This window comes from candidate division WOR-3 bacterium (assembly GCA_013177935.1).
Lineage (GTDB): Bacteria > Hydrothermota > Tepidihabitantia > Tepidihabitantales > Tepidihabitantaceae > Tepidihabitans.
Genome location: JABLXZ010000003.1, coordinates 1 through 57,671, shown reverse-complemented (window position 1 = coordinate 57,671; position 57,671 = coordinate 1). Strand labels below are relative to the sequence as shown.

The 57,671-nt window shown below is 49.2% G+C and carries 51 protein-coding genes and 1 tRNA gene (1 of these 52 running past the window's edge); 18 read left to right on the top strand and 34 right to left on the bottom strand.

Annotated elements, in window-relative coordinates; translation table 11 throughout:
* The 5 genes in view from HPY86_05850 to HPY86_05830 are tightly spaced (at most 49 nt apart) and all read right to left on the bottom strand, a layout consistent with a single transcriptional unit that may run on beyond the window.
* Positions 1 to 1,824 carry the 5' portion of a hypothetical protein gene (locus HPY86_05850; GenBank protein NPV14437.1) on the bottom strand. 1,608 nt of this gene lie to the left of the window's left edge, so the window shows 1,824 of its 3,432 coding nt (coding positions 1-1,824); it begins with the start codon at positions 1,822 to 1,824; its stop codon lies off the left edge, out of view.
* On the bottom strand, positions 1,814 to 3,517 hold the full coding sequence (locus tag HPY86_05845) for a BamA/TamA family outer membrane protein (GenBank protein ID NPV14436.1): 1,704 nt from the start codon (positions 3,515 to 3,517) through the stop codon (positions 1,814 to 1,816). Before HPY86_05845 ends, HPY86_05850 begins: the two co-directional genes overlap by 11 nt.
* A 7-nt stretch (positions 3,518 to 3,524) precedes the next feature.
* Entirely contained in the window at positions 3,525 to 6,311 is a 2,787-nt protein-coding gene (locus HPY86_05840; protein ID NPV14435.1) for a cation-translocating P-type ATPase, read from the bottom strand.
* A gap of 49 nt (positions 6,312 to 6,360) precedes the next feature.
* On the bottom strand, positions 6,361 to 7,278 hold the full coding sequence (locus tag HPY86_05835; GenBank protein NPV14434.1) for an SPFH/Band 7/PHB domain protein: 918 nt from the start codon (positions 7,276 to 7,278) through the stop codon (positions 6,361 to 6,363).
* Positions 7,275 to 7,715: an NfeD family protein gene (locus HPY86_05830; protein NPV14433.1), complete on the bottom strand. Its 441-nt coding sequence runs from the start codon at positions 7,713 to 7,715 to the stop codon at positions 7,275 to 7,277. Before HPY86_05830 ends, HPY86_05835 begins: the two co-directional genes overlap by 4 nt.
* Before the next feature lie 212 nt (positions 7,716 to 7,927).
* On the opposite strand from HPY86_05830, the gene HPY86_05825 reads away from it, so the two are divergent.
* Entirely contained in the window at positions 7,928 to 8,143 is a 216-nt protein-coding gene (locus HPY86_05825; GenBank protein NPV14432.1) for a hypothetical protein, read from the top strand.
* 116 nt (positions 8,144 to 8,259) lie between these two features.
* Entirely contained in the window at positions 8,260 to 8,850 is a 591-nt protein-coding gene (locus tag HPY86_05820; protein ID NPV14431.1) for a flavodoxin family protein, read from the top strand.
* Here the strand turns inward: HPY86_05820 and thpR are convergent, their stop codons facing one another.
* The 6 genes from thpR to HPY86_05790 all read right to left on the bottom strand — a co-directional run bounded on the left by thpR (position 8,851) and on the right by HPY86_05790 (position 12,335).
* A complete protein-coding gene (gene thpR / locus HPY86_05815) occupies positions 8,851 to 9,447 on the bottom strand; it encodes an RNA 2',3'-cyclic phosphodiesterase (protein ID NPV14430.1) in 597 nt (198 codons plus the stop codon).
* A gap of 12 nt (positions 9,448 to 9,459) precedes the next feature.
* On the bottom strand, positions 9,460 to 10,689 hold the full coding sequence (locus tag HPY86_05810; protein NPV14429.1) for a competence/damage-inducible protein A: 1,230 nt from the start codon (positions 10,687 to 10,689) through the stop codon (positions 9,460 to 9,462).
* 153 nt (positions 10,690 to 10,842) lie between these two features.
* Positions 10,843 to 11,265 carry a hypothetical protein gene (locus tag HPY86_05805; GenBank protein NPV14428.1) on the bottom strand — a complete coding sequence of 141 codons (423 nt, stop codon included), beginning with the start codon at positions 11,263 to 11,265 and terminating at the stop codon, positions 10,843 to 10,845.
* A gap of 38 nt (positions 11,266 to 11,303) precedes the next feature.
* Positions 11,304 to 11,459 (bottom strand): hypothetical protein, encoded by a 156-nt coding sequence (locus HPY86_05800; GenBank protein ID NPV14427.1) that lies wholly within the window; start codon positions 11,457 to 11,459, stop codon positions 11,304 to 11,306.
* A gap of 157 nt (positions 11,460 to 11,616) precedes the next feature.
* Positions 11,617 to 11,961 (bottom strand): endonuclease domain-containing protein, encoded by a 345-nt coding sequence (locus HPY86_05795; protein ID NPV14426.1) that lies wholly within the window; start codon positions 11,959 to 11,961, stop codon positions 11,617 to 11,619.
* Between the two features lie 119 nt (positions 11,962 to 12,080).
* Positions 12,081 to 12,335, bottom strand: coding sequence for a hypothetical protein (locus HPY86_05790; protein NPV14425.1), 255 nt, complete (start codon positions 12,333 to 12,335; stop codon positions 12,081 to 12,083).
* 51 nt (positions 12,336 to 12,386) lie between these two features.
* Between HPY86_05790 and HPY86_05785 the strand changes: the two genes are divergently transcribed.
* Complete coding sequence (locus HPY86_05785) at positions 12,387 to 13,361, top strand: WG repeat-containing protein (GenBank protein NPV14424.1); 975 nt, start codon at positions 12,387 to 12,389, stop codon at positions 13,359 to 13,361.
* Between the two features lie 106 nt (positions 13,362 to 13,467).
* On the opposite strand, the gene HPY86_05780 is transcribed toward HPY86_05785, so the two are convergent.
* Genes HPY86_05780 through HPY86_05755 form a run of 6 tightly spaced genes read right to left on the bottom strand, consistent with a single transcriptional unit; the run spans position 13,468 to position 19,585 of the window.
* Positions 13,468 to 13,980, bottom strand: coding sequence for a phosphatidylglycerophosphatase A (locus HPY86_05780; protein ID NPV14423.1), 513 nt, complete (start codon positions 13,978 to 13,980; stop codon positions 13,468 to 13,470).
* Positions 13,944 to 14,849, bottom strand: coding sequence for a protein translocase subunit SecF (secF, locus tag HPY86_05775; GenBank protein ID NPV14422.1), 906 nt, complete (start codon positions 14,847 to 14,849; stop codon positions 13,944 to 13,946). Before secF ends, HPY86_05780 begins: the two co-directional genes overlap by 37 nt.
* A gap of 2 nt (positions 14,850 to 14,851) precedes the next feature.
* Positions 14,852 to 16,489 (bottom strand): protein translocase subunit SecD, encoded by a 1,638-nt coding sequence (secD, locus tag HPY86_05770; GenBank protein ID NPV14421.1) that lies wholly within the window; start codon positions 16,487 to 16,489, stop codon positions 14,852 to 14,854.
* A gap of 29 nt (positions 16,490 to 16,518) precedes the next feature.
* A complete protein-coding gene (locus tag HPY86_05765; protein NPV14420.1) occupies positions 16,519 to 17,235 on the bottom strand; it encodes a pyridoxine 5'-phosphate synthase in 717 nt (238 codons plus the stop codon).
* Between the two features lie 33 nt (positions 17,236 to 17,268).
* Positions 17,269 to 18,426: a glycosyltransferase family 2 protein gene (locus tag HPY86_05760; GenBank protein NPV14419.1), complete on the bottom strand. Its 1,158-nt coding sequence runs from the start codon at positions 18,424 to 18,426 to the stop codon at positions 17,269 to 17,271.
* Positions 18,419 to 19,585, bottom strand: a complete 1,167-nt coding sequence (locus HPY86_05755; protein ID NPV14418.1) for a glycosyltransferase family 4 protein — start codon at positions 19,583 to 19,585, stop codon at positions 18,419 to 18,421. Before HPY86_05755 ends, HPY86_05760 begins: the two co-directional genes overlap by 8 nt.
* 101 nt (positions 19,586 to 19,686) lie before the next feature.
* Here HPY86_05755 and HPY86_05750 point away from each other — a divergent pair, with 101 nt between their 5' ends.
* On the top strand, positions 19,687 to 20,817 hold the full coding sequence (locus HPY86_05750; protein NPV14417.1) for a glycosyltransferase family 4 protein: 1,131 nt from the start codon (positions 19,687 to 19,689) through the stop codon (positions 20,815 to 20,817).
* Here the strand turns inward: HPY86_05750 and HPY86_05745 are convergent, their stop codons facing one another.
* The gene (locus tag HPY86_05745) at positions 20,818 to 21,951 is read right to left on the bottom strand and encodes a glycosyltransferase family 4 protein (GenBank protein ID NPV14416.1); all 1,134 of its coding nucleotides are present in this window, start codon (positions 21,949 to 21,951) and stop codon (positions 20,818 to 20,820) included.
* A 133-nt stretch (positions 21,952 to 22,084) separates the two neighbouring features.
* On the opposite strand from HPY86_05745, the gene HPY86_05740 reads away from it, so the two are divergent.
* Complete coding sequence (locus HPY86_05740; GenBank protein NPV14415.1) at positions 22,085 to 23,206, top strand: glycosyltransferase; 1,122 nt, start codon at positions 22,085 to 22,087, stop codon at positions 23,204 to 23,206.
* A gap of 4 nt (positions 23,207 to 23,210) precedes the next feature.
* On the top strand, positions 23,211 to 24,275 hold the full coding sequence (locus tag HPY86_05735; protein ID NPV14414.1) for a glycosyltransferase family 4 protein: 1,065 nt from the start codon (positions 23,211 to 23,213) through the stop codon (positions 24,273 to 24,275).
* Here the strand turns inward: HPY86_05735 and HPY86_05730 are convergent.
* Genes HPY86_05730 through polA form a run of 5 tightly spaced genes read right to left on the bottom strand, consistent with a single transcriptional unit; the run spans position 24,247 to position 32,095 of the window.
* Positions 24,247 to 25,680, bottom strand: a complete 1,434-nt coding sequence (locus HPY86_05730) for an O-antigen ligase family protein (GenBank protein ID NPV14413.1) — start codon at positions 25,678 to 25,680, stop codon at positions 24,247 to 24,249. The two genes, HPY86_05735 and HPY86_05730, sit on opposite strands and share 29 nt — an antisense overlap.
* Positions 25,681 to 25,683: 3 nt before the next feature.
* A complete protein-coding gene (locus tag HPY86_05725; protein ID NPV14412.1) occupies positions 25,684 to 27,168 on the bottom strand; it encodes a flippase in 1,485 nt (494 codons plus the stop codon).
* A 4-nt stretch (positions 27,169 to 27,172) separates the two neighbouring features.
* Positions 27,173 to 28,399, bottom strand: coding sequence for a hypothetical protein (locus HPY86_05720; protein NPV14411.1), 1,227 nt, complete (start codon positions 28,397 to 28,399; stop codon positions 27,173 to 27,175).
* Between the two features lie 54 nt (positions 28,400 to 28,453).
* On the bottom strand, positions 28,454 to 29,536 hold the full coding sequence (gene wecB / locus HPY86_05715; GenBank protein ID NPV14410.1) for a UDP-N-acetylglucosamine 2-epimerase (non-hydrolyzing): 1,083 nt from the start codon (positions 29,534 to 29,536) through the stop codon (positions 28,454 to 28,456).
* A gap of 54 nt (positions 29,537 to 29,590) precedes the next feature.
* Positions 29,591 to 32,095 (bottom strand): DNA polymerase I, encoded by a 2,505-nt coding sequence (polA, locus tag HPY86_05710; GenBank protein ID NPV14409.1) that lies wholly within the window; start codon positions 32,093 to 32,095, stop codon positions 29,591 to 29,593.
* Positions 32,096 to 32,243: 148 nt separating this feature from the next.
* Here polA and HPY86_05705 point away from each other — a divergent pair, with 148 nt between their 5' ends.
* From HPY86_05705 to HPY86_05680, 6 genes are all read left to right on the top strand, one after another.
* Entirely contained in the window at positions 32,244 to 32,801 is a 558-nt protein-coding gene (locus HPY86_05705; protein ID NPV14408.1) for a hypothetical protein, read from the top strand.
* Between the two features lie 84 nt (positions 32,802 to 32,885).
* Positions 32,886 to 33,461 carry a flavodoxin family protein gene (locus HPY86_05700; protein ID NPV14407.1) on the top strand — a complete coding sequence of 192 codons (576 nt, stop codon included), beginning with the start codon at positions 32,886 to 32,888 and terminating at the stop codon, positions 33,459 to 33,461.
* Between the two features lie 8 nt (positions 33,462 to 33,469).
* Positions 33,470 to 35,713 carry a TonB-dependent receptor gene (locus HPY86_05695; GenBank protein ID NPV14406.1) on the top strand — a complete coding sequence of 748 codons (2,244 nt, stop codon included), beginning with the start codon at positions 33,470 to 33,472 and terminating at the stop codon, positions 35,711 to 35,713.
* A gap of 1 nt (position 35,714) precedes the next feature.
* Positions 35,715 to 36,524, top strand: a complete 810-nt coding sequence (locus tag HPY86_05690) for a DUF4249 family protein (GenBank protein ID NPV14405.1) — start codon at positions 35,715 to 35,717, stop codon at positions 36,522 to 36,524.
* A gap of 57 nt (positions 36,525 to 36,581) precedes the next feature.
* Positions 36,582 to 37,610 carry a class I SAM-dependent methyltransferase gene (locus HPY86_05685; GenBank protein ID NPV14404.1) on the top strand — a complete coding sequence of 343 codons (1,029 nt, stop codon included), beginning with the start codon at positions 36,582 to 36,584 and terminating at the stop codon, positions 37,608 to 37,610.
* Between the two features lie 15 nt (positions 37,611 to 37,625).
* Complete coding sequence (locus HPY86_05680; protein NPV14403.1) at positions 37,626 to 38,906, top strand: PDZ domain-containing protein; 1,281 nt, start codon at positions 37,626 to 37,628, stop codon at positions 38,904 to 38,906.
* Here HPY86_05680 and HPY86_05675 read toward each other — a convergent pair whose 3' ends face one another.
* The 3 genes from HPY86_05675 to HPY86_05665 form a co-directional block, all read right to left on the bottom strand.
* A complete protein-coding gene (locus HPY86_05675; GenBank protein ID NPV14402.1) occupies positions 38,907 to 40,898 on the bottom strand; it encodes a hypothetical protein in 1,992 nt (663 codons plus the stop codon). It lies immediately after the preceding gene.
* Positions 40,899 to 40,906: 8 nt separating this feature from the next.
* The gene (locus tag HPY86_05670; protein NPV14401.1) at positions 40,907 to 41,719 is read right to left on the bottom strand and encodes a hypothetical protein; all 813 of its coding nucleotides are present in this window, start codon (positions 41,717 to 41,719) and stop codon (positions 40,907 to 40,909) included.
* Positions 41,720 to 41,728: 9 nt separating this feature from the next.
* Positions 41,729 to 41,804 (bottom strand) — tRNA-Asp (locus tag HPY86_05665).
* Between the two features lie 97 nt (positions 41,805 to 41,901).
* Here HPY86_05665 and HPY86_05660 point away from each other — a divergent pair.
* Positions 41,902 to 42,447, top strand: coding sequence for an HDIG domain-containing protein (locus tag HPY86_05660; GenBank protein ID NPV14400.1), 546 nt, complete (start codon positions 41,902 to 41,904; stop codon positions 42,445 to 42,447).
* A 1-nt stretch (position 42,448) separates the two neighbouring features.
* Positions 42,449 to 43,321: a glycine--tRNA ligase subunit alpha gene (locus HPY86_05655; protein ID NPV14399.1), complete on the top strand. Its 873-nt coding sequence runs from the start codon at positions 42,449 to 42,451 to the stop codon at positions 43,319 to 43,321.
* A gap of 41 nt (positions 43,322 to 43,362) precedes the next feature.
* Here HPY86_05655 and HPY86_05650 read toward each other — a convergent pair whose 3' ends face one another.
* The 5 genes from HPY86_05650 to HPY86_05630 form a co-directional block, all read right to left on the bottom strand.
* Positions 43,363 to 43,947 (bottom strand): hypothetical protein, encoded by a 585-nt coding sequence (locus HPY86_05650; GenBank protein ID NPV14398.1) that lies wholly within the window; start codon positions 43,945 to 43,947, stop codon positions 43,363 to 43,365.
* A 160-nt stretch (positions 43,948 to 44,107) separates the two neighbouring features.
* Positions 44,108 to 45,412 carry a hypothetical protein gene (locus HPY86_05645; GenBank protein NPV14397.1) on the bottom strand — a complete coding sequence of 435 codons (1,305 nt, stop codon included), beginning with the start codon at positions 45,410 to 45,412 and terminating at the stop codon, positions 44,108 to 44,110.
* Position 45,413: 1 nt separating this feature from the next.
* Positions 45,414 to 47,381 carry an ATP-binding protein gene (locus HPY86_05640; protein NPV14396.1) on the bottom strand — a complete coding sequence of 656 codons (1,968 nt, stop codon included), beginning with the start codon at positions 47,379 to 47,381 and terminating at the stop codon, positions 45,414 to 45,416.
* Positions 47,378 to 48,190 (bottom strand): Dam family site-specific DNA-(adenine-N6)-methyltransferase, encoded by an 813-nt coding sequence (locus HPY86_05635; GenBank protein ID NPV14395.1) that lies wholly within the window; start codon positions 48,188 to 48,190, stop codon positions 47,378 to 47,380. Before HPY86_05635 ends, HPY86_05640 begins: the two co-directional genes overlap by 4 nt.
* Positions 48,191 to 48,201: 11 nt before the next feature.
* Positions 48,202 to 48,393, bottom strand: a complete 192-nt coding sequence (locus HPY86_05630; protein ID NPV14394.1) for a hypothetical protein — start codon at positions 48,391 to 48,393, stop codon at positions 48,202 to 48,204.
* A gap of 126 nt (positions 48,394 to 48,519) precedes the next feature.
* Here HPY86_05630 and HPY86_05625 point away from each other — a divergent pair, with 126 nt between their 5' ends.
* From HPY86_05625 to HPY86_05615, 3 genes are all read left to right on the top strand, one after another.
* Positions 48,520 to 49,536, top strand: coding sequence for a hypothetical protein (locus HPY86_05625; protein NPV14393.1), 1,017 nt, complete (start codon positions 48,520 to 48,522; stop codon positions 49,534 to 49,536).
* A 204-nt stretch (positions 49,537 to 49,740) separates the two neighbouring features.
* Positions 49,741 to 50,706, top strand: coding sequence for a site-specific DNA-methyltransferase (locus HPY86_05620; GenBank protein NPV14392.1), 966 nt, complete (start codon positions 49,741 to 49,743; stop codon positions 50,704 to 50,706).
* Positions 50,663 to 51,892 (top strand): hypothetical protein, encoded by a 1,230-nt coding sequence (locus tag HPY86_05615; GenBank protein NPV14391.1) that lies wholly within the window; start codon positions 50,663 to 50,665, stop codon positions 51,890 to 51,892. Before HPY86_05620 ends, HPY86_05615 begins: the two co-directional genes overlap by 44 nt.
* Before the next feature lie 221 nt (positions 51,893 to 52,113).
* Here HPY86_05615 and HPY86_05610 read toward each other — a convergent pair whose 3' ends face one another.
* A complete protein-coding gene (locus HPY86_05610; GenBank protein ID NPV14390.1) occupies positions 52,114 to 52,704 on the bottom strand; it encodes a hypothetical protein in 591 nt (196 codons plus the stop codon).
* Between the two features lie 94 nt (positions 52,705 to 52,798).
* Positions 52,799 to 54,217: an ATP-binding protein gene (locus HPY86_05605; GenBank protein ID NPV14389.1), complete on the bottom strand. Its 1,419-nt coding sequence runs from the start codon at positions 54,215 to 54,217 to the stop codon at positions 52,799 to 52,801.
* A gap of 758 nt (positions 54,218 to 54,975) precedes the next feature.
* On the opposite strand from HPY86_05605, the gene HPY86_05600 reads away from it, so the two are divergent.
* The gene (locus HPY86_05600) at positions 54,976 to 55,341 is read left to right on the top strand and encodes a hypothetical protein (GenBank protein ID NPV14388.1); all 366 of its coding nucleotides are present in this window, start codon (positions 54,976 to 54,978) and stop codon (positions 55,339 to 55,341) included.
* 148 nt (positions 55,342 to 55,489) lie between these two features.
* On the opposite strand, the gene HPY86_05595 is transcribed toward HPY86_05600, so the two are convergent.
* Positions 55,490 to 57,671 (bottom strand): AAA domain-containing protein (locus tag HPY86_05595; GenBank protein ID NPV14387.1); only part of this gene is annotated, 2,182 nt, incomplete at its 5' end.

Sequence of the window (57,671 nt, the reverse complement as noted above, 5' to 3'; positions counted from 1 at the left end):
TACGCCATCCGCCATCGCCACCTTCACCCCTGCCACATCAACCATCGAATCGCGGAAAACGACCCAGCAAGGTTCAACAAGGGCAACTGTCTCCTGTTCGGTCACATATTCCAGAGTATTAAGCGAACAGACAACCGCCCTTTTCTCGAAATGCAACTCACCCAGTGTCCCGAAACGCGCGTTCTCGCGCTCAAACCTCACATCAAACTCTGGACCGGTCCAGACTAGCTGCGCTGCGTTCCACTCCTGATTTGCCAGCACAACACCTTCTCCACCAACCGCCAATCTGCCCGCCATCCGGTCCACGAAATTTCCCCGCAGCGGACCGCTGCCCGACACATCAGCAGCGATAAGACCGTTGGTAACCTCCACCTTACTCCAGCGGAATCCTTCAAAATGCACCGTACCCGAAAATCCCCAAGAATCATTTTCCCAGAAGACTGAAAGTTCACCATCGGCTCGGCCGTGAACTTCAGCATTGAGCAACCGACCCATGATACTCAAGTCGAAATTATGCATCTCACACCGTGCCTTCAACAATCGGGAACGCGCCACACCGATAAAATCAAAATCTCCCACCGCGCCCTTGAGGGTCAAACTCCTTAACTGCACACGACCCTGCCGATAATCAACAACCGCATTGAGCGTATCGATGCCCAACTCTGTTACCTTTCCCTTTACGACAAGGTTCACCGAATCGGAACGAACAGACTCTTTCTCCTCACCCAGTAAATAAGCCAGTGAACCCAGCACCCCTCTCGACTGGAATTGTGCTGTGAGCCGAAGTTCGGGTAGTGCGGGTTCAACACGAGATACCGCAAGACTGTCAACCTGAATTGAAGCGGTAAAATCAAACCGCGCTAAATTAACCTTGCCATCAAGCGCAAACCGACCAAGTTGCGGGTCGCTACCGGCAAGCGTGAGTTTAAATATGGAGTCTTGCAGGTTAAAGCCGCCGGTAAGTCTGGGCAGATTTATTTTTTTCCAGCGCAACCCCTCGGCAATCCATCTGCCTTTAGCCACTTTTCTATCCGTTGCCACCTGCGCATCCCCCTCAAACCAAACCCGGCCCGGGATATGCAAAATCTCCCCCAGGTTGACACTCAGCTCGTTAACCTCAGCGCTAATCTCCTTTGTTTTCAAATTGACGACAACGCCCCCGCGAAACCTTGAGGTCTTTGTCATCGCCTGAACTTCGCTCATCTTTAACGAATCTGCCGCCAGTACCACCCTGCCGCCGAGATGCCGGACTGCCAGACTCTCCTCAACCATCAAAAGTTGCGCTGAATCAAGCTCCAGTCTCGCATACGGACCACTTGCTGCCAGCCGCAGGCTAAGCCTTAGTGAATCAATCCGCTTGTTACCCCGGACAAAAACCTGACCGCCCTGCAAAATCAATTTTCGCATTGTAATATCAGGCAATCTCAACGCCTGCGGTTCCTGCTTCTTCTGCTTTTCGGCTCGCTCACCGATATAGACCCGAACACTATCCAGTTGAACATCACGCAGGACAATCTTGCCGCGTAATAAAGCAAAAATGTCGTAGCGCACGCTAAGTCGTTTAACCAGAACCGAATCAGAGTTGAAAACTATCCTCAAATCGGACACTTGAGGCGCAGAAAATATGTCTCCGACAATTGCGCGGTAACTAACCTCACCCTTAATTCCCTTGCCCAAACCGCCGAGCGTCCTTTTCAATACCAGCCGGCCAATCTCCTGCCGGAATAAAACCACACTAACAAGCAGCACAATAGCAGCCCCTAACAAGAAATGCCACCACCGCACCGCTCTCCTTTGCACCCCTGCGCCCTTCTTAAAACGCATGCAACACCCCGAAATAAATTCTGCCCCAGTCTCCGGCTGGCGGGTCTTTCAACCGCTTTCCCCAGTCGAGCCGAATCGGTCCTACCGGCGTTCGCACCCGTAAACCAACACCGGCGCCAACCTCAAACCCGCGCAACCTCAAATCCCTTTGCCCGGCAACCTGTCCCACATCAACAAAACCAACAACCCCGACCCAGCGCAGGATATAAGGACTCCGCACCTCAACGCTACCATTCAAAATCACCGGTCCGTAACGGCCGCCAAGCGCTGTATCCGGTCCCACTGCCTGGTCTGGATAGCCGCGCAGATTGTTCTTACCGCCCAGGAAAAACTCCTCGTAATATGGCACCGTTGTTGACCGGCCATAAGGAATCACCCTGCCACCTAAACCGCGCAGAGCAAAAACAAAACCACGACCCAGCGCCTGATAAACGCGGATGTCCGCTACCCCCCGGACAAAATCGTTGTCCCCGAGCAAAATACCACCCGCTCCCTCAAGCCCGGGCTGAAAATACACACCGCGTTGCGGGTCAAAAAAGTTGTCCCGCGAGTCATATATTAAACTCAGCGCCAGTGAATTGGTTATCCCCCGGCTCGTATCGGCAACAAACCGCAATCGATTGAACAAACCAAGCCGCCACTGGGGTGCGATGTCTTTTTGCATACCATTCTCAATTCCGAACTCCCGCTGTCGCGCCGAATCAATCCGCTCGTAATAAAAAAACGGATGGCTCTGAAAATCAATCCGGTTGCGGAACAGATACGGCACGCGCCAGGTCAGGTCAAAACTGCTTCGGTAATTCTTCTTTAAATCCGGGCTGAACTCGACCTCGGCAATCAACCACTGCCCGCGATTCATCACATTGTTGTGCTCCCACTCAACCGAAAAGAGCGCCCGACTGGGCGGCGTTTGCAGACCAACGCCCAGCGCCACACCATGCTGGGCACCTTCCACCACATCAAACCGCACTATTACGCTATCCGGTGCCAAAGAGTCCCGCCCCACATAGAACAGAACCCGGGAGAAGATTTTCGTCGCGTAAACCCGGCGCTGTGCCTCTTCCAGCCGACGCCGGGAAAACACCTCGCCGGGTTTTATCTCAAGGGTGCGCAGAATCGTGGCGGTGCGCACCGTTTTGTTGCCCCGCACCCGAACCTCTTTTATGTAGCAGCGTGGTCCCTCTTCAATAACATACCTGACCACCACCAGTGTATCCTTACGCTCAACGCTATCCTGTATCGTCACAAAAGGATATCCCGAATTTAAATAAAAATTCCGCAGACTCTGAGTACCGCTTTTGACCGCACTGAGCGAGAACGGAGTGCCGGCACTCAACCTCAATGTTTGTCGCAACCGTTCGATAGGAAAAGCGTTATTGCCCTGAACAACCACATCCGCCACCTTTGCCCGAAACCCTTCCTGAATATAAAATGTCACCACTACCTTGCCGGCAACAACTCCAAGCCCCTTCTCGACCTGAGCATCAAAGAAACCCTCATTGCGATAAAAATTCTCCAGTAGCCGCGCATCTTCATCAAGCAAACCATTGACCGCGGGCGTCCCGGGTTTTACCTGAACGAGATTGAGCAGTACGCGGCGAGAAAAACTTTTGTTACCTGCAAACCGAACAATGTCAACCTTCGTGTCCGACAACACCTGGCATAATATGCCCAGAATTGCTAAAAAGACCACCGCTTTATTACTCTTTTTTTACTGCGCGCTGTCTACGGCTCCAAACCCGGCGTACTGTCTTCTCAATTTCCACCGCCAGGAACACAACCGAACTTGCCGCCAGCGCCATTATCAAATCCGGTAACGGCAGTGCTGTTGTCTTAAATACCCGCTGCAACAGTGGATTGTATATCAACAACAGCTGGAGGGCAAATGTCAGCAAAAATGTTCCGATGAGTGCTGGATTCCCCGTCAATTTCATCCGGAAGAAAGATTCCCGCTGGGACCGCAGCGCAAGTGAATGAAATAACTGACCCATAATCAGTGTCGTAAACACCATCGTCCGCCAGTCCTCTCTGCCCCTGACAAATGCCCAGTATCCCACGCCCAAAGACACCAGCCCTAAAAAAATACCGGACCAGACGATATTAAAGCCCATACCGTGGGCAAATATGCTCTCATTCAACCGTCGGGGTGGTCGCTGCATCACATCCCGTTCGGGTGGCTCAACACCCAGAGCCAGACCGGGCAAGCCATCGGTCACAAGATTAACCCATAAGATTTGCAAAGGACCCAATGGAAATGGCATCCCGAAAAATGGTGCTAAAATCATCGCCACAATCTCCCCGGTATTAGAGGCAAAGGTGTAGCGGATAAACTTGCGGATGTTTTCGTAGATTGCCCTGCCCTCACGCACCGCCGCGACAATCGTCGCAAAGTTGTCATCGAGGAGCACCATATCTGCCGCCTCTTTCGCCACATCGGTTCCGGTAATCCCCATTGCCACGCCGATATCCGCCTTCTTCAGCGCCGGCGCATCGTTCACCCCATCCCCGGTCATTGCCACAACTTCGCCCTTCTCCTGCAGCGCCTTAACAATCGATAGTTTATCCTCGGGCGCGACCCGGGCATAAACCACAACCCGCTCCACGATTGACTTTAACTCCTCAAAAGGAATCTGCCGCAATTGCTCACCGGTAAGAGACCGCTCCTGCCAGTCGGGCTCATCCCGTTTTAGAATGCCAATATCACTGGCGATAAAAAGCGCGGTCAATGGGTGGTCACCGGTAATCATCACCGGTTTAATCCCGGCTTCCCGGCACACTTTAACCGCATCCTTTACCTCCGGTCGTGCCGGATCAATCATTCCGCTCATCCCGATGAAAATCAAACCATTTTCGAGGCTTTCTCCCTCCCCATCAGAACCGGTCAACTCCTCCTCTTTAACCAATCGAAAAGCGCTTCCCAGCACCCTGACTCCCTGTGCGGTCAGATTAGTAAGGGCATCGGTTATCCGTTCCTGCCAGGCTTCGGTCAACGGTTCAATTTCGCCATTGACATACACTCCGCGACACAACTTTAACAGCACATCTACCGCACCTTTGGTAAATAGTACCCTCTCTTTATCACTGCCGGTTTTCAAAATCTCGAGAACCAACCGCTCCTTTTCTGTAACTGGACCTTCAATTTTGAACTGATGGATGGTACTCATCCGCTTGCGCTCCGAAGAAAATGGGATTTCGGCAACCCGGGGCAACAGATGCCGCAACCGATTCGGCTCCAACCCCAACTCCATTGCTGCCAAGACCAGCGCCCCTTCTGTTGGGTCACCCAACACCTTCACCTCTTGGGAATCAACCGCAATCAAGGCGTCGTTACACAACGCACCCGCCGTAACCAGTAAAAGCATTGCTGGAGAAAGATGGTAACAACCTTCACCATTATTGCCCTTTGCCCGGACCACCTGCAGGTCACACTTTTCACCGGCAACATCCAGCACCGTCACCGTCATCCGATTCTGGGTCAAAGTGCCGGTCTTATCCGAACAAATCACCGTCACCGAACCCAGCGTCTCCACCGCATTCAACCTTCTAATCAACGCATTTCGGTTAAGCATCCGCCGCGCACCCAAAGTCAATCCGATGGTAACAACCGCCGGCAACCCTTCAGGCACCGCTGCCACCGCCATCGCCACCGCCACCAGAAACATCTCCCGATAATTCTGTCCTCTTAACACCCCTAAGGTAAAAACGATGGCAACAATTACCAAAACCGCTATCGCCAGTTCCCGTGCCATCCGCTCCAGCCGCTTCTGTAACGGTGTTGGCTCACGCTTTGTTGTCTGAAGCATATCCGCAATCTTGCCTAACTCGGTTCTCATACCGGTCTCGGTCACGACCATCCGACCCCGACCCGCAACCACCGCGGTCCCCATAAAAACCATATTCCGCGCCCGGTGCCCAACACTAAGCTCTTCACCTTCCGGTTCGAGCGTCTCCTTTCCACTCACCTTATCCACCGGAACTGATTCGCCGGTCAAAGCCGCCTCCTGGACCCGCAAATTCACCGCTTCCAGCAACCTGCCATCCGCCGGAACATGAACCCCCGCTTCCAGAAACACGAGGTCACCAGGAACCAGCTCTTGTGCCGAAACATCCTCGACCACCCCATCCCGGCACACCCTGACCTTTGGTACCGCCAGTCGCTTCAAAGCCTGCAATGCCTTTTCTACCCGGAACTCCTGAACAAAACCGAGAATAGAATTAAGCCCCACGATAGTAAATATCGCCACCGCATCCACCGTTTCACCTAAAAATATTGAGACCACCCCCGCTACTAAAAGCATTATCACCATCACCGAAGTGAACTGGGACAAAAGGATTGAGAGTGGGCTTCGAACCTCCCGCTCCTTCAGCACATTTCGGCCCAATTTTTGTAGCCGGTTTTGTACCTCCTGTTTGCTCAAACCCTTTCCCGGGTCTGAACCCAGTTCGGCAACAACCTGCTCTGCCTCTTTTCTGTACCAGTCGCTCATATCAACCGAAACGGCAACCGGGAAATCCGTTGCCTAACTGCTGCTACGCCTACTTTTCACCCTCCCCCGCCTTATCGTTCAAAGCCTCGGCAATCACCGCAACCGCACTCATAATCCCTGATGCCTCATAAGGCACAAACATCTTCGTCGCCTTGCCCTCTGCCATCTTCGCCAGCGCCTCTAAATACTTAATTGCGATTAAATCCTTGGTCGGGTTCCCTTTGTGAATCGCTGAATAAACCCGCTCAATCGCCTGCGCCTCACCCTCTGCCACGGTCAGCAACTTATACTTCTCCGCATCGGCAACCCGCTCAATTGCGCCCGCCTGCCCTTCGGCCTCAAGAATCCTTGCCTGCTTTTCACCCTCCGCCTTCAGAATCGCCGCCTGCCTGATACCTTCGGCTTCAAGCACCACTGCCCGACGGTCGCGCTCCGCCTTCATCTGCCGGTGCATCGCCTCGGTCACATCGCTCGGTGGCTCAATCCGCTGCAACTCCACCCGGGTCACCTTTGCGCCCCATTTATCGGTTGCCTCATCCAGCACATCGCGCAACTTCGCATTGATTCTTTCCCGTGAGGTCAAAGACTCATCCAGGGTCAAATCACCAATCACATTACGCAGATTGGTCTGCGCCAGCTTAATCGTTGCCAGCCGGAAATTGGCGACATTGTAAAGCACTTTCACCGGGTCTGTTACCTCATAGTAAACAATCGCATCAACCGTCACTGTCGCATTATCCTTGGTGATAACCTCCTGCGGTGGCACATCAACCACCTGCTCGCGCATATCAACCTTAATCAGCCGCTCAAGAAACGGAATGATAAAATTCAGACCGGGCTGGACCATCCGCTGATACTTTCCCAGCCTTTCCACCGCGCCCCGCTGATACGGACGCACAATCTTCAACCCTAAAAGCGCCCAGATAAACAAAAAAATCAGAACGATGATTACCAGTGCCGGCATCATTGCCTCCTTTCTTCTAACGGTTCAACTATTAGATGGGTACCGTCAACTCTTACCACCTTGACCTTTGCCCCGGCTTCGAGCGGCACCTCTGCCTCTGCCCGCCACTCTTCCCCCTGCACCTTTATCCGGCCCATTTTCGCCGGCTCAATCTTCTCTAAAACCACGCCTGTGGCACCTGCTAAACGCAACGCGCCCACCGGCTCAGGTTCTGGTCGGGTAATCTTTTTGCCAATCCACTGCGCCAGAAACACGCCCAACCCGGAAAAAAACAGAAACGCCCCATACTGGAAATATGGATTACGGATAAAAAATGCCAGAATACCGGTGAGAACCGCTGCGACTCCAAACCAGATGATTACCAGCCCGGGCACAACCATCTCCAGTGCGGCGAGAACCAACCCAATTATAATCCAGACCACCGGCTTCAATCCAACCATAACCGCCTCCATTTGATAAATAACATTACAAACTATAATGCCCTTTTATCTTTGAAAGTCAAGAGGATTTGAAAACCGGATAACTGGTGTCTGGTGCGTCCGGTTTAGCGGTGAAACAGAACTCTAATTTACCGGTTAAGTTCAATTTGCCAACTATCACTATCTTACCCTGAAAATCAATCAAGTTAACCCATTGAGTTACCGGTGCGTTAATGCCGATGATTACCAACCTGGAAAGGGCTCACCGTGTTGCTTGCCGAACCACTCCGGGAACCGCTCCCGGAACGGTTCCAAGAGCACCCTCTTACACTGAACCAGCGATAAATCCAATCATCCAACTCACATTTTATCAAGACATTACCGAAATGGGCGATAATACGACCCCGTTCGGGAAAGTTACGCCTGCCGGTATAGAAACATTTCCTTGACCCCGGGCAGTTTTTAAGGTAAAAGTGATAGTAATCAGGATAGGAAATGAGAATTAACCGGATAAAACCCGTTTCCGATACCGCTGACCCTGAACAGAAACTGGAAAGGAGTTATAATGGTCAAAGCAACCGGGTTTAACTGCAGCCCCAGACCAAAGGGCAACACATTTCTCGCGCTGAACATCGTCCTTGAAGAGCTGCGTTCTGCGGGCATTGAAACTGAACTGGTCCAGGTAGGTGGTTTGAACCTGCACGGCTGCCGGGCGTGCAACAAGTGCGCCGAAATCCGGGACCGGCGTTGTCACGGCTGGGACGACGATATGAACCCTTTGATTGATAAGATGTTTTCCTCGGACATCATTTTAATCGGCTCGCCGGTTTACTTCAGTTCAATGACCGCGGAGGCAAAGGCTTTGATTGACCGCGCCGGTTATGTGGCGGGCAGAAACAACAACCCTTTACGGCACAAGATTGGTGCCGCGGTTGTGGCGGTGCGCCGCGGTGGTGGCAATGTCGTATTTGCCGAAATCAACTACTTCTTTCTTATCAAAGAGATGTTTGTCCCGGGTTCAACCTACTGGAACTTTGGGTTCGGGATGAAACCGGGCGAGATTCTCAACGATGAAGAAGGGATAAGAAACTTCAAAAACCTGGGCGAGAACATCGCCTTCCTGGCAAAGAGACTCTGGCACGAGAAGGAAGTTTAATTATCCCGCGCCAAATCTAAACTCCTCAAGCACCGAATAGACCGGTCCTTCGGGTTTCAAGGTTGAACGGAATAAGACAATCCCGGCGACAGGAAAAACAGAACTTTGAAAGGACATTTCATTTATAAAATTTACATCCACCGGCGCGCGCAACCTTCCCAGGGTCAAATGCGGGCTGAACGGTCTTTTCTCTGGCACATAGCCAATCCGGGCAAGAGTACGGGAAACCTCTCTCTGCAGCTCCTTTAACTCCTGCTCACCGGTTTTCAGCCCTACCCACAAAACCCGCGCCCTCGCCGCGGATGGAAAAGCGCCCAGCCCTTCAAGCCGGCACGCAAAAGGCTTGAATCTACCTGCCACCGCCCTTAACTCCACCTTTGCCCTCTCAATAAACTCTGGACTGACCTCACCCAAAAATGCGAGGGTGATGTGCATCTGCTCCGGCTTCACCCATTTAACCGAAAAGCGGGCTTTCTCCTTCAAACGGCTCAAAAGCTGAGAAACCTCCGCCTTAACCTCTGGTGTCGTATCCACCGCAACAAACGAGCGAATCGCCTCGCTCTTGCCCTCAACCGCTGTCCGCTTATCGTTGGTCACCGCTCGCCTCCTTTACATTAGCACCCGGCGCAAAAGGTCAAGCGCGGTATACGCCGAACGCTCTTTAATAACCCTTCTGTTCCCGGCGAAGATGTGCCTTTCAACCTTGACCTTGCCCTTAAACGCCACACCGATATAAACCAAGCCAACCGGCTTATCCTTTGTGCCACCACCGGGTCCAGCGATTCCGGAAATCGCAATCCCGCAGTCGCTGCCAATAACCCGGCAAACACCCTTTGCCATCTCCTTTACCGTTTGCGAACTCACCGCGCCATAACTCTGCAAAGTCTTCTCCTTCACGCCCAGAACCGCCATCTTTGTCTGGTTGGAATAGGCAACAACACCGCCCAGATAGTAATCCGAACTGCCCGGCACATTGGTTAAAATGTCGCCCACCAGACCGCCGGTACAGGACTCAGCAGTGCTTAATGTCAGTTGCCTCTTGCGCAAAATCTCACCTACCACCGCCTCAAGACTTTTTTCCTCATCGGCATAAACCCGCTCACCTAAAAGTTCCTTTAACTTGGCGGCGCAAGCCTCTACCGCCTTTTTATCTATACCCGAAATCAAAAGGTCCAACCCCTGAACCGAAGGGTAGTAACCAACCCTGACACCCGGATAGCGGCAAACCAGCCGGTTCACCCTGGGTGCAATCTTTGACTCAATCAAGCCAAATGTTCGGATAAGGGCAACGGTCAATCTTTCCGCTGAAAACCGCTCTTTCAGATAAGGAATAACCCCGCCTTCAAGGATGGCTTTAAGTTCCTCGGGCACCCCGGGCAAAAGAATAAGAATACCGCCCTGATGCTCAACCACTGTTCCCGGCACCATACCAACTGGATTTTCAAAAACGGTTGCCCCCTCAATAATGAGCGCCTGCCGTTGCGCCAGTTTAGGAGTCTTTACGCCTTTCCCCTCGAAAAATTGGTCAATCCGTTTTAAACACTCCTGATGAACTGTCAATTTCCGGTCAATCAGTTCCGCAACCGCTTGCAAAGTTTTGTCATCCGGCGTTGGACCAAGCCCGCCGCAGACAAAAATCAGTCGGGCGTTGACCAGTGCGCCCGCCACCGCACTTTTAATCGCCGCCTCATCATCTCTTACCCGCACCACCTGTTTTGTTTCAATACCAATCTTTGCCAGTTCCCGGGCAATGACCGCAGAATTTGTATCCACAACCCTGCCCGCCACCACCTCATCGCCCACAATTACTATCACTGCCTCTGAACTTCTGCTAACCATCGCTCAATATCCTTTCTTTATATTTAAACCCACCATCCTATCACCCCCACCTTAATCCTCCCCCATAAAGGGGGAGAAAATTTTGAAGCCTTTTTCTAATAGTTACGACACAACGAAGAATGTATAAGATAAAATCAACTGTACAAGCAAAACTTACCGGTTATCATTGTCCTCGAATAACACTCTAAGTTGTATTTTTTCTTCTTTCTGGCTGGTGCCCCAATCGCCGATGCGACCCCACCAAGTTAATTTTCCGTCACGAAACCCCAACCAATAATACCACTTAGATTCGGAATATATTGAAGTTCCTTCTGAGTAGTCTCCGGACTTATCTTTGGGTTTTCTGCTTGCATAATCTTCCGCGACTCTAACCTGCCAAAACTCATCGGCGTAACCTTGGTTAGTCATATATGCTCCCCGTCGGACATATTTACCTTCAAGAACTTTGGCAACTTCATCTGTGGTCATACCAAGGCGCAACTGGCGCAATGATGTGTGATGAACATACTCATATGGGACGCACGAAAGAAAAAAGTAAGCCACTATTACCCACATATACTTTAATTGTATTAACATCGTTCCTCCTGGGTTTACATTGCATCTCATGGCTCACATCACTGCTGGAGCAGTATAACATTGTCGGATATCGTGTCAAGGATAACTGGTGAATAAAAGCAATTCCTTAAAACACACCCTAATTTGTTCCACTGGCTCGAAGAAAAAGAACCATTACCTGCTCCTGAAAGGATATCGCCAAACATCACCTTCACCTTAATCCTCCCCCATCAAAGGGGGAGGAAATTCTGAAGTCTGATTTCTGGTGATTGCGACATTCATTAAAGGTAAAGGACATTTAGAAAAATACCTTGCCATTCATAATCGTTAAATTCCATCCCTTTAAAGTATAGCACAATACTATCTTGTTGCTTATCGGCGTTCAAATCCCCTCCCTTTGATGGGAGGGGAATAAGGGGAGGGTGTTATTTCTTTCATTATTATCTGCATCACACCCTCTGTATTCTTTAACGTATTCTTTAACACATCATTATTCCAGAACCTTAATACCTTATACCCCTGCTTCTGCAACGACCGGTCCCTTACTTCATCCCTGCTACTTTCAAAATGCTCACCACCATCAAGTTCAATCACTAACTTTTTCTCAAAGCATACAAAATCCACAATGTAATTTCCAATCGCCTGCTGTCTTCGAAATTTTACCCCAAGCTGTCGGTTCCTTACCCGAAACCATAACCTCTTCTCTGCCTCGGTCATATTTTCTCTAAGCCTTTTTATCTGTTCTTTTCTTCCGGGACCCAGTCTTATTTTTCACCCCCACCTTAATCCTCCCCCATAAAAGGGGGAGGAAATTGGGAAGCCTTTTTTGTTCATTATCAGCCTGCACAACCCATTAAAGGTAAAGGATTCTGGAAAAGTATTTTCTGTTCATTGTAAAACCACCATCGAACACCACGCGAGGAGATTTTGCAGGCTGGGTTTCTATTCGTTATCATTCCGCCAAATATTCGAGCGCTCCACACATTCCTACCACAGCCAAGAATAGCACCGAAACCAAAATCGGTCAAACAGAAAAATTTATCGGAATAGCCATCAGTATCATCAGTAAAATTTGACCAGTTCATTTTCATTAATACAATTTACGCATTGGGTTCGCAGGATTTAAACAACGGAGGTAAACTATGAAAAGGCTGGTGCTTTTCATAACCCTGCTTGCGATTTTCGCCCTGGTTTTCGGACAAACTCAAACCGAGCCATCCGGAAGGTACCGTATTCGGGTTAAGGGCAAATATGGGTTTATCGATAAAACCGGCAAAGTTGTTATCAAACCTCAGTTTGATCATGCCATGTATTTCTTCGAAGGGCTTGCGGGAGTGGAAATTGACGGCAAATTGGGTTTTATTGACAGGTCCGGAAAAATTGTCATCAAACCGCAGTTTGACGATGCCGAACGTTTCACCGAAGGATTGGCCGCGGTCGATATTGACGGCAAGGAGGGGTATATCGATAAAGAAGGTAAAGTTGTTATTGAGCCGCAGTTCGATGATGCCTGGACTTTTTCCGAAGGTCGGGCACCGGTAAAAATTCGCGACAAGTGGGGCTATATTGATAAAAGCGGAAATATTGTTGTTACTCCGCAGTATGATTTAACCTGGGGTTTCACCGAAGGATTGGCAGGAGTTGAAATTAACGACAAATGGGGTTTTATCGATGAAGACGGCAGCGTTGTCATCGAACCGCAGTTTGTTTTTGCCGGCAGTTTCCACGAAGGGTTAGCCGGAGTAGAAGTGAACGACAAGTACGGGTATATCGATAAAAGCGGCAAGGTTGTCATCGAACCGCGGTTTAATGATGTAGGAGATTTCTCTGAAGGATTGGCGCCAGTAGCAATTGGCGGCAAATACGGCTACATTGATAAAAGTGGAAACCTGGTCATCGAGCCGCAGTTTGATAATGCTAAAAGTTTCTCAGAAGGACTGGCGGTTGTCGGTATTGGTTTCAAACAGGGTTATATTGACAAGAGCGGTAAGTTTGTCATTCAACCTCAGTTTGATTATTGTGACGATTTCCGGGAAGGACTGGCGTATGTAGAAGCTGAAGGTAAATCAAAGTATATTGATAAAAACGGAAAGGTTATCTGGCAGCCAACAAAATAGCGTAGTTATAAATATTAGCCTAAGCAGGTTAAGCCCAGGCGCGGCAGTTGACTCCTATTGAAGGGCATTGAAGTTCATTCCAATCATCAGCGGCTTTAAAGAATCGTTATATCCCAAGTTGCGGGATAATTAAAATTAAAGCCCTGAGTATCAGATTGGCACAGATGCCGGCAAGGACATCGTCCAGCATCACACCCCAGCCACCCCGCACATCCTGCACCCGATTGATAAAGGGCAGTTTCAGGATATCAAACCCGCGCCAGAGAACAAAACCAACCGCCAGCCCGGCAAAGGATACCGGATTTAAGAAAAAGGTGATAAAGGTACCGACAATTTCGTCAATGGTAACCCTTGCCGGGTCTTTACCCCACACCTTTTCCAGTTCATCTGCCAGAAAGACGCCCAGAAAGAAAATAACAACAATAACCCCAGCCGCCAGTAAAGGCTGACGCGAAAGGAAATAAGCCGGAAGTAATGTAAAGAGACTCGTAACTGTCGCCGGGGCAAACGGAAAGTATCCGGTAAAGAACCCGCTGGCAACCGCTGCCTGGAAAAGGAATCGGACCCCGTGCCCTGGCTTTTTTACCGCCGGCGCCGGGTCGGGAACTTCTGCTCCCACTCCACCACCAGATTCGCAACCACAAAAATTGAAGAGTAGGTACCAACAACAATACCCACTGTAAGAGCGAAGGCAAAGTCTCTGATCTCTGCCGAGGCAAGAATTAGAAGCGCGATTGTAACAAACAGGGTGGTCAGAGCGGTGATAACCGTGCGGGAAAGCGTATCGTTCACCGCCCGGTTGACAATATCCGGGAACGACTCTTTGCGGATTTTCTTGACCGCTTCCCGGATTCGGTCGGAAACAACGATTGAGTCGTTGACCGAATAACCAATCAACGTCAGGATGGCGGCAATCAGCGTCGTGGTAATTTCCCGGTTAAAAAGGGCGCAAAAACCAAGGATGATTAAGGTGTCGTGAATGAGCGCCAGTGCCGCGCCCGTGCCGAACCGGAAGTCAAACCGGAAACTGACATAAATGAGAATGCCAATGAGCCCGATAAGAACCGCAATCAATACCTTACTCTGCAACTCTTTAGAGATACGCGGACCCACCGCCTCATCCCGTAAAACCTCAAACGGTATATTGGGAAATGAAACGGCAAACTGCTGGCGCAGCCGCGAAGAAAACCCGCTTTCGTCACCGGACTTGGCACTGGGCTTTACCCGGATGAGAAAGTCGCCGGTTTCGGTCTGCTGGATTGAAGCGCCGCCTTCACCCATTGCGGTCAGAGCCGCGCGAACCGCATCAATCTTTACTGGAGCGGAGAAACGTACCTGCACCAGCCCACCACCGGTAAAGTCCACACCGTAGTGGAACCCCTTAAATACAATCAATAGAACACTAACGACAACCAGGCACGCCGAAATCAGGAAGAAAAACCGGCGTTTCGGAACAAATGGAATATTCGTATCGCCAAATAGTTTCATATTTATATCCTCAGTGTTTTGACTTCAAACTGGGCAAGGAACCAGTCAAAGATAAACCTCGTCAGGAAAACCGCGGTCAGTACGTTGATTACCAACCCGACACCAAGGGTGATTGCAAAACCCCGGACCGGACCAGAGCCGATAAAGTAGAGCGCCAGGGCAGTGATAATCGTCGTGGCGTTAGCGTCAATGATTGTCACCAGCGCCCGGGCATACCCGGTATCAACCGCTGCCATCGGCGTTTTTCCTGCCCGCAACTCCTCGCGGATGCGTTCAAACACCAGCACATTGGCATCAACCGCCATCCCGATTGTCAACGCGATACCCGCAAGCCCGGGCAGGGTGAGTGTTGCCCTTAAGGCAGCAAGAACCGCAAGGAGCAGAAAGATGTTCGCTACCAGTGCAAAGTCCGCTAACAGACCACCAACACCGTAGTAAATAAGCATAAACAAAACCACCACCAGCGCGCCCACTGCAGCGGCGATTAAGCCGCGCCGAATCGCATCGGCACCGAGCGAAGCACCAATTGAACGCTCTTCCACAACAACCACCGGTGCAGGCAGGGCACCGGAGTTCAGCACAATCGACAGGTCCTTTGCCTTGTCACCCCGGCGGTCGTACATCGTAATCTGCCCCCGACCATTGGGAATCCGCTCCTGAATGCGGGGCGCAGAGCGCACAACACCATCCAGAACAATCGCCAGTCTTCTTCCCACATTTCTGCCGGTAACCGTTGCAAACTTTGCCGCACCCTCCCGGTCAAGTTCAAAGTTGACCACCCAGGTGTTTGCCCGTTCCAGTTCGGCACCCTGATAAATCGCCGGTTCCGCCCGGCGCAACCGCGTGCCCACCAGTTCCGGTTCACTCTTGATAAGGTAAACCCGCACCACCTTGTCATTGTCCATCGTTTCCACCGGTCCGTAGGCAAACTCATAACCCTGAGGCCAGAACTCTTTTCCCTGTTCCAGAACCGCCCGGAAGTTTGCGGTATCCTTGGCGTAAATCAAAAGGTCCAGTTCGTCGCCTTCACTGCGCAGATAACTTAAAAGCGTTCCCGGTACCGCCTCCTCTTTCATTGTCGTATCCAGCGGCTGGCTCACAGTTGAATCAACCGTTGCTGGCACTCCGCCTTTTGCCTGCAAGCGCTCATCAATCGTCTTCAACGCATCGTAAACCTTCGCCTTCTCCTCAACCAGATTGAAAGTGAGATGCGCCGGCTGCTTTATGATGTTAAGCGCCCGTTCCCGGTCAACCCCGGGCAGTTGCACCAGAATTCTTCCCCGGTCGGTCTTTTGAATCGTCGGTTCAAATACCCCGAACTGGTCAATGCGGTTCCGGATAACCTCCAGCGCCAAGTCTGGAGCCCGTCTTGCTTCCTCTTCGGAAAGTTGGGACCGGTCAACATCCAGCACCACATGCATCCCACCCACCAAGTCCAGCCCGAGATGGACAATCCGCTTCTCATAAAGCGCCCCTTTTCGCTGATTGAACTCGTTGATTTCCATCCGCACCGCCTGACTATCCTCAAATGTCGTCGCCCGACTCAACCGTTCTTTTAACGCCTTTTCCTGTCTGGGAAATAGCACATAAAGTTGAAAACTGGGCCAGAGTATCACTCCGGCAATAACAAAAACCAGCAACCAGATTGCAAGTTTAATCCTCGTGCCTCTCAAGAGTACACCTCCAGTAAACGCTTCATATCTCTAACCGCCTGTATAAGTCCAACAAATACCGCCCGGCTCACAATCGCAAAACCGATGGAAAACCCCTGCGCCCAACTCTGTTTCAGAATTGGTACAACATTCAGGTAATCCAAGCCATGCCCAACATGGACGACTAAACCGTGCTGGATTGCGGTCTGTGCCGCGCTCTCCAGCTCCTGGAGCCGAAACTCCCGGCGTCTGGGCTCTTTACTGTAACGGTCGGTATTCAACTCCACAACCTGCGCCCCAATTTTTGCCGCTGCAACCACCTGCCTGGGCTCCGGGTCAATGAATAAACTCACCCTTACACCAGCACGGTTCAGTGTTGCTATCACCCGACGTAACCGCTTTGCTTCCCTTACCACATCCAGACCACGGGTTGTCGTAACCTCGGTAATCAGTTCTGGCACCAGGGTCACCTGGTCCGGTTTGACGGTGCAGGCAAATTTAACCAGGTCTGGTTTCGCCGCCATCTCAACGGTCAGTTCAGTCTTTATCGTCTGGCGCAGAAGTTTCACATCCCGGTCGTTGATGTGCCGCCGGTCCTGGCGCAAATGTACCGTAATACCATCGGCACCGCCTAATTCTACCAGCGCTGCCGCCTGCACCGGGTCAGGAAACATTTCCTGCCGCGCCTGGCGCAGCGTCGCAATGTGGTCGATATTAACAGATAATGTTCTCAATTCAGCCGATTTTAGAAAACCTTCTGCCTGTTGTCAACTTAATTCAGGTGGTGGCGCGGTGCGCGGTGTTTTTTTCCAGAACCGCTCCCGCTGGAAAAAGTAACGCCAGTAACCAATAACCAGACCGATGTTAAGATAAAGGTAATACTGAATTATCAGGAATTTACGCCACCGCCTTGGAACGACAAACAAAAGCGGAATTGTGGCATAGGCGAACAGTTGCAACCCAAACAGTACCGCAAAAAACGGGTGTCTGACCTGTAAACCCGTACCAATAAGCATCATAAGGAGCAGAAATGGCACCATCATCCTTATCACCTTATGGGAAAAGTAAACCCAGGCTTTTTTACCGTACTTGGGGGAAAGCAGGTCATAACAGCGTAATAGCGCCTGCATATTGCCGCCTGATATCCTTGATTTACGCCGGTATTCAACCGTTTCGCTCTCCGCCCGGGTAACTACCAGCGCCCGGGGCTCACAGACCACATCATAACCGTATCGGAATGGTCTAATTCCTAAGATAAAATCATCAAGTATAGTATCGTCCGGTATTGGTGTCGCCAGTGACCTTCGCACCATATTGGCATAGGCATAACAACCAACCATCGCGCCGATTCTGCCTTCCAGTTCCTTTACCTTACTCTCCCAGATGTCGTAGAAACTTTCTGCTGGACTGCCATCTTCGTTTACCCGCCGATATTTAGGATTAACAACCCCCACTTTGGGGTCATAGAAATTTTCAACCATAAGTTTAAGTGACTGCGGCGTCAGCAACGAGTCGGCATCGGTACAGAGCACCACATCGCCCGTAGCCATTTCTAACAGTCGATTCAGGACCACGGTTTTGCCTGCCTGTTCATCGTAATGAATCAAGCGCACCCGCGGGTCATTGAACGAACGAATTATCTCGTCGGTGCGGTCAGTAGAGTTGTCCGAGCCAATTAGAATTTCGAGATAATCAGCCGGGTATTCCATCGCGAGAATATTCTTCATCTTTTCGGCAATAATCGCCTCCTCGTTATAAACCGCCATCACCACACTTACCCGTAACGGTTCATCTCGCTGCTCAAAGTGAAACTTCCTTGGAAACAGCCTTCCATATATCCAGAGAAGCACAGGAAAGAGTACCCAGTGATACACGATAAACCCTAAAGGTACCCAGAAAAGAACTATTGCCAATGGCTCAAACATTATCACCTGCCAGAACCCGACGATAAACCTCGATATGTTTTGCCGCTGTCTTTTCCCAGGTAAACTCCTGAACCCGGGTTAACCCCTTCTCCCGCAAAGAGGCGCGCAACCTCTCATCGGTTAACACCCGCTCCAGCGCCTGTTTTAGCTCTTCAGAATTGTTTGGTGAAACCAAAAGTGCCGCATCACCCGCAACCTCAGGCAATGATGAGATGTTGGAGGTAATAACCGGTGTCCCGCACGCCATCGCCTCAAGCACCGGCAAACCAAACCCTTCATAAAGAGAAGGAAAAACCACCGCGTTTGCCAGATTATAAACCCCGGGAAGCAACTCCTGAGGCACAAAGCCCAAAAAATGCGCCCTATTTCCCAGCCCCAGTTTGTTTGCCAACCCGCGGATTTTATCAGCCCCTAGCCCATCGCGACCGGCAAGAACCACTCCATCAACCAACCCTCTTTTTATCAGCGGCGCCGCCGCCTGAAGCAAAACTCCGATATTTTTCTTCACCTCCACGACCCCAACATGGAGAATATACCTTTCCGGAAGCATCAATTGTGCTCGGACCTTGCTTAAATAGTCCTGGTCGTAATCGTTTCGGAACTCCTCACCAATACCGTTGGGAATCACTGTAACCCGTTTCGGTTCTGCCCGAAACACTTTAATCAAGTCGTCTCGCGTCTTTTCGCTGACGGCTATCACCGCATCGGCAGCGCGTAAGGACCGCTTCGTCTGCATCACCATATAACGGCGGTAAATACGCCCGTAGGCATGGGGAATATGGATAAAAGATATGTCGTGTACTGTCGCCACCGTTTTACAAGGTAGCCGAAGCGGTAAGACAAAGTTCGCGCCATGAAATAAGTCAATGTTTGCTTGTGCTACATAAGAAGGGACATAGAAATTCAACCAGAATGGCGAATACAATTTAGCCCATACCGTACCGTCACCAAGATAACTTCCAAAGACCACCGCGCGACAACCCGCTGGAACCTTATCTTCTGGTGCTTTGCGGTCTACAAGCAAATTAACCTCAAAATCTGGTGCCAGTTGCACCATCCATCGCGCAATTTGAAAAACATAATGGCCAATCCCGGACATTCGGCGTACAATCCGCCGGGCGTCAATCGCTATCCGGAAACGAGCCGGGGGGTTCTGCATATTAAATGGAAGTATAACCTGCACATAAACCCAGTCAATGTAAAGGAACTTGCTTTCTGTGCCTCCTTGACCACCTGAAAGCAATCAATATACTGAAATCGGTGAAAGTTCTTTTCAACGCCGCCTTTGACACAAGAGAAAATTCAGGAATCAGCGGATTTATCAAATCTCTTATCCCGCATCTTGCAAAACTATGCGAACTTACAATTTTGACACCAGACCCGGAACTGTTTTTCAATCACGGCGAAACAGTTAAGATACCAGAAAAGGTAAGAACACCGCGCCACGCACTATTCTGGACTCTCTTTCAACTTCCCAAACTTTGTACCGCCTCCTACGATTTGGTTTTTTGCCCAATCCCTGCCGCTCCGTTACGCAGCGAAATCCCCGTTGTTGCCACAGTTCACGACCTCATTCCATTACTCTTCCTTGAACCCGAAAAGAAAACTGGAATGATTTATCATCGAAAAAAACTGCTGCTCTGGCTGGGAGTCCAATCCCTGCATAAGGTGGACGGCATCGTTACCGTTTCCGAGAGCACACGGCAGGATTTAATTAAAAAATTTCCGGCTTTGAGGTCTCGCACCCTAACAGTAATCCACGAAGCACCCTGTGTGCGTCCTGAAGCGCCCGAGGCAGAAGTTATCCCTGATGATTTGCCCCGGCCTTCGGCTCACTATTTACTTTATGTTGGCGGCCACGCTCCCCACAAAAACCTATCCCGCCTTATCGCCGCATTTGCTCGAATTGCTGAACAGTTTCCCACTCTGCAACTGGTCATCGTCGGCTGGGGAACGCCAGCGCTTGTTAACCGAACCCGAGAAACAATTGCCACCTATCAATTAAAAGACCGCGTGCTCATCCTGCCCAACACCTTAACCTCATCTCAATTGTCAGCCCTTTACCGCAACTGTCAACTGTTTGTCTATCCTTCCCTTTACGAAGGTTTTGGTTTACCTTTGTTAGAAGCGATGACAAATCAGGCACCGGTGATATGCAGCAACACATCAAGCCTTCCCGAAGTGGCGGGTGACGCCGCTCTTTACTTTAACCCTTATTCAGTTGAAGATATCGCTCAAACTCTACGACAAGCGCTTACCAACGAGAGCCTGCGCGCGCAGTTAAAAGCCAAAGGGCTGTCTCGGACCAGTCTGTTTTCCTGGGAGATTACCGCAAGAAAACTGTACCAGTTTTTTCAGACAATAACTGTAAAACAAAAGTTAAGGATTTAACTATTTGGCAGAAAAATGCGGCGCTATAAGAGATGTTCTTATTAATTCTAAGAACTCAGTTGCCGATTTTTGAAAACTGAACTGCCGGGCACGCACCAATCCCTGCTCCGCCATTGTTTTCAATCGGTCGTCATCGCAAAGTAAAGCCTGCAGTTTTCGGGCAAGGTCATTGGCATCACCGGTTCGAAAATACTCTGCTGCATTACCCCCCACTTCTGGCAAACTGGATGAGTCGCTTGCCAGTACCGGACAACCACACGCCATCGCCTCGAGCACTGGTAAACCAAAACCCTCATAGCGAGAAGGATAAACCGAAAGCCGAGCCGCACTGTAAAGCGCCCGCAACTGTTCATCTTCCACCCTTCCCAAATAGCGCACTCTGCCTTTTGCCTCAAACCGCTTGATTTCTCTTAAAATTTTGCCGCAGCGCCAACCAATACCCCCAACCAGCACAAGCAAAGGCGCGTCCGGTACCATCTCCAGCGCCTTTAATAGTAGCAGATGGTCCTTTCTGGGCTCGATGGTGGAAACAAAAATTATGTAATCGCCCACGATACCAAACCGCTCTGCTACCGCGCGCTTTGCTTCCGAAATTTCAACCGGCTGGAAAACCGGTGCTGCGGCCTCCTTTATCACCTTTATTTTTTCCGGATTCAGTTTCAGGTAACGCTGCGCCAGTTCCGCCGTAGCATCAGAAACGCAAACAACCAGTTCTGCTGCCCGCGCAATTCGCCCGAGTCGCAGACGCATCTGCAACAGGCATCGAAGTTCCATACTCCAGGGCGCAACATAAGGAACCAGGTCGTGCACGGTTAATATCCGCAGACAATTTGACTGCAACTTCAGTGGTAAATAAGTTGGTTGTGCCCAGAAAACATCGGTACCATCTGCCGCCAGTGCCTTAGGTAAAATTATCTGGGTCCAGAGCGTAGGTCTTGCCGAGAGACGACTCTCAACCACCCGCAAGCGCCAGTTGCCCGCGGGTCGGAGCGGAACTGCGACCGGCATCGGCGCATAGATGAGAAACTCGTCTTCTGGAGCCAGAACGACCATTTCATCTAACATCGCGGTTAAGTAGCGGGCGATACCCGCACCCTTGAATATATAAGGAAATCCATCAACTCCAATACGCATTAATGTCGCAGAAGTATAAAACAAATACCCGCTGCGTCAAACACAAAATGCCAATTGACATTCCTAATAGTCCGGTTATTATTCTTGCCAACCGATGACTTCACCCCCCAGCACTAAGCCAAAACTGGCGATATTGACCACTGTGCTCCGCGCCGATTTTCACAACCAGTTGCAACATTTTAAAAAGTTCGAAGTGTGGCATCTTTATCATCGTTGTGCCAGTGACATTTCCCAGAATGAGTTGGGAAGCCGAACCATCCGCTTCCGAAATTTAATCGACCTGATTTTAAAACTGGCTCGGCTGAAGCCGGCGCTTATTCAGGGCGGCGAGCCCTATGACATTCCCACGCAGTTCTCTTTAATCGTCGCAACGCTCATCGGGAGTTCAATTCTGGGTGTTCCTTACTACTTCCCCACATTCGAAAACATCCCACCCGAAACAAAGTTTTCACGCATCTATCGGTTCGGTATTCCCCTGAGTCCCCTTTTAATTCCCTTTATAAAATGGCTTGCCCGAATATATGCCGGGCGGGCACTGGTGATATTTGCCGTTAATGAAGGGGCAAGAAAAAATATGGCTTCTTTAAACTGTCACCGAGAGAAAATTAGCAACTTACTTTATGCCACCTGGGGGGTTAACACTGAACTTTTCACGAACCAGATTCAGGGCAATGAACCTAATATGGGACCCAACGGCATACTCTTTGTCGGACGCTTAATTGAGCAAAAGGGAATCCTTGTTCTGCTTGAGGCTTATAACAAAGTTAAAAAACAAATCCCCGATGCCCAACTTTTTATCATCGGTGAAGGACCTCTAAAAGATAAAATAAACCAGCTCGCAAATTCAATGGGCTTAGCGAATTCAATCCACCTTTTGGGAACAATCTTAAACCAGAATTTGCCGCCTTACTTCCGCGCCGCGCGGGTCACTGTCACACCTTCAATCGCCACCCAGCGCTGGGCGGAACAGGTAGGAATGGTGAACATCCAGAGTATCGCTTGTGGCACGCCGGTAATATCAACTTTTAGCGGCTCTATTCCTGAGTTTGTGATTGATGGCGTGACCGCAATCCTTGTACCGGAACAAAACCCGGAGGCATTGGCTGATGCCATCGTCAGGGTGTTATCCGACCAGCAACTGCACAACCACCTTTCTCAAAACTGCCGTTCCTATGCCGTAGAATATTACGATGCCCGAAAAAACATCGATAAGGTTGAAACAGTCCTCTGGAACCGTCTATTCGGGAAGATTTAACCTTATGAAGATGTTATTCAACGCCGCCTTCAACACAAAATTGAAAGTCGGCATCTCATCATACATCCAGCGCATAATTCCAGAACTCGCTCGGCTGTGTGAGCTGACAATCCTGACGCCCGACCCGGAAATATTTTCCGCTTATGGAAAAACTATTAAACTCCCCGAATTAGTCCGCACCAACCTCAGCCGCACAAGATGGACACTAACCAAACTTAACCACTACTGCACAAAAGAGTACGACATCTTATTTTGTCCTACACCGGTAGTTCCAGTTTTCCCGAGACTGCCGACCATTGGTGTGGTCCACGACCTGATCCCTTTCAAAATGCGTCAATTTCTACCCCAGAAAGAAAAACTGTCCTTCTGGCTTGGTTTTCAGAGCCTTCGTTTTGCCTGGAAGATAGTTACCGTATCAGAAGCCACCAAAAAAGACCTGACAGAGATGAAAATCTTGCCGCCGCATCGCATATTTGTTGCCCATAACGGACCGGGTGTCACTCCCACCACAACCGACTACGATTTCGGTAAACAGTTTGTTCCCTATGTTCTCTATGTGGGCAGCCATGCCCCGTACAAGAATACGCGCCGTTTAATTGCCGCTTTTGCGCAACTCAGAACTTATCCAGAACTAAAACTTGTCCTTGTGGGCGGTGACACCAAACATCAGCTTGATTTTGCTCATGCGCAGCTCAAACGGTACAACTTACAGTCCCGGGCATTTGTTTTCAGTGCACTGGATGAAAATAGACTTTCCAGTCTTTACCAACACTGTACCCTATTTATCACCGCTTCACTTTACGAGGGGTTCGGGCTACCCGTACTCGAAGCGATGTTGCACGGTGCACCAATTGCCTGTAGCAACACCTCCAGTTTGCCGGAAGTGGCAAATGGCGCTGCGGTATATTTTAATCCGCTTTCGGTAAAAGATATCGCCGCCAAAATTCAATCCCTCCTGGATAACGCGGCACTTAGAACCAGATTGAGCACAATCGGAAAAGAGCGCGCCCGCCAATTTACCTGGGAGAAAACTGCCCGGCTTATCTTGCAGTTTGCCCAGCAATCCTGAGCGTCCGATACCTCTTCTTTAACGCCCAAAAAGAAGATGAAAGCCCAATTAGAATTATCAACAGAGATAACGCTCCGGGGTTGTAAGTAAATGCGTCCACCAAGCCGTGAACCATAAATGTGATAATACCAGCGCTCAAGGCGATTCCTACGGTCCTTGCATCGTGCGGTAAGGACTCATCAAATTTAGTGGTATACGAGCGCACTACTGCCCCAACCAGCATTGCGAGAAATGCCAGTGCTCCAAAAAACCCAAGGTCGGCAAAAAATTCTAAGTAGATATTATGGGCATTAAAAGGTAAACCCATCGCGGTTGAACTCGGAAAACGGTACAGGTGCTTTACGAATCGAAAGTTTTCCATCCCCACCCCAAGTAACCAGTTGATTTTCCCAATCTTCCACGCATAATGCCACAATATAAACCGACCCGCCAACGATGGGTCAAACAGTGTCGTCTCGCTAACCCGGGTAAAAACCAATCGCCGGGCTAAATCCCAGAAACTCAAAACAAATAAAACTGCTGCCAAAACGAGAATCAGTTTAAACGACCGGGAGACAATTAAAACGTACAATAGCGCCAAGCCAAAGCCCAACCAGGCACCCCGGGACTTTGTCAGAACCAGCATCGCCATTAAGATAAAAATTACCACCCCGAGCGTAATTCTATCCAAAACCGACTTTCCCTGCAGTACAAACACTAAAGCCATAATCCCGGCAACCGCCGCGATGCAACCCCAGGCGTTGAGGTTAAGCCAGCCAAAAGGCGTCAATACCGATTTTGACCCAAAGTCACTACCGACCCCCCCGCGCCATGCCAGTCCGAATATCCCCACGGTGCAAATAACGGTGGAAAAAATTATTATCCGCAATACCTTGGCAATCTCTTTTTCATCTAATTCCATTTTCGCCCCCAGATATCCAATCGCCAGCAACTCAAGCATTAATACGGTCGTCGGTAAAAGCGTCGGACCCTGCCATCCTCTATTGTAAGCATTGACAAACGAAAAGATAATTACTGCGGCTAATGTCACAATCGGTATTCGCTCAAGTTGGGAAAGGGACCTGAAACTAACCCTTCCTTTTGCCCAGGGGGTGGTATAACACAAACCCAAGAGAAGCAATACTATTGGATAAAAAGCGAACCGCTGATATGATGGCGGCAAAAACGCGGCACCGACAACCGGCACCAGTGCCGCAAAGTAATATAAAATTCGCAAAGTGTTACCAACTAATAACGCCCAGATAAACAGTTGCATCGGCGCCAGCACCAGTACGACAGCAAGCTTTTCCATCCCCAGAATGCTCAATACTATAAAACTACCGCACAGTAAACCTTCACCAACTAAAAACCACTTAATTGGAAATGAATTCAACTTTTGACGTTCGAGGGATTGGCTCTGTTCCATCAATTAATTCTCCTGCCTAACCCTTTTCCCTATCAATTTCTCGATAAACTTAATATCGTTTTTCGAAAAGACACCGGTGAGCATCAGCAAAAAGGCATAAAGCACCACTCCAACTAAAACCGCGGCCCAGATGTTGTACCGCCCTAACAACCATGCAACTACTACCGCCAGCACCAATGTCGCAATTGCCCTAATAAGTATCGACAGAAAGCTGCCTACAGTAACCCGGTATGGTGTCCCTAAATGCCTCAACCATAAATACAGTACTCCGGCAAACTCTGCGGCGGTAATCGAAACCGCGGCACCTATCGCACCGTATCGAGGAATCAAAAGAATATTCCCCAGTAAATTAACCCCGAGTGATAAACCTGACTGTATGGTCATTTCCGAAGCACGATTAATGGCAATGAAGTAATTAGAAAGTATTGAACTAAAACTGGCGGCAACACTCCACCAGACCAGAATCATAAATGGTGTAACCGCCGCATTGTATTTTGTTCCGTACAGTAAGAAGACAATCGGTTTCGCCAGAAGCGTTCCGAATCCTCCAACCGGCAGCGTAAGAACCGTAATATACCGCAATGCCTGTTTTAAAACTTCACTTAGCCGCGTGGGGTCCGCTACATACAATCGGGAAAAAAATGGGTAGATACTTGCTGAAAAAGAAAGGGTAATGAACAGTGTACCCCAGACAACCCGAAATGCCGCGCTGTAAGCGCCCACCGCCTGGTCCCCACTAAATTTGGTGAGAAATGTGGTTCCGTTCCAGTAGTAAAAAGAAACCAAAATTATTGCCAACCCGATAGGTAATGCTTCTTTCAGCACCCTCCACCAGCGCTTGATATGAAAATCGAAAGCGGGGCGAATTAGCACATAAGCCGCGCCCGCAGCAAACAACACCGAAACCAGACCGGCAAGAACATAAAGCCAGGTATAGCTCTCAACCCGTGCCGGACCGGTGCGCAGCACAAAAACCCCGGCGACCAGAACCACCCCTTGCAAAATTCGACTCAAAGTGGTGAAATGCATCTTTTCCACCCCTTGAAACACACTGGCAAAATAGGTAGTAAAAGCGGTCTGAAGAACAAAAATTGTCGCGATATAGACAACCCGGATTTTCTCGTTGTCCAGGTTCATCAGATTAACCACCGCGACAATCAATCCGATGACCAGTAAAGTGGCAACGAGTTTAATTGTCAAAGCAATATTAACCTGTCGTCGACCTTCAATCCGGTCTCGGGCAAGTTCACGGGCACTTACCACACCAAGCCCGAGGTCTGAAAAGACCGACCACATCGTCACAAAGGTGGTGGCAAAAGATAATACACCAAACTGTTCGACACTTAAATGGCGTGCGGCAACGAGATAAAAAACAAACATCATCGCTTTGTTCACGACATCAGCGATGGCAAGAAATAATGTGTTCTGGATTATGCGCCGGCTGGCACTGACCGGATGATCAATCTCATTCTCGGCCGGTAAACCCACTTTACTATTTTCTGCGGGACCGAAACACGCCCGTGAGGTGACCCACCATCTGCCTTAACTCTTGGCCTAAAATCCACCATTTCTGGTACTCATCGGGCTTTTCCCGGTGCAGGTATTCAAAATATTCAATTGTAAACGCCAGCATCATGCCCGCCAAAAGACTGAAAACGAACGCAGCGATTGTCAGGACGCTGCGCTTGGGAGAACTGTGACGCTGAGGTGGGACCGCATAGTCGAGTACCGTCAGGGTCGGCGCATCCCGTGCCTCAAGAATCTTGGCGTATTCCAGTTGTTGCGAGAGCATCAGATAGGTTTCTTCCTGAATCCTATAATTGAGGTAGCGCCGGGCAAATTCGGCACTCACCTCAGGTAGATGGGCAAAGGCAACGGCAAACCCAACCCCGAAACCACCTTTCCCATTCCCCTGTTCCAGACGGCGTAACTGGTCCTCAAAGGCTTTTGTCTCTCGTTGGAGAGAAAGAAAGTAGGGGTTGTCATCGCTGGCAACACCGCGCACCGCTTCCAGTTCCGCCTCTTTAAGATATGCCTGGGATTTGAGTCGGGCATAGGCGTCGATTGCTGCCCGGGTCTCATCATCCACCGCCACTATCTTATGACGCGCCTGATATACCTTCAAAGACTCCTGCACGACCGCAAGTGTACTTTCTGCTTCGGCTAACCGGCGCTCCAGAAACACCCTCATGTTTCTGCCCCGACTGATGTTTGAAGTCCGCAGAAAACTGTCCAGTTCTGCAATATAGGCATTGGCAATTTTCGCCGCTAAGTGGGGCGTTTTGGCTTCAACGGTAATCCGAACAATCCCCTCATCACCAACGCCGATTTTGGTCATCCCCTTCAGCTGCTTACGAACCTCTTCAGTCTTGGTCGGTTTGATTCGGTAGTAATAGGCGATGCTGCATTGCTCTGCCACCCGGTCCATAATTGACCGGCTCACAAGAATTCCCGCCATCAGTTCCGAAGCAGTGGGCGCACCTCCCAACCCGCCGACCCGCAGTTTGCTCAAACTGCTACTTAATCCCCCACCCAGAATACTTGTAAGCCCAAATATATCCCCTTCGTCACTTGGTGGTAACAGCTGAGCCGTAGCGGTGAATCGTCGGGGAATTACAAATGAGAGCGCCATCACCAGCACCGTTATTATGATGGTGTTAAGAACGATGAGTTTGCGCCACTTAATAATGACGCTCAGATAGTTAACCAGTTTGTTCACAACTGAAGTGTAAAAAAAGCACTCTACTTGTCAACCTGTGCCCAACCTGCCCTGTCATTGCGAGCCAGGTGCGCCGCAATCTCCGCGTGACACCAACGCCTTTAAAAGCAACTTTCGAATTCGTTGGGCTGCCCTGCCATCTCCATAAGGACTGCCCTTTCCCTGCATTCGCCGATAAGCAACGCGCGAACGCAACAACCTCTCAGTTTCCGCCACGACTCTCTTCGGGTCAGTTCCTACCAGTCTCGCAACCCCAGCTCTGACCGCCTCAGGCCTTTCGGTCTTGTCTCTTAAAATCAGCACCGGCTTACCAAGGGCAGGAGCCTCCTCAGTGATGCCACCCGAGTCGGTCATTACAAGATAAGCCTGCTCCATAACACGTACCAAATCCGGATAGTCCATCGGTGCCACCAGTCGAATGCGCTCCCTTTTTCCTAAAATCGTCTTAACCGGCAGCTGGACATTGGGGTTAGGATGAACCGGATAGACCACCTCGATATCGGGATTACGTTCCACCAATAACAAAATCGCTCGACAAATCGCCATCAGTGGCTTCCCAAAACTCTCCCGGCGATGCAGTGTCAGCAGCAAAACCCGCCGGCTACTTTGTTGCTGGCTTCGGCGTTTTTGCTTCTTCCGAATCCAGTACAGAGCATCAATTACCGTATTGCCCGTTACATAAACCCGGTGCGGGTCAACCCCTTCCTGCAAGAGATTTTGCCGCGCCCACTCAGTAGGGGCAAAATGATAATCGGCAATAGTTGTAATAAACCGCCGATTTGCCTCTTCCGGAAAGGGAGCATACTTGTCGTTAGTACGCAACCCTGCTTCAATGTGCCCAATTGGTATCTTCTGGTAATATGCAGCAAGCGCCGCGGCAAATGCGCTTGTTGCGTCTCCCTGAACCAATACCACCGCAGGTTTTTCCTTTTTCAAAACGGGTTCCAGTCGCCTCAACACTCGCACCGTCACATCGGTTAAACTCTGGTTTTCCCGCATAACACCAAGGTCGTAATCAGGTTTGATACCAAAAACTTTCAAAACCCGGTCAAGCATTTCCCGGTGTTGTGCCGTAACCACCACCAATGTTTTGAACAAACTTTTGAACCGCTTCAACTCCTGTATCACCGGCGCCATCTTAATCGCTTCCGGTCTGGTCCCGAACACAGAAAGAACTTTATGCGGTTTCACTTAATGCGCCTCACCCCAATTTCTCCCGACCCCAATCTCCACGACCAGAGGCACACGTAACCGCCACGCACCCTCCATCTCCATCTTCACAATTTCCCTGGCTTCATCGAGCCGCGCCTCCTCCACCTCGACAACCAGTTCGTCGTGAATCTGTAGAATAATTCCTCCTTCAAAACCCATTTCCCGCATCCGCCGGTCAATGGCAATCATCGCTTTCTTCATAATATCGGCTGCTGACCCCTGCATCGGCGCATTCAGTGCCGCCCGTTGCGCCGCCTCAGCAGTTTGACGGTCCGGACTCATAACCCCTGGTACCGGCCTTATACGTCCGGCGATTGTGCGCACAAAACCCTGGCGCTGCGCTTCATCAAACGCCCGCTCACGCCACTTTGCCACCCCGGGGAACTTACGGTAATACTCTTCAATGAACGCCCGCGCCTGCTCCACTGGAATGTCCATCCTTGACGAAAGTCCCCAATCCCCCATACCGTAAATAATTCCGTAGTTTACCATCTTGGCAATCCGGCGATGCTCTTCAGTTACCGCCTCAATCGGAATGTTCAATATCGCCGCTGCCGTTGCCACATGAATGTCTTCATCCTGTTCAAACAGTTCAATCAATCGCTCGTCTTCGGTAAAATGGGCGAGGATGCGCAATTCAATCTGAGAATAATCGGCTGAGATTAACACCATCCCTTCATCTGCAACAAACGCCCGCCGCACTTTCCGCCCCAGCTCGCCCCGAATCGGGATGTTTTGCAAATTGGGCTCAGAACTGGACAACCGTCCGGTACTTGTTCCGGTCTGGTTAAAATTGGTGTAAACCCGCTGCGTCTTTTTCTCTGCCAGTCCCCGCAGAGGATTAAGATAGGTAGAAATTAATTTATCCAGTTCCCGATAGCGTAAAACCTCCTTAACAATTGGGTGCGCCTCAACCAGTTCTGTTAACACATCAGAACCGGTAGAGTAGCCGGTCTTGGTTCGTCTGCCCCGCGGCAGTTTCAACCGCTCAAAGAGCACCTGACCTAACTGCTTTGGTGAACCAACATTAAATACGACCCCGGCTAAATCGTGTATCCTTCTTTCGACCATTTTCTGTTCTTCAACCAGCTCCTGTTCCAGTCGGGCAAGGAAGTTTATATCAATCTTAACCCCCCGCCGCTCCATCCGGGCGAGCACAAAAATAAGAGGCATCTCCAGTTCGCGGGCAACCGGCTCCAACCCCATCGCCTGAATCTGCGGTAACAGTGCCTGATAAATCTTATAGGCAAGCGCCGCCTTTTCTGCTCCACTATCGGCACGTATCGGCTGCCCTAAAATCTGGGCACTCACATCACTCACCTCAAACCGTTTCCGATTCGGGTCCAAGAGCCACGCGCCCACTCCAACATCAAAGAACGCGCCCAGCTCTTCAATTCCCATCTTCATAATCTCTTTTACCATCCCCTTCAATTCAAACCCGGCAAAGACCACATCTCTTGCCGAACCCAGCCGCACCAAAGCTTCTGGCTCCTGAATCGGCACACACAGCGCCGTTCTATCCGGGCCGTAAACCCAAACCCCTTTATCGCGCTCAAAAAACAGTCCACAAACCCGATTCGTTAAAATCTGGGCCAGCGGTTCAGTTCCAAACTCCACCACCTTTAAACCCTCAAACTCCCCATTTCCGGAAACTTCATTACCCGTGAGTTCCTGTAAAAGAGAATTGAACTCAAGCCGGCGATAAATCTCTACCAGCTTTTCCCGGTCCATTTCTTTCAACTTCAAATCTTCCCAGTTGAACTCTACAGGCGCATCGCACCTGATAACCGCTAGTTGCTTACTTGTCTTTACCACATCCTGATAACTCTTTAACCGCTCATCACGCTGCAGCGCTTCGTCCAGTCCGCCGTACTTTAACAGAATATCAAGTGCCCGTTTCGGCCCGACTCCGGGAACTCCGGGAATATTATCAACTGTATCGCCGGCAAGGGCTAAAAATTCCGGTACTTGCTCCGGACTCACACCCAGCTTCTCCTTTACCTCCGCTGGGGTCAAAAACTGCTCCTTCCACGGGTCATAGACCTTTACCCTTTCGTCCACCAGTTGAAGCAAATCTTTATCAGAGCTCACCACCACTACCTCAATCTCCTGCTCTTTACCCTGCTCAGCGATGGTACCGATGACATCATCCGCCTCCACCCCCGGCACCTCAAAAACCTTAACGCCCCAGGCTTGAACCATCTCCTTAACCACCGGAATTGACGCTTTCAGTTCATCTGGAACCTTGGGTCGCTGTGCCTTGTACTCAGTAAAGAGTTCTTCCCGGAATGTTTTACCCGGAGCATCAAAAACCACCGCACATAAGTCCGGTTTCAACTCCTTAATTACCTTGCGAATGGTATTGGCAAATCCAAATGGCGCCGAAGTGTTCTCGCCCCGAGAATTTCGCAACGGATTCCGGATAAAAGCAAAAAAACTGCGGTATAACACCGAATGTCCATCAATCAGAACAAGCCGTTTCACAACTCATCAGTATATCCTTGATAGAACAAAAGACAAGAATTAGCAACATTGCCGAATAGTCCAGCGACGCTTAAGCCGGACCCCTTCTCTACCTGTTAACTCTGCGCTCTCATTGACTTCGGCAACAGGCTTATTTAACATTTTTGCTATGGAAAGCCCGTTCTTAAACCTGTGCCTTATGCGCCGCTCAGTGCGTAAGTTCAGCGAGCGGCCGGTCGAAAGAGAGAAATTAGCGCTCTGCCTTGAAGCTGCGCGCATTGCGCCCTCAGCCGACAATGGCCAGCCCTGGCGGTTTTTGGTGTTTGACGACGCCGCAAAGAAGCAGGAACTGGCTCAAGCCGTTTTTAAAGGGGTCTTCGCCGTATCAAAGCATTTTGCCCGGGCACCAGTGCTCGTCGCACTGCTATTAAAAGAAAGTTTTGTCATCAACCGTCTGGGCGGCGGCACTGCTGGTACACCGTTTCAATTCATCGATGCCGGAATCGCCGGTGAACATTTCGTCCTTGCCGCAGCCGAGCAGGGGTTAGGAACCTGCTGGATTGGCTGGTTTGACACCCGGGCACTTTTAAAGCATCTTAAACTCGGTCCGGGATATCGAGCGGTTGCTTTAATTGCGGTAGGCTATCCGGCTGAAGAGTTAAAACTCCGTACGCCCAAGCGCAAACCCATTGAGGAAATTGCCTTCTGGAACACCGCACCGAAGTAGCGGCGCAACCAGGGGTCGTATTCCTTGACAGCAAGAACTCGGCGTAAGATAATATGAAACTAAATATCTATGGAGGAAATTGTTATGACCGCAAAGAAAAAAATTTTAGTTCTTGAAGGTAGCCCGCGGCGGGGCAATACTGAAATTGTCACCGACTGGGTACTTAAAGGACTGGGTAAAAAGGGGGTCGAGGTTAATCGTCTCCGGGTGTGTGACTTGAACATCAACGGCTGTCAGGAGTGTGAAGGCTGCCTCGACTACAAAGACAAAGCCGGCTGCCAGCAAGAAGATGATATGCTTGAAATTTACGACCTGATGATTGACAGCGACTTAATCATCTGGACCAGTCCGATTTTCTGCTGGGGTATTACCAGCCAGCTCAAGGCGGTTGTTGACCGCTGTTTTGCCCTACTGAACGGCGAAAACCTCCTGAAAGGAACTAAATGGGCGGTGGTTTTGACTGCTGGAGGTGACCATTTCGACGGTGCCGACCTTGCCGTTGAAATGTTCCGGCGATTAGCCGAGTTTGGTAAGGTGAATTACCTCGGACAATTTGTCGCCATTAACTGCTCCCGTCCCCAGCAACTGAAGAAAAACCGTTACTTTGCCACCGAAGCCCAGCGCTTTGGCAAAGAACTGCGCGCGGCATTAATCAAGTAGCCGTCAGGGTGCATTTCTCACTAAAACTACTGTCCTTGGGGCTTGGAATAGCCTTTGCGCTATCTTCCGGTATTACCGGTGCTATCAACGGCTTTGTCCGGGACAAATCCAGCGGTGAGCCACTCGGCTATGCCAATGTCGAATTGAAGAACACCGGCATCGGCACCGTCACCAACGCTAAGGGCTATTTTTACCTTGGTGATGTACCCGCGGGTGAGTATCAGTTGGAAGTATCGTTTATCGGCTACGAAAACCTTAAAATGAAGGTCACGATATCCAGCGGGAAAGTTTTAACCCTGAACCTTGAACTCAAACCCGAGCCGGTACCGGTAGGCGAGGTCAAAGTTACCGCGGAACGGGCACGCTTTGAGCGCGAAGTTGAGATATCCGCCACCCGGCTTGACACCCGGCAACTGGTCATCACACCCCGTCTCGGTGGTGAAGTAGATTTATTCCGCACCGTCCAGCTCCTGCCCGGAGTCATCACCGTTTCCGACTTCTCAAACAAACTTTACATCCGCGGTGGTTCACCCGACCAGAACCTCATTCTTCTTGATGGCATCACCGTGTACAACCCATCCCACCTGTTTGGCATCTTTTCCCCTTTTGTACCCGAAGCGGTTTCTGATGTCACCCTGTTTGCCGGCGGGTTTGGTGCAAAGTACGGTGGCAGACTTTCCTCGGTCCTTGATGTCACCACCCGCGAGGGCAACTCCAAAACCTACACCGGCTCTGGCTCAGTTTCCGTCATCGCGGCCAAAGGGATTGCCGAAGGACCACTACCTTATGGCTCGTTTCTCATCGCCGGTCGTCGTACCTATCTACCTGACTTAATCTTGAAGGCGTTCGATGTTGAGGGCTTGGGTTACTACTTCTACGACCTGATGGGCAAAGTAAACTATATTCCGGGTGAAAATTCCCGTTTTAGCCTTGCCGGACTGGCAGCCGAAGATGTCCTCTCTTTCTGGGACCCATACAACCCCAACACCTTCAAGGCAAGACTGCCCTGGGGCAATCGTGGTATCTCCCTGAAATGGAACGCAATCTTCACCCCAATTTTCTACGGTGAAATGATGTTTGCCTGGAGCAACTTCTTCTCCCGGTTTGATGTTGACTTTGTCAGTACCAGCGATATCACGATGAAAACCGACCTCACCAGCTGGACCCTAAAGGCCGATTTTACCGCTTATCCCGCAGACCAGCACACGCTCAGCATGGGACTTGAGGCGCAGGCAAACCGGATGGGAATGAACATCAAGTTTGACACCTTCAACTTAAACTTCCCCGACACCCTATTTCCCCTCGCCGTGTACCTTGAAGACAAATGGGAAATTCTGCCCGAAAAACTTTTTATCAAACCGGGCTTGCGCATCTCCTACTACTCCAATGGTAACCGCTTTGAGCCTGAACCCCGCCTCGGCATAAAATTCCGACCTGAAAAGAACACCGCCCTCAACCTCTCCATAGGCAGATTTACCCAGCCTCTTGTTACCCTGAACTCAACCGAACCTATCCTATCCATCTACGATGTGTGGGTCCCGGTTCCGGAAAACCGGAAAACTCCCACTGCCTATCACTACATCGCCGGCATTGAGCACTGGTTAAATCCACAAATCATCCTCCAGCTCGAAACCTATTACAAAGACTACGACAACCTCCTTGAAACCCGCTACGGTGACTTCTTCACCCCACCGGAATCACTCCTATCCGCCGATGGCTACTCCTGCGGTGCCGAACTTCTCCTGCGTAAAACTGCCGGTAAAATTAGCGGCTGGCTTGCTTACTCATTTATGTGGGCCCGACGTTCAATTCAAGGCGAAACCTACTTTCCCCATTACGACCGGCACCACAACCTTAATCTTGTTGCCACCACCCAGATTATCCCATATCTTGACCTGACCCTGCGCTGGACTCTGGGTAGCGGTTTACCCTACGCCGGCATTGTCGGCTACTACCCAAAACAGATTGAAAAACCTGGTGGCGGTACCGAACATCGCTGGGAGTTCATCAGCGGCTCCCGCGACGCCTTCCGCTATCCAATATACCACCGTCTTGACCTCGGTTTGGAAACAACCGTACCGAAACGGCTGGGTAAACTTGAACTCAGTTTCTTCCTTGATGTCATCAACCTCTACAATGCCAAGAATGTCCTCCTCTATTACTGGGATGTCTCTCCTTCCGGACTGCTCGAACGCCATCAGGTTAATATGTTACCAATTCTGCCCACACTCGGATTCAGGGCGAAATTCTGATATGCGCTACGGCACTATTCTTTTTATAACCCTTCTCCTCCTGCTTGGTTGCGAAACCCCGCCCGGTGAAAAGTTTGCCCCCCAGCTGGTTCTCCATTGTCTCCTTCATACCGGCAGCGCGCCCATCCGGGCAAATGTCAATCGTTCCTATAAAGTGGATGAACCTTACAACCCGGTATTCCCTGATGCCGCAATCCGTGTTTGGTCCCGGAACCAGCAATGGCAACCCTCCTATATTACCGAAGGCCTGTACCAGACCTCCGAATCGGTACCGGTGAACGAAGGCGACACATTTCACATCATCGTTACCCATCCCGATTTTGACACCGTCTTCGGCAAGACTGTGGTCCCGACCGGGTTTAATATCCAATTTCCCCATCCCGGAGACACTGTATCAATCAACGACTCAATGGTCTGGACCAGAAGTCAGAACTGCCGCGGCTACTACATGGCTTTCCATCGAATTGAACTTGGTGACACCTTTTATATCGACCTCCTTATCTCCAACGACTCCTTTGCCCCAAACTACGACTCCAGTCGGGTCAAACTTGCCCGGATGTTCTTCTTATATCTTATCGCACCCCCTCCTGACTCACCCCCAAAACCGTGCACTCTCCATCTCTGGGCACTGGATACCAACTACTTTAACTGGGTTGCCAGTGGTGGTTTAGTTGCCGGTGGGCAAACGATTCCGGACTCAACCCGGCTTTTGGGCGGTCTGGGTGTTTTTGGCTCGGCGGTGGAACGGACCCTTCCGGTATTTGTCCGCGCCGATACCGCCCTTTTCCCCCCACGGCGCAAACCGCGGTAGAAACCCGCCGACAATTATCTTGACATCAGCCGATAGCAGGTTATTATAACTGCGAATATGCCGAAAAAATACACTGTTATTGAAACCTGGATTGTAAATGAAGTAAAACCGGTCGAATCAAACAGCGCCGAGCAAACTTATGAACGACTGGAAAAGGTCGCGGGAACATTACCGGTTCTTGATGTACCCCAGAACCTTAACGAAGAAAGCCACTTCGTTGATGAGGCACAAATTCGTGATTTTGTTGCCCATCTTGGGGGCGCCCGTCAGGTCCTTGATATCGGCTGCGGCGATGGCTGGCCCTTGCTCCGCATCGCTCCATTTTTTGAATCGGTAACCGGCATCGATGCCGCTGAGCGCCGCGTTGCCACCGCAAAAGCCCATGCCGAAAAACTGGGGTTGAAAAATGTCGCGGTCAAGAAAATGTCTGCCCTTGCCCTTGATTTCCCGGACGAATCATTTGACGGCGTCACCGCGGCATCCGCAATTGAACAGACCCCGGACCCTTATCAGGCGCTGCGCGAGGTGTTCCGGGTGTTGAAACCGGGCGGCAAACTTCGAATCTATTTTGAAACATACGCTGCGAACAGTAAAGGTGTAACCGAACAGGTGTTTGTCAGCGAAACCAGCGAAGACCTCGGTTATCACTATGTTTTGAAACACTCCAGCCCGCCCTGGGAACGGAGTTACCTTGTAAAATTTTCATCCTCGCCCGAGATGAAAGAAGAGTTCCGGAAACTCAAAGAGCTCATTGAACGGCTCGGACCGGTCCCGACTCAGGCGCCCGAAATCGGGCTGGAGTTTCTCCAGCGCAATCAAACCCAAATCACCGGCGGTTCCTGGTACGAACTGGAGCACTTCACCAGTACAACGATGAAACAGACCCTGGAAGAGATTGGGTTCACCGATGTTCGGATTTGCTATTCTGCCGGCACATTTGCCCGCAAAATCTGGCCCAGAATCGGCATGGATGGGCTGAACGCCATCCAGCTAAAAGACCTGGCGCAGGCGCTGGCTGAACTCACCGCAACGGTTGAGACATCTTATGTAGACGGTGAGCCAATTACAGCGACCAAACCAGAATAAGTCAAAGGAGGCGAGATGAGAAAACGATTGTTAGCCTCAACCCTATTGATGATATTAGCCGCTGGTGCTATTTTGTTAATCGCCGGCTGTCGCCAAACTCCGCCGGGTACGCCTTTAGGCAGCACCTACAGTCTGATCGACAAACCAGAGGTGTGGAAAGTTCCGGCAAAAACCATTGCCCAACTCGCCGGTTTAAATGCGGGCGATGTTATCATCAGTTATGACGAAAACCCTGTCCCCGACCTGAACGCCCTGCAACAGGCAGTTGCCGGAGCAAAAGACAAGACCGGCACGGTTAAACTGGTTGTAATGCGGAACGACAGGGAAATCACCCTTGAAGCGAAACCCGGAGAACTGGGATTTATACCCATCGCAATGCGCTACTCCGCCAGTCTGGCAAAGGCACTTGAAGATATAATGGCACACTTTGGCCAGGTCGGATATTATGATTGGCTTGCCGGACTGACTACCGAAAGTTTCTCAATCAATGTACTGGACGAAGACTGCGGCTCCTGGGGCTACAACGGCACCGCCGAAATCTATCTTGAAGACCTGGAGAATTTAACCGGGCTCTCGGTAAAGACCCTCTGGCGGCCAACCGAAAATGAAGAAACCCTCGATGAGAAATCCACGGCGTTTCTCCCCCTGATCAAAGACGCCCTCAACCGCGGGGAAGCCGTACTTGTCTGGGGTGGTTGGTCCCAGAACCCTTATCTCTGGGGTATTGCCACCCGATTTAGTACATCTGACTCGACAGTCTACGGCTACTCGCTTGGCACAAGCCAGGAACAGCCACTCGCTCTTGAAAAGGTTCAGGCGGTTTACGAAGTAAAATGCCGGGGCAAGGTTAGCCCGGACCCTGCTGACCTGTTAATTGCTGTCCTTGACAAAGCGCTGGAACAGGGGCTGGCTTCAACCGAATCCGGCTGGCACTCCGGTCTTGAAGCCTACGACATCATATTGAAAAAGTTAAGCCAGTTTCCAGTGTGCCCGGAAGGACCTGATATCAGCACCGAACATTTTTACCGCCTGGTCTGGACCCTGATCGCCAGCAAAGAAAGCGCCAATCGCCTCCTTGAAGATATGAAAGAAGCGCTACCGGAAAAAACCGCTCTGCTTGACGAAGCGATGGCACGCAACCGGGCAATCATTGGCAAACTCGAAGGCATCGCCGCCACCCATCTCCCGCTCAACAGCCTTGAAAACCAGCAAAAACTGGCACGCAGCATAATAGAAATTCAGGCAATAGAAAACGACCTGCTCGGGCTTTACGAAGAGATTATCGGCGAGCTGTAATCACGGCCCGCTATCATAAATATCGTCGCACTCCTCGTTCCAATCGTGCAGCCAGTTGTTGCGCCGCAAAAAATCCGGGTCTAATGGGCTGTTGAATAAGGCGATACAGTACTTTGCCGAGTAGGCAATTTCATTGTTGATTATCGACGGGCTACAACTCCGCACAGTAACGATACCCATTGCGCCGCCCCCGCTTCCATAAACTATCCGGCACCGGTCCAGAATCGAACCCTGCCCGCCCAGCGGTCCAAAATCAATCCCGCGCCACGCTCCAGGCTTGGCGCTATCGCCGGTAAAGACTATCGAATCGCCTTCACCAATTGCCACCAGTTTCCCGGGACCAACCTCACCAATCCGCAACCCGGAATTTGCGGCAAAAATTAGTGTCACCCCGGGTCCAATTGACAGCATCGGGCTAAAACTTGAACCAACCTCAACTATTCCGTTAATCCGATAAGGTGCCTGATGATTAAGCCACACCTCATCGTTCGTTATCGCCCCGGCAACAACATCAATATAATCCTGACCATTGTCATAAAAAAGATTGCCCGAACCCAAACTCCCCACATAAGGCGCCTCAATCCGCAAAGGCGTTAGCGCGCAACCGGTAATTGTATTAAACCCAAACTGATAAAACCCGCAGTTAAAAAGATAAATCCCGGCGGATGCGCTATTGGTAACCCTTGTGCCAACAATGTTAATCGGCGCATAACCGATTATCGCTGCTACACCATTCCTGCCTGCCCGGTCAACAATACAACTCTTCAACAAAGTCTGGCTCTGGGTCGCATTCCAGAACTCAAACCCCTGCCAGTAACCATTAAAACCGGTAAAGGTAATTGCGCCATAAGTCCCATCAGCAACCAGCCTGCCCGGCTTGCCCGTGCCAACGCGCAATCTGACCGAGTCGGCAAAAAGCAGAGAACAACCCGGCGCAATGGTCAAAATCGGGCTTGAGTCACCCGCAACTGTCACCGTGCCTGTAACAAAATAGGGCACACCCTGATTTCCCCAGATGCCTGACACTAAAACATCGCCACCCCGAATCTGGACGAAATTTGACCCATTGTTGATTAAGGTATTGTTATCACCGACTGTTCCTGCGACTGACGCATCCACCACCATTGGAAAACCGCTACAACCGGTAATAACATTGTTGTTGAACCGGGCAAAAGCCCTGCCCTGTGCAAACACCCCGTCCCCAGCACAATTACGCAATGAACAGTTCTCAACTTTAATCCGGGCATTGTTCACGGTCAACAGTGCACCCTTGCCCTCTTCAATTATACAGTTCTTGAGAATACAGTCCGCAGACCGGGCATTATTCATAAACCACAACCCCTGCCACCGCTCTCCTGCAACTGCGCTCAAAAACCGGATTGGGTTTCGCGCCTCACCCTGCGCCCTTAAACCGCCACCATCACGACTCCCGACCACAATCCTCGCATCCGGCGCCAGCCGCACCTCAACTCCAGGCTCAATTGTAACCACCGCCTCAACCATCAAATCGCCATAAACATAATGGGGACCCTGTGCCGCAGTCCACACCTGGTCAGTTCCAACCGTTCCCTGATGATGTGTGCCTGACCAGGGGTATGTTATCAGTTCCACCGCTTCAGAACTGTCGCAATTACCCGCCCGGTCATAACCGACCGCAAAAATTGTATGCTCACTACCCGCAACTAAACCGGAAACATCCCAGACAAACTCAAAAACCGAATCTCTCACCCGCGTCGCTTCACCCTGCAACGAATCGTCAACCAAAAAGTCAACCTGCTCCACCCTTCGATTATCGGTCGCATAAATTGTTACCGTGACAACACCCGAAACCGTATCACCCGCTTCTAAAAAACCGATACGCACCTTGGGTGGGGTTTTATCCGGTCCTGGACAGAAAACAAAAACCGCTACCAGCCCAACCAACAACACGACACAGAAGCCAAACTTCGGCGTCTCTGCTCTCACTCCGTTCTGCTCTTCTGCGCTATTCACCTTCTGCTCTATCCCCACCGCTTCCCAACCGAATGAACCTGCCAGCCTTCATCATCCTGCCTCTTTAAATAAATCTCCATCCCCCGGCGCTGCTTCAGTACCCGGCGCCCTTTATAATAGGGCCAGGGCTTGAAATCCAGCGCCACCAGCGCCACCGAACCAAAAACCCGCACCATCCCGAACTCACAGTAAAGCGGCATAAACGGAAAAATCGGCTTTCCCTTGATTACATCCGGACTCTGCCAGACCACAGTATGACCCTCGATATTAACCGGCGCCTCCTCAACCCGATTGTGCTGAACCACAACAATCGTCTCGGGCAGACTAACCTTACTCAGTTTCAACCAGCCCTTGCCTTCGGGCGAGAGCAAAAACTCCAGTGCCATTTCTGCCACCGCCCGCATTGCCAGCGTCTCACTTCTCCCATACTGAAAAGACTGGTTCAGGATATTGGAAACCCAGGCAAGCTCCCAGCCCGAATCGCTGTAAATCCAGCTCTGGTAAAGATACTCGTATTCGTCCTCACCATCAAAATAGGCATAAATTGAAGCGTGCCCACCCAGCCCTTTTGTATCAATTACCTTACTTTTTATCCGTACCAACCTTCGACCCTGGCGCCACTTTTGAACCGCCGAATCAAACCGGCTAAACTCAATCTCGCGCCGAAACACCGGCACAAACAGCCGATATGCGGTGCGATGGTCACCATTCAACAACGCCGCACTAAACTGCTGCACCTTCAGTTCCAGTTGATACTCCGGCTTCGGTTCAACCGCCAAAAGCAGCCCGGTGAATAAAAAAAGGGGAAGGGTGAACTTCATAAAATCAAGCGGGCCCGACCAGATTTGAACTGGCGATCTTCGCCGTGACAGGGCGACGTGTTAAACCAGGCTACACTACGGGCCCGTATAGGTAATAATAATACAAACTTTCCCCCTGTCAACATACGCACAATTGACACTCGCACCGCAACCAATATAATCTAAATAAAAAGGAGGAAATCTTGGACCGCGAAACCGCCTGGAACCTGGTAACCAGTTCGGTGAAGAACCAGAACTTAATCAAGCATATGCTTGCCACTGAAGCCTGCCTGCGCGCCCTTGCCCGGCGTCTGAACCAGGACGAAGAAAAGTGGGGGCTTGCTGGACTCCTGCACGACCTTGACTACGAACAGACCAAAGACGACCCCACCAGTCATTCCCTTGTTGCCGCCCAGACCCTTGCCAACCATGGCGTTGACCCTGAAATCGTCCAGGCGGTAAAAGCCCATTCCGGCAATGTGCCCGCAGTCTCTTTGCTTGATAAAGCGATTGTCGCTACCGACCCGGTAACCGGTTTAATCGTTGCCGCCGCCCTGATGCACCCGACCAAAAAACTCGCCAATGTTGACACCGACTTCATCCTGCGCCGCTTCAAAGACAAACGGTTCGCTGCCGGCGCCAACCGCGAACAGATTCAAACCTGCTCCGAACTCGGCTTATCCCTTGAAGAGTTCTTAACCATCTGCCTCCAGGCGATGCAATGCATCGCGGGCCAGCTCGGGCTATAAAATGTCCGCGCCTCTCACCTTCCAGGAAATCATCCTTCGGCTCCAGAACTACTGGGCAGAACAGGGCTGTGCGATTCTCTCGCCCTACAACTCCGAAGTCGGTGCCGGCACCTTCAACCCGGCAACCTTCCTGCGCGTTCTGGACTCCAAACCCTGGAATGTTGTTTATTGCGAACCGTCCAAAAGACCGCGCGACGGCAGATACGCCCAGAACCCCTTACGGGTCCAGCAGTTCTGGCAACTCCAGGTAATACTCAAACCGGCACCCAGCGATGTCCAGGACCGCTACCTCAAAAGCCTTGAGGCAATCAACATCGACCTAAAGAAAAACGACATCCGCTTCACCGAAGACGACTGGGAATCACCCACTTTGGGTGCCTGGGGTCTGGGCTGGCAGGTCGAACTCAACGGCATTGAAATCACCCAGTTCACCTACTTCCAGCAGTGCGGCTCAATCGACCTCAAAATCATCCCGGTCGAACTGACCTATGGCTTGGAACGGATTGCGATGTTCATCCAGAATGTCAACTCCATCTTTGATGTCCGCTGGAACGACCATCTCACCTGGGGCGATGTCTATCGCCAGAACGAAGAAGAGTTCTCAAAATACAACTTTGAAGAAGCGGACATTGAACTGCATCGCCTCCTCTTTGACCGCTTTGAGGCTGAGGCACAAAGGCTCCTCAAACTCGGGCTTGTCTATCCCGGTTACGACTGCGTCATAAAATGCTCCCACTACTTCAACATCCTCGAAGCACGGGGCGCCATCAGCGTCTCCGAACGACAGAACTACATCGCCCGGGTCCGGCGCCTTGCCCGCCTCGCCGCCACCACCTACCTCAAAAAAGCCGAACCGGAAAGCACCGAAGGTTAACAACCGGTTAACTGCGTAAATTCCCTTAACAGGATTTAATACTACTTTTTTACTTTCCGTTTTTTAGACCTGTTTATATTGGGCCATTGCCACAACTCTTCAATTTCTATTGGACAGGAATATCGTTTTTCTGCTTTGGCAATACTGCGGAAGTATTTTATAATTTCTTTATAGTCCTCATACCCTATATCTTTGATAGCCTTGACCCTATTTTTTTCTCCCATAATTACATCGTTTTCACCATATTTTTCCTTGATACCTTCAAAGAGTCCGTTATCAATCGGCGGATGAATCCATTTGACCAAATCGCGGCGACCTTCACCACCTATATAGACACGGGTTTTCAGATACACATTTATCAATTTCGCCGCCCATCCGAATGACAACCTTATATTGAATTTCTGGCGAGCTTTTCGGACAATCTTTTCGGCACTCTCCTTATGCCAATTATCGAACTTTTTTCGAGTAATGCGCTTGTCGAGAATCTCTTCATAATTGGGGATGTTGATAAGATCGTAAACCTTCTCCGTTTTTTTAATGGGACAACCTGACCTTGTTGCGGAAACCGCCGCCCATTCAGCAAAAGTCCCGACTATCTTTTCCCGAACTGTTTCCTGTGTCTTCATTCATTCCTCCTTATTTTTAGATATTTCCAGCCTAAAACCCCTGCCAAAGACAAGTGGGGTAGATGGTGTACGATACGAAATTTCGTGATTTCATGTGCGCTTAACATGAGAAAACAACTTACGGTCCGAGTATAAGTTATAGATATTCATGCCAGTGAACCTAAACACTTCCTGCTTCTGCAAAAATTGTAAGAATTTGTGCTGAGGGGTAAGTAGAAAGAGAAGCAATACCGTGTGCAAGTTCAACGGGTAAAAGGGCTCCTTCAAATCGTTGGCTCAAAATGGTTGGCAGGGTAGCAAAAATGTTACTAGCGCCAATTAAATGAGAGATTTTGGGATTTTGAGTAAATTCACCCGTAGGAATATTTAATACCATTTGATGATAGTTACTGAGTTTAACAAAAACCTTTGCCCCATAATTTGTATCTTTACCATATGGAGCCCCCGTATTAGGTCTTTGCTGAATTTCTTCTTTTATATATTTGTCACCCGGTATAAAGATACTTCCGTCTGGTGCATTTCTCCCTATGAGTTCTAAGTGCTCGTAAAACCTTCCTGATTTTTCCTGTCCAATTATATGTACTGGATAACCTTGGTCTCTTGCAAACGAAAGAAATCGACGAATAGGCGCTACAAGCTTTGAATATTGGGCACGAATTGCAAGGGGGCCATCTTTTACAAAGAGACATTTAGTAAGAACGTCCTTATTTTTCCCCCAATAGTATCGAATGCCTGTAAATAGCAATAAAACTTCATGAATACTCATGTAAGCCGTTGCAATAGTATCTGGAGCAGAATCCGGAGCCATTTCCTGATGAAAACCGAGCATATCTGTTAAAAATAGCTCACCATTGCATTGGGGGCATTTACCAGTCTCCGCATCATATGGGAGCGTAGCAACGGTTTTTTCACAATGAGGACATTCAAAAAGAGGTAATTGTTTCTGCTTCCCATCCCATTTTTCATATGCAATCCATTTAAGCGTTTCCATCGGTTCGCCATCTAAAGATTTGTCTTTTAATGAATCAAAAATAATCCTTCTTATTGCGTGATATGTATTTTGACCGGAAACGGAAACGTGCCTTAAAGGGAAAACCGTTGCGTGGTATAATGCCGAATCACGAAGTATATCACGTAATGCAAACGGATGGGGATACTCTTTATCAATTTTAGAAAGTGCGAAGTGATCAATTCTTAACAACGCAGTTTTCACAAAAGCAAGCCTTTTAAAAGGCGGCGTTTCCGACTCGATAGGTTGTATCGAACCATCAATACCGAAAACTATAGTAAGTGGTTTTCCATTTACTGGAATTGGTTCCCAATTAGGTTTTGTTTTTATCATACTTATCGGGCTCTCTTGAAAATTCTTAACCAACTCATTGACAAGTTCACTTTTAAGAACTTCAAGATGACCAAGACGACTAGATCTCTCACCAGGCAAGCGTGCTCCGGCCTTGTAAGGCATTCTATTTTCCCTTTACGTTTAAATTTGGCGGTTCAAATTTCCTTGCTTGGAAAGATACAACGAAACGATGTGAGCGAGTTAGCATTCTAATGTAGCCTACCGTTTTTGCTTGAAGGATATCATATTTTAGGCTCTCGTATGCAATGTTTACCTTAGCAAGCATATTAACATCATCTTGAGATGCCAAATGGGCAACAAAAAAATTCTCGGTTTGTGCCAATAGGTCTTTATTGATGGTTGTTGGGGACTGAGTGGAATACACCATTCCAATATGATATTTTGCGCCTTCTTTTGCTAAACGACTATAAATTGTGGTAACGTCTCCCGAAAGAGGGAATAGGTTATGTGCTTCCTCAAAATATAGTTGGATGAAATGATTCTCTAACTGATTATTTGAGAATTTATCAACCTGATGCACGAAAACAGCTGCTGATAACTCTTCGGAAAAGTAATTCATTACTTCGGGATTTGCGTTACTGAGATCCAAAATAACTGTAAACCCCTCGTCTAATAACTTGATTATTTCTTTGGAAAAATCACCTGCATTCCTGTCGTGATAAATGCGAAAGCGTTGAATCATTGCAGGTCCTGCACCGGCTGATGGATTAAGAAAATTGAGAATTGCTTGGTCATCGGGTCTGAACAAAGTTTCACCACTCCCTGAAGATCTTAGTGCGACATGATTTGGTTCCTCCCTTATAAATTTTGCTATCATGTCGAACTCTTCGACAAGCGATGATAACGAATTGATACGAGGAGGAGTTTGCCTCTTCCAAATGAGGGATCGGAGATTTTGACTGTAACCCGGGTCAAATCTCAACTTGTCTGAAAGAGCACGCTCATTAACATCAAATCCGGCTTTTTTGAGAACAGCCCAATACATTAAAATCCTTCGTTCCGCCCTTTTTCTTTCGCCGTGGTCGGCAATTGTATTTAATAGCTCAAGAGAAGGAATTTCCGCCCCTAAAAAAGCTTTCACATAAATAGAATTACGTCCTTCGGCCTGCAGTAAATCAGCCAATACTCTGTGTGAACGATCTGGATGTTCATAAAAATTGAGCTTTAAGGGACGTGATTGCGTCCCTGGTTTTTGTGTTAAAGCATAAACTACACACCTGTCATGATATGCACTTCTTAAAGAAAAACTGTTGTCCTGTGGATTATCGTTAGCATACTCACCATTGATGTCAAATATGAGTTGCCCCACATTTTTTGTTTTCTTTGTCGTCTCAATTAAGCTCTGTGCAATCAATTTAACCACATTACTTTTCCCTAATCGTGTCTTACCGAACATTGCTGTGCGCGTACCCATAAAATCCCTGGCTGAGACATAAACAGGTACTTTGGGTAAAGGCTTATTGGGTAAGGGCAACCTGCACTCTGTCAGTCGCAATTCTCCTAAAAGAAAGCGGTTATCTTTAGGGACCATTGAATTGATCATCAGATTCAATAATTCATCATTAGGTGCATAAACCCGATATTTATGTGCACTAACGAAATTACTTAAATCACCCGAGAATTCTATTGCATCCGATTTTTCGGGATGAGGGTAAAACATACCAAGGACTGCGGACTTAAGCGCTCCCCATTGTAATTCGCTCTGAGTGAAAACATCGAGTTCTGGCATTGATTTTTTCTGTAATTCAAAATATGTCTGCTGGACTTCTTTGGTAAGTGGAGTAGGTGCCGCTTCTAAAACCCGTAACAATGTAAAATGTGCCGGTAATGTATCATAATTAGCTGGCACCATAATAAGTAAAGAATTTCGAGGCACTCCCCCCACGGCAATCTTGAAGGGGTCAGAAGTTATAATTGTTACTGTATCATATCCAATTTCAAGAACATATCCAACGAAACGCATAGCATCGTATCTTTTTGCTTGTTCGTTATCTTTTTCCTGTTTAAGGAATTCTTGCAAAACCCTAAGTGGGTGATTTTGCATTGCTGCTTTTTCAAAGAAATCTTTCATTGAAGTACCTCCTTGTAATTTAGAATTAGAACCTCCCCTGAATTATTTGTTAAAATGCCAGGCTTTTTTCCTGTTCCTTTGGGTAGAGGTGTAATATAATTTCCATCAAATAAGTTCAATATATCAGGATGAGATGAAATAGTCAATGCCCATTTTACACCTCTCTTTGATGCTCTGCTCAAAGCTTTTGCCAGCCTTTGATATTCTGAAAAGTCAAATTTGCTATATACATAATGGGAATGAGACAGCTCTCGTTCTCCTGGTTTGTATGGTGGATCAGCAAAAATAAAATCTCCTTTTTCCCCTTCGTCTATGACTTTCTCAAAATCACTGTGTTTTAAGATTGCGTTTTTTAATCTAGCGGAAACCCCTCTTAAAACTGCTTGGTTGATTGCCCACCGTCTGTCTTCTCCACCATACCCAACATTAAATTCACCGTTTGCGTTTTGCCTCCACATCCCCTTAAAACAAGTTCTGTTTAAATAAAGAATTCTGGCTGCCATAAATGCCAAGTCACTTTCACTGCACCGGATTGACCGAATTTTGTAATATGCTTTTTTAGTTTTGGGGAAACTCCTGTATATTTTCCAGACTCTCAATGGAAAACGACGTATTCCACGATACAGCGCAATGAGTTCTCGGTTAATATCTGCCAATAAAGCACGCTTCGGGTTTAATGCAAAAAATACCGCCCCACTACCTAAAAATGGTTCTATAAATCTCCTTTTAATCATATTCCTTGAGGGCAAATAAGGGATTATATAGTTTAAAATCCTTTGTTTCCCGCCGGGATATCGGATAAAACTGATATTTTGGGGGCTCATTTAACACTTACCTTAATTTTACTTGGCACGGCGTTGCGGATAATACCTTCAGCATAAAAGCATATGCCGACGGTAATTTGCAAAAACTGCTGTGATGCACAGAGTAAGGTAGCCCATAAACAGAACTGCTTTCTGTGGTCTGGCACAACAATGGAGTATTTGGCAACTAACGGCTCTTTACTTGTCACCAACTTCATCCTTTACATTCCATTTTTACCATCAATCCCCCCTTTTGTCAAGTTTTGTGCCACACATAGCCAACCGGTGTTGTTGACTTTGTGTTGCCAAGGGCATATCTTTAATCAGGAGTAAAGATGCCTTACGGCGGCGCACCAATGAGTCTGCTCTATGCCATCGTTATTCCCCTGATCAACATCTGGCTATCAATCGGCATCCTTGTCACCGTCCTTTACCACTTAAGCCAGTTCTTCATCCGGGGCGAGTTTCACAACCCCGATGAACTGTTCCTTGACATCGCCGCCACGGTCTTTCGCCTGCCGCTTTACCTCTTTCTCTGGCCCGTAGTTTTCTTTTTTGACCGCAGCGCCCTGCACGAAATCAAACTGTTTTTGCTCTGGCTTGAGCCGAAAAACCGGGAGAAAAACCCGGAACTGAAAGAGGCGCTATCCGAGCGTAAGTTCGGCAGAAAAGCGGTGGCAAACTTTGAAGTTGAAATCTGGCGCACGCTCAGACGCCGCCGCGAACAGGTACTCAACCTCGAACGCCAGCGCCGGCTTAAACAACTGCCCGATACCAGTCCGGAACTGAACAAAATCTGGCTGCTGATTGGCAAAGGCATCTCCAGCACCGGTGCCGAAGTACTGGTCCGCCTTTTTCCGGAGGCGCTCCTGCCCGAAGAGATAAACGAAGCTGTCCGCGCCGAGGTCAAAATCCGCCGCCCGTTTCACTGCCCACGCTGTGACGAACCGCTCAACCCGACCAAAATCACCCTGCCTGAACCCTTTTACCTTGAAATAAGTGAAGACAACAAACCGCTTATTGCCGGCTGGGCATATCAGGGCAAACTTAGTCAGGAGTTTCCTGTCTGCCCGAAATGCGGATTCAAACCACCGGCAATGGAAGAAGAAATCACCCTGTTTGGCAGGGCAAGCGAAGTTGTTGCGGCGCTAAAACAGGGCTTAAGCCTGATAGAAGAAGAACCCGAACCCATCTTCAGCCAGCTCATCGCGGTTAAAAAAGGTGGACCCTGGTTGCGCGTTGCTGCAGGTATAATTTTAACCCTTGGCGGATTGATAATTATCGGCACCCTCCTCTGGGCGGTTTACTTCTTCATTATCTACTTCAGGACAATGTTCAGCCCCAGGGGGTAAATTGCCGCTGTGTACGGTACTTGATTAAAATCCAAAACAGATGATGACAGGATTTAAACTTCGGCATCACCTGTCCCAGCACAGCAAAGTATTAAATTTTCATCTGACCAAAGATTCTAATCTACCGCTCGTTAATAGACTTACCCTAAACAAAGTTATTGACATCCTTACTTTTTAGTTTACCATTCACAATAACCTAATCTTATGAACAAAATCTTTATTAAATCCTGTGAGAAAATGGACGAGCTAAAAACGGGAGAAGTAGATTTAATAATTACCTCCCCTCCTTATTGGAATGCCATTGATTATGATGTTCATACTTTAGACAATACGAAATGGTTCAGAACAAGAAAAGGCGAGGAGTATGAAAAATATTTAGTATGGCTTAAAGGATGTTTTCAGGAGTGTTATCGTGTATTAAAACCGGGTGGTTTCTGCTGCGTTGTTATAGGAACCGTTCTTTATAACGGAAAGCACTATCCTTTGCCCCACCATTTTGTCCAGTTAATGGAAGGTATCGGCTATGAGTTTCACCAGGATATCATCTGGTATAAGGTAACGGGCGGCGTAAAACGAGCGGGTGTAACAATCCAAAACCCCTACCCGGGTTATTATTGCCCCAATATTATGACCGAATACATTTTGATATTCAGAAAAGGCGGACCTAAAATTTATAAGGAGAGAACAAAAGAGGAAAAGGAAAGTAACAAGATTCCTATTGATGAGTTGTTTACAAAAGAGTTGGCAAATAACATCTGGCATATTGCACCAGTTCCACCCAACCAGTATGACCACCCTTGTCCTTTTCCCGAAGAAATACCTTACCGACTTATTAAACTCTTTTCTTATACTGGAGAATTAGTTTTAGACCCATTTCTGGGTATAGGAACAACAATAAAAGTCGCCAATGCCCTTAATCGTAGATGGGTGGGGTATGAAATAAAGGAGAAATATGTGCAGATTGCTCAACAGCGGCTGTGTGAGCCTTTGTATTTAAGAGAACAACTCATCTCAATTTTTGAGAAGATTGCGGTTAAGGACCGTGGCGTTAAATTGGGGAACCGAAAAAGAGTGACAAAATCACCTCAAATTGACAGGCAATTAAAAATTGAAGAGGTTATAGTCAATGAGAAAAAGTATGGCTATAAATCAAAAAATAGAACAAAGTAAAAAATTAATTGTCACAATAGCACAAATCGGTAGAGAAAGAAGTCTTTACCCTCCCAAAATGGGAATAACCCCCTTCGAACATTATTTTAACCGAAATGGCAAGGTGAAGTACAATGAACTTGATAAAAATGACGGCTTATGGACGCGGCGCGAGATTCTTTCCCGATACCTGCTTGTCAATGCGGTATTAGACCAGGGACCGGATATGGAAGGAGTTGGGCTACTACTTCGGGATGTAACCAATACACTTTACCAAAATGAAATAAGGATTTTCCACCGACCATTAGATTTTTTCAAAGAATTGGGTATCGCTATTGATAGCATCTTAGATAAGCACCAAAATATAAGGAATATTCGTGCCGATGAATGGGCAAGAGTCAACAATTCAACTCCCAATAAGTATAGCCTATTTTTCAGCCAATCCACCCGTGGTATTGTATCAACCAAACAGGTGTTAGATTACAGTGTTTATCGCTGGGGAGTTCCCCTATGTTTACCCCTTCTTCTCGAGAGAGACCTCAGGAAGAATGAACAAGAATCTCAAGAGCCTCTTGTAGATTATATTGAAAGTTGGGACTCAGCAGAAATTATGAGCAAGATGTTAAAGGACAATGAAAGGTACGGTTTGGGCAGTGCTATTGGTGACAAAGCCTGCCATCTCTTCGCCAAGTGGTTTGTCCACACATTTAAACTAACAAGAAGGACTGACGATTGTTTCGGCCCCCTTTCCTACGAATTGCCGCTTGATAGTAATGCCGGCCGTGTTTTGTTTCGTATTGGCTTTTTGCTTAACTGCGCCGAGATTGACGATTACGAAAATTGGAATGTAATCCAGAAGGAAGCGGGAAAAGATGGTAAGCATTATATCCGGGTAACCAATATCAGGGGATGTAAGTCACAATTGTTTTCTGAATCTCAAGAATTTATGGATTCTTACGCAACCATCTGTCTTGACCATCTGAAAACAAGGATAAGAAGACCAACAATGGTGGAGATTCAACAAATTCCCAATGTTTCATTGTTAGGCACTGGATACGGCATTGGTGATTTAGACGATGGCTTAATGTTCATAGGCACAAATTATTGTTTCAATCACGACGAGCCTAACTGCAGAGAATGTCCTATTAGACACTGTTGCGCAGGATATAATAACAACCGAGAGTTAATCGAGAACTATAGGACATAAACATAAACCAAAATCGCTTTTCTGGAAGTCGCTTTTTGTAATACCAAGTTTTTCAACAACTATCCGTAACGATAACGACAGCACGACCTGTCTTAAGATTTTAATGACGCCAAGGGCTCGTGTCCACTCCGTATATGTATATAGCAGGGGACTGCTTCGTCGCTATCGCTTCTCGCAATGACTGTATCGGGGGGTCATTGCGAGCCAATGGCGAAGTAATCCTATTGATCAGGTAAATCTACTTCCCACACGCCTACAAATATATGTTTATTCGATACAGCCAGATTAATATGGTGTCTATGCCTTACTCTGAATTGGCTCCAACTCGGTCTACTATTCGGGTTTTCAAACAAGGATTTTATCCCCTCCTTCTGAAAACTTTCCCATAAATCATCGGCTCTGCTGACCGTATTCCATTCGTCATTGTCCAGCATAAGAGGTCGGAGTCGAGCAAAATTGAAACCCTTCTGACTGTGCAATACGACCAGTAAATAGCATCCTATCGATTCTTGTTCGCTGCGGGCAAGGAGTTTCGCTATATCATAGCAAAAAGAGAGCACGTTAGGCTCCTCGGCTTCAATCAATTTGGCTTCAAAGTAGCCTATCCCAACGTTATCTCTTTTTAATTCGTAGTCTATCCTTTCGCTATTGCCGCCAGTTATCTCTCTTTCCAATTCATAGTTATGTGATTGCGCAAATTGAACCAGTGGATAACTCAGTGCACGTTCAGATAGAAACCGTTCCCTTTTGCAGGCAATTTCAAAAGCTAACCAATGGGCAACAGCCTCAACCAGTTCTTTTACGTCGTTCACATTACCTCCTTTTTAAGTTACAGCCGCGCCTATTCACGGCTTGCTAAAAGTAAGCCTTTTCATCTCTTTGTCAAGCAAAAGCGATAGCATTTGCTCATTCACCCAGCAAAAATCCAATCCTCTTTTCTTCTCTCTGCCCCAGTTCCTCTTCGGCGGCGGTTTGCAGGTCAAGCATTGTGACCAGCCTGTTTTCCCGGGCGCATTTCATCACCGCCTTCATCACCGCATTTTTGATTTTGCCGCCGGAAAGCGGATACCGTCGGGCAAGTTCCGCAAAGGAGACATCAGGGCTCATCTTCGCGCAGTCCTTTAATAGTATCTGCCAGATTTGCGCGCGCTGTGTTTCGTCCGGCAAATCAAACTTCAGTTTATACAAAAACCGTCGGTCAAACGCCGGGTCAAAGGCAAAGTCGCGATTGGTGGTCAGAATCACAATCCCGTCAAACCGCTCCACCTCCTGCATCAAAATATTGGTCATCAGGTTGAAGGAACGGTCCACCGCCTGCCTTTCCTCAACCCGGACCCCAAAGCAGGCATCCGCCTCGTCAAAAACGAGAACACAGTCTGCCTCTTTTGCCTCATCAAAAACCTGTTTGATGTTCTTCTCAGAATCGCCCACATAACGGCTATAGATGCTGGGATAGTTCACGACGCCCAGTTTTTTGTTCAGTGCCCGGGCAATCGCTGCCGCGGTAGCGGTTTTACCGGTGCCGGGTGGACCATAGAAAAGCATCGTTGTCCCTTTACCATAGGGAATCTTTGCCGCAATGCCGTAATCGTTGAAGACACTGCCCTGATTCTGGTACTGCCAGAGCGCCTGCTCAATCTGCCTTAATGTCGGTTCGGGCAAAGCCAGCTGGTCAAAAGACACCTCTGGCTCTCTAACCGAAAGCAGATTAACTATGCGCTCTTCCTCTATTTCCAGCTCTTTTTCCTTAACCTCGACCGGCTCCTTCTCAACCTGCACACCACAAATCTCGTAGAAAATCCGGTCCGGAATTCTAAACTCCTGTTCCAGCACAAAACCGTCCGCAGCGCGCCAGGACCGCGATGCCACAATCAACCCGTTCTTGCGCAACCTGCTGCCGGGCAAAAGCAGCCGCATATTGTCCATCATCTCCAGCGCATCCGCTGATAGCCACTTTAACAGTTCCCGACCTTCAACTTTATTGCGATTGGAAAACTGGGCAAAGAACAGCATCATCAACAACTCTTTTTCTAATGGCTCCAGCCCGTTTTCCGCGGCGATTTTCTCCAGCGGAATCATTATCCCCTTCTTCTCCGCCCGATGAACAATCCGCTTTAACTCCTTTTCATAAACCTTTGCATCCTTCTTCCCACTTTTCAACTTACCGTTAACCGCTGACTTTGGCTCCTCCTTAAAATCGTGCAGGAGTTGAAAATCCTTATCCGACCGGAAAATCTCCTTTACCACCGTATCCGGATATTTTGCCTGGAGTAGCATACTCAGTGTCTTCAGGTACTGCCGGTTCACTTCTTTTATTTGTTCCATCTCTACTCCTTTCTTTGGTTTAAAAAATAAATAACTTACACTAAATAAATAACTTAACCCAAAAACACCAGTTATTCCCCTAACCGGTGCCCTTTCTAATATATAATATACAAATTTCGGCGTCCAAATATAAAATGAAAATGCAAAATTCAAATAGTTCTTTAATCTATAGAAAAATTGTAACTCACAACAACGCGGGGGACGCTATTCTATCTTTCGTTTTTACAACTAATTGATAAATTATCCCTTAACTTACTCAACCCAGAATCGGTTTTTGTCTTATCTTTTGCCCTTTATCTATCCGGTTTGCCCGCCTGTCTCTACCGTCCGAACCCGACTTGAGAATACACCATCGGAGTAAGCGCGAAGTTAGTTATAATCCGTTGGACGCGAATAGATTAGACACCTGAATCACGCCGAATGATTCAAACTAAATGCATCGGTAGTGTTAATTAATCAACTGCAATTAAAGCCAACGGTGTATAACCTATTAACATAGAAGTAGTTATAACCCTGAACAGCGACCTTAAATCCACACGAAAGATAAAACTTAAACCACCCCGAAAAATCTTTGTTAATTTTGCCCGGATTTGCGTATCTTATAGTGAAGGGAAAAGGGTTCGGTAAGTGGCGGTAAGATTGAACTGGAGAACCGCTCCGGGAGCCGCTCCGGAACGGCTTATCGGCTAACTTGCATAACCCTTTCCGGTATAGCGTTGTTTGTAAAGGTAAAGTTAACCATAGAAAGGAGGTGAACTATGGCAGACCTGAAAAGGCGTGCCCGCGCCTATCGAATAAAAACCAACCCGGAATGGGTAAAAGAGACCCTAAAGGCGCAGATTGAGGATATGCGGAGCCGTTATGAGATAGTGATGGAGAAAATCGCCGCAATGGAGTCTGAGGTCAAGGCGGTTTTGAACGATAACGGTGTGTCGTCGATTCTCTATGTCCCCTATCTGAACTTTGCCCGACAACTGTGGAAACTTTCCAATCAGCAGGGGATATCAGGCAGGAGTCTGGCAATGGCAGCACAGGTTCTTCTGGACAAATGGTCAGCCCGGGGCCTTGACCCAAACATTCTAACCGCAATCCGGTATCAGGTTTTCAACATCGGCGCGCCCTAACCACCCAACCAGCGATCGCGCTCTAAATCGGCGTAAGTTGTTGTGCAGGTTACCTGATTACCGGGCTAAAAAATGGTGTCGGGAGCAGGGAAACAAGGGGGTTTTTGGTGGGTTGGGAAGGAGGGATACCTGCTCCCGACAAAAATTGTTAAATTTTTACTTTTTCGGTCTCGGGCGCAACCACAATTGCGCCGTCAACAACCTTAATCACGACCCTTTCTGGTCGTTGTTCGAGAACCAACTTCGCCAGTTGATTCTCAATCCGGTTCTGGATTACTCGTTTTAATGGCCTTGCCCCAAATTCCGGGTCGTAGCCTTCCTTCGCGAGTACATCCTCGACGCCCGCATTAATTATAACATCAATTCCCTGTTCTGTCAACTGATTTTTCAGCCGGGCAAGTTGCAAATCAACAATCTGCCTGATTTCCTCTCTGCCCAGCGGCTTGAACACCACAATCTCGTCCACCCGGTTCAGAAATTCGGGCCGAAAACTCTGGCGCAACAACCGCATCAACTCGTCCCGGTCAAACCTGCCCCCGCGCGCCAGTTCGGTGCCAAGGTTTGAGGTCATAATCACCACCGTATTCTTAAAGTCCACAACCCTGCCATGGCCATCGGTCAATCTGCCATCGTCCAGAATCTGCAGCAGGATGTTGAACACATCCGGGTGCGCCTTCTCAATCTCGTCCAGAAGAACCACCCGATAGGGCCGGCGCCGCACCGCTTCGGTCAACTGCCCGCCCTCTTCAAAGCCCACATAGCCCGGTGGCGCACCAATTAAGCGGGAAACGGTGTGCTTCTCCATATACTCCGACATATCCAGCCGCACCATCGCATCTTCCGAGTCAAATAGAACCTGCGCCAGGGTCTTTGCCAGTTCGGTCTTGCCCACGCCGGTTGGACCAAGGAAGATGAACGAGCCAATCGGCTTTTTCCGCTCCGCAATGCCGGCGCGCGCCCGGCGAATCGCATTCGCCACCGCGCTCACCGCCTCATCCTGGTCCACCAGCCGCTTGTGAATTTCGTCCTCCAGCCGGAGCAACTTCTCCCGCTCCGACTCCAAGAGGTTTTTCACCGGGATGCCGGTCCAGCGCGAAACCACCTCCGCAATGTCCTCTTCGGTCACCTCTTCACGCAAGAGCCGCCGCGTGCGCTGTGACTTCTCCAGTTCGCTCAACTCCTTTTTCAGACGCAAAAGTTCGCCGTACTCCAGTTCTGCTGCCCGATTCAAATCGTACTTCCGCTTTGCCACTTCAATCTCATGCTGCACCCGCTCAATCTCCTCCTTTAAGCGCGTCCGCTTCTCCAGTTCTTTGCGCTCCGCCTCCCATTGTGCGGTCAGGGTCGCCTGCCGCTCCTTCAAATTGGCAATCTCCGCCTCAATCTCGGCAAGCCGTGCCTTTGACGGTTCATCCTCCTCCCGCTTCAAAGAAAGCCGCTCCATCTCCAGTTGCAAAATCTTCCGCTCCACCTCGTCCAGTTCCACCGGCTTGGATGTTATCTCCATCTTCAACTTTGCCGCCGCCTCATCCACCAAATCAATCGCCTTATCCGGCAAAAACCGGTCTGAGATGTACCGGTGCGAAAGCACCGCTGCGGCAACCAGCGCCGCATCCGCAATCCGCACCCCGTGATGGGTCTCATACCGCTCCTTGAGTCCGCGCAAAATGGAAATCGTCTCCTCAACATCAGGCTGGTCAACATAAACCGGCTGGAACCGCCGCTCCAGCGCCTTGTCCTTCTCAATGTACTCCCGATACTCATCGAGCGTTGTTGCGCCGATACAGCGCAACTCACCCCGTGCCAGCATCGGCTTCAACAGATTACCGGCATCAATCGCGCCCTCTGCCTTACCCGCACCCACCACCAGATGCAACTCATCAATGAACAGAATCACCCTGCCCTCAGACGCCGCCACCTCCTTCAAAACCGCCTTCAACCGGCTCTCAAACTCGCCCCGATACTTTGTGCCGGCAATCAAAGCGCCCATATCCAGCGCCACAATCCGGCGCTCCTTCAAACTCTCCGGCACATCTCCCTTGACAATCCGCTGCGCCAGACCCTCAACAATTGCGGTCTTACCAACGCCCGCCTCACCAATCAAAACCGGATTGTTCTTGGTCCGCCTTGACAAAACCTGCATCACCCGGCGAATCTCCTCATCCCTGCCAATCACCGGGTCCAGTTTTCCCTCCCGTGCCAGTGCGGTCAAATCCCTGCCAAACTTCTCCAGCGGCTGATAACGGTCCTCTGCTGCCTGGTCTGTAACCCGCTGCGAACCGCGCATCTTCTTCAAAACCTCCAGCACCCGCGCCCGCTCCACACCAAAT

Excerpts from the sequence above, each read along its gene's own strand:
- HPY86_05840 (NPV14435.1), bottom strand. The coding sequence starts at position 6,311 with ATGAGCGACTGGTACAGAAAAGAGGCAGAGCAGGTTGTTGCCGAACTG.
- HPY86_05835 (NPV14434.1), bottom strand. The coding sequence starts at position 7,278 with ATGATGCCGGCACTGGTAATCATCGTTCTGATTTTTTTGTTTATCTGG.
- HPY86_05830 (NPV14433.1), bottom strand. The coding sequence starts at position 7,715 with ATGGTTGGATTGAAGCCGGTGGTCTGGATTATAATTGGGTTGGTTCTC.
- HPY86_05825 (NPV14432.1), top strand. The coding sequence starts at position 7,928 with ATGCCGATGATTACCAACCTGGAAAGGGCTCACCGTGTTGCTTGCCGA.
- HPY86_05820 (NPV14431.1), top strand. The coding sequence starts at position 8,260 with ATGGTCAAAGCAACCGGGTTTAACTGCAGCCCCAGACCAAAGGGCAAC.
- HPY86_05810 (NPV14429.1), bottom strand. The coding sequence starts at position 10,689 with ATGGTTAGCAGAAGTTCAGAGGCAGTGATAGTAATTGTGGGCGATGAG.
- HPY86_05805 (NPV14428.1), bottom strand. The coding sequence starts at position 11,265 with ATGTTAATACAATTAAAGTATATGTGGGTAATAGTGGCTTACTTTTTT.
- HPY86_05795 (NPV14426.1), bottom strand. The coding sequence starts at position 11,961 with ATGACCGAGGCAGAGAAGAGGTTATGGTTTCGGGTAAGGAACCGACAG.
- HPY86_05790 (NPV14425.1), bottom strand. The coding sequence starts at position 12,335 with ATGAAAATGAACTGGTCAAATTTTACTGATGATACTGATGGCTATTCC.
- HPY86_05785 (NPV14424.1), top strand. The coding sequence starts at position 12,387 with ATGAAAAGGCTGGTGCTTTTCATAACCCTGCTTGCGATTTTCGCCCTG.
- secF (NPV14422.1), bottom strand. The coding sequence starts at position 14,849 with ATGAAACTATTTGGCGATACGAATATTCCATTTGTTCCGAAACGCCGG.
- HPY86_05760 (NPV14419.1), bottom strand. The coding sequence starts at position 18,426 with ATGTTTGAGCCATTGGCAATAGTTCTTTTCTGGGTACCTTTAGGGTTT.
- HPY86_05755 (NPV14418.1), bottom strand. The coding sequence starts at position 19,585 with ATGCAGAACCCCCCGGCTCGTTTCCGGATAGCGATTGACGCCCGGCGG.
- HPY86_05745 (NPV14416.1), bottom strand. The coding sequence starts at position 21,951 with ATGCGTATTGGAGTTGATGGATTTCCTTATATATTCAAGGGTGCGGGT.
- HPY86_05735 (NPV14414.1), top strand. The coding sequence starts at position 23,211 with ATGAAGATGTTATTCAACGCCGCCTTCAACACAAAATTGAAAGTCGGC.
- HPY86_05730 (NPV14413.1), bottom strand. The coding sequence starts at position 25,680 with ATGGAACAGAGCCAATCCCTCGAACGTCAAAAGTTGAATTCATTTCCA.
- wecB (NPV14410.1), bottom strand. The coding sequence starts at position 29,536 with ATGGCGCCGGTGATACAGGAGTTGAAGCGGTTCAAAAGTTTGTTCAAA.
- HPY86_05705 (NPV14408.1), top strand. The coding sequence starts at position 32,244 with ATGGAAAGCCCGTTCTTAAACCTGTGCCTTATGCGCCGCTCAGTGCGT.
- HPY86_05700 (NPV14407.1), top strand. The coding sequence starts at position 32,886 with ATGACCGCAAAGAAAAAAATTTTAGTTCTTGAAGGTAGCCCGCGGCGG.
- HPY86_05690 (NPV14405.1), top strand. The coding sequence starts at position 35,715 with ATGCGCTACGGCACTATTCTTTTTATAACCCTTCTCCTCCTGCTTGGT.
- HPY86_05685 (NPV14404.1), top strand. The coding sequence starts at position 36,582 with ATGCCGAAAAAATACACTGTTATTGAAACCTGGATTGTAAATGAAGTA.
- HPY86_05680 (NPV14403.1), top strand. The coding sequence starts at position 37,626 with ATGAGAAAACGATTGTTAGCCTCAACCCTATTGATGATATTAGCCGCT.
- HPY86_05670 (NPV14401.1), bottom strand. The coding sequence starts at position 41,719 with ATGAAGTTCACCCTTCCCCTTTTTTTATTCACCGGGCTGCTTTTGGCG.
- HPY86_05655 (NPV14399.1), top strand. The coding sequence starts at position 42,449 with ATGTCCGCGCCTCTCACCTTCCAGGAAATCATCCTTCGGCTCCAGAAC.
- HPY86_05650 (NPV14398.1), bottom strand. The coding sequence starts at position 43,947 with ATGAAGACACAGGAAACAGTTCGGGAAAAGATAGTCGGGACTTTTGCT.
- HPY86_05645 (NPV14397.1), bottom strand. The coding sequence starts at position 45,412 with ATGCCTTACAAGGCCGGAGCACGCTTGCCTGGTGAGAGATCTAGTCGT.
- HPY86_05640 (NPV14396.1), bottom strand. The coding sequence starts at position 47,381 with ATGAAAGATTTCTTTGAAAAAGCAGCAATGCAAAATCACCCACTTAGG.
- HPY86_05625 (NPV14393.1), top strand. The coding sequence starts at position 48,520 with ATGCCTTACGGCGGCGCACCAATGAGTCTGCTCTATGCCATCGTTATT.
- HPY86_05620 (NPV14392.1), top strand. The coding sequence starts at position 49,741 with ATGAACAAAATCTTTATTAAATCCTGTGAGAAAATGGACGAGCTAAAA.
- HPY86_05615 (NPV14391.1), top strand. The coding sequence starts at position 50,663 with ATGAGAAAAAGTATGGCTATAAATCAAAAAATAGAACAAAGTAAAAAA.
- HPY86_05605 (NPV14389.1), bottom strand. The coding sequence starts at position 54,217 with ATGGAACAAATAAAAGAAGTGAACCGGCAGTACCTGAAGACACTGAGT.
- HPY86_05600 (NPV14388.1), top strand. The coding sequence starts at position 54,976 with ATGGCAGACCTGAAAAGGCGTGCCCGCGCCTATCGAATAAAAACCAAC.